The sequence below is a fragment of the Brasilonema sennae CENA114 genome, assembly GCF_006968745.1.
Lineage (GTDB): Bacteria > Cyanobacteriota > Cyanobacteriia > Cyanobacteriales > Nostocaceae > Brasilonema > Brasilonema sennae.
The window spans coordinates 1359338-1417008 of sequence record NZ_CP030118.1 but is presented as its reverse complement, the minus strand read 5'-3'; the positions used below and the strand labels follow the sequence as shown (position 1 = coordinate 1417008).

The 57671-nt window shown below is 43.6% G+C and carries 61 protein-coding genes and 2 pseudogenes (1 of these 63 cut by a window edge); 20 read left to right on the top strand and 43 right to left on the bottom strand.

Going from position 1 to position 57671, the window contains the following annotated elements:
• The 6 genes from DP114_RS06050 to DP114_RS06025 all read right to left on the bottom strand — a co-directional run.
• Window positions 1-413 carry the start of a phycobilisome linker polypeptide gene (locus tag DP114_RS06050; protein ID WP_171975702.1) on the bottom strand. It extends 436 nt beyond the left edge of the window, so the window shows 413 of its 849 coding nt (coding positions 1-413); its start codon is at window positions 411-413; its stop codon lies off the left edge, out of view.
• Window positions 414-992: 579 nt separating this feature from the next.
• Window positions 993-1697 carry an ankyrin repeat domain-containing protein gene (locus DP114_RS06045; RefSeq protein ID WP_171975701.1) on the bottom strand — a complete coding sequence of 235 codons (705 nt, stop codon included), beginning with the start codon at window positions 1695-1697 and terminating at the stop codon, window positions 993-995.
• A gap of 110 nt (window positions 1698-1807) precedes the next feature.
• Entirely contained in the window at window positions 1808-2287 is a 480-nt protein-coding gene (locus tag DP114_RS06040) for a DUF2656 domain-containing protein (RefSeq protein ID WP_246163072.1), read from the bottom strand.
• 588 nt (window positions 2288-2875) lie between these two features.
• Window positions 2876-3610 (bottom strand): SDR family oxidoreductase, encoded by a 735-nt coding sequence (locus tag DP114_RS06035; protein WP_171975700.1) that lies wholly within the window; start codon window positions 3608-3610, stop codon window positions 2876-2878.
• Window positions 3604-3747, bottom strand: coding sequence for an RRXRR domain-containing protein (locus tag DP114_RS36225; protein WP_318560212.1), 144 nt, complete (start codon window positions 3745-3747; stop codon window positions 3604-3606). The genes DP114_RS06035 and DP114_RS36225 overlap by 7 nt, the downstream gene beginning before the upstream one ends.
• 8 nt (window positions 3748-3755) lie before the next feature.
• Window positions 3756-4739 (bottom strand): aldo/keto reductase, encoded by a 984-nt coding sequence (locus DP114_RS06025; RefSeq protein WP_169267481.1) that lies wholly within the window; start codon window positions 4737-4739, stop codon window positions 3756-3758.
• 189 nt (window positions 4740-4928) lie between these two features.
• Between DP114_RS06025 and DP114_RS06020 the strand changes: the two genes are divergently transcribed.
• Window positions 4929-5846: an AraC family transcriptional regulator gene (locus DP114_RS06020; RefSeq protein WP_171975699.1), complete on the top strand. Its 918-nt coding sequence runs from the start codon at window positions 4929-4931 to the stop codon at window positions 5844-5846.
• A 189-nt stretch (window positions 5847-6035) separates the two neighbouring features.
• On the opposite strand, the gene DP114_RS06015 is transcribed toward DP114_RS06020, so the two are convergent.
• The 5 genes from DP114_RS06015 to DP114_RS05995 all read right to left on the bottom strand — a co-directional run bounded on the left by DP114_RS06015 (window position 6036) and on the right by DP114_RS05995 (window position 10191).
• Window positions 6036-7232, bottom strand: coding sequence for a class I SAM-dependent methyltransferase (locus DP114_RS06015; RefSeq protein ID WP_169267483.1), 1197 nt, complete (start codon window positions 7230-7232; stop codon window positions 6036-6038).
• Window positions 7233-7271: 39 nt separating this feature from the next.
• Complete coding sequence (locus tag DP114_RS06010) at window positions 7272-7853, bottom strand: globin family protein (RefSeq protein ID WP_171975698.1); 582 nt, start codon at window positions 7851-7853, stop codon at window positions 7272-7274.
• A gap of 23 nt (window positions 7854-7876) precedes the next feature.
• Window positions 7877-8878 (bottom strand): DUF3598 family protein, encoded by a 1002-nt coding sequence (locus DP114_RS06005; protein ID WP_171975697.1) that lies wholly within the window; start codon window positions 8876-8878, stop codon window positions 7877-7879.
• Between the two features lie 24 nt (window positions 8879-8902).
• A complete protein-coding gene (locus tag DP114_RS06000) occupies window positions 8903-9823 on the bottom strand; it encodes a HEAT repeat domain-containing protein (RefSeq protein WP_169267486.1) in 921 nt (306 codons plus the stop codon).
• A 128-nt stretch (window positions 9824-9951) separates the two neighbouring features.
• Window positions 9952-10191, bottom strand: a complete 240-nt coding sequence (locus DP114_RS05995) for a hypothetical protein (protein ID WP_169267487.1) — start codon at window positions 10189-10191, stop codon at window positions 9952-9954.
• Window positions 10192-10308: 117 nt separating this feature from the next.
• Between DP114_RS05995 and DP114_RS05990 the strand changes: the two genes are divergently transcribed.
• A complete protein-coding gene (locus DP114_RS05990) occupies window positions 10309-10971 on the top strand; it encodes a HEAT repeat domain-containing protein (protein WP_171975696.1) in 663 nt (220 codons plus the stop codon).
• Window positions 10972-11239: 268 nt separating this feature from the next.
• Entirely contained in the window at window positions 11240-11440 is a 201-nt protein-coding gene (locus DP114_RS05985) for a hypothetical protein (RefSeq protein WP_171975695.1), read from the top strand.
• Between the two features lie 57 nt (window positions 11441-11497).
• Here DP114_RS05985 and DP114_RS05980 read toward each other — a convergent pair whose 3' ends face one another.
• The 5 genes from DP114_RS05980 to cobU all read right to left on the bottom strand — a co-directional run bounded on the left by DP114_RS05980 (window position 11498) and on the right by cobU (window position 15737).
• The gene (locus DP114_RS05980) at window positions 11498-13045 is read right to left on the bottom strand and encodes a DICT sensory domain-containing protein (protein WP_171975694.1); all 1548 of its coding nucleotides are present in this window, start codon (window positions 13043-13045) and stop codon (window positions 11498-11500) included.
• A 278-nt stretch (window positions 13046-13323) separates the two neighbouring features.
• Window positions 13324-13755 (bottom strand): hypothetical protein, encoded by a 432-nt coding sequence (locus DP114_RS05975; protein WP_169267491.1) that lies wholly within the window; start codon window positions 13753-13755, stop codon window positions 13324-13326.
• A 40-nt stretch (window positions 13756-13795) separates the two neighbouring features.
• Complete coding sequence (locus DP114_RS05970) at window positions 13796-14416, bottom strand: transposase (protein ID WP_256379390.1); 621 nt, start codon at window positions 14414-14416, stop codon at window positions 13796-13798.
• 85 nt (window positions 14417-14501) lie between these two features.
• The gene (locus tag DP114_RS05965) at window positions 14502-14999 is read right to left on the bottom strand and encodes a helix-turn-helix domain-containing protein (RefSeq protein WP_169263472.1); all 498 of its coding nucleotides are present in this window, start codon (window positions 14997-14999) and stop codon (window positions 14502-14504) included.
• A gap of 159 nt (window positions 15000-15158) precedes the next feature.
• Window positions 15159-15737, bottom strand: a complete 579-nt coding sequence (gene cobU, locus DP114_RS05960; RefSeq protein ID WP_171975693.1) for a bifunctional adenosylcobinamide kinase/adenosylcobinamide-phosphate guanylyltransferase — start codon at window positions 15735-15737, stop codon at window positions 15159-15161.
• A 124-nt stretch (window positions 15738-15861) separates the two neighbouring features.
• Between cobU and DP114_RS05955 the strand changes: the two genes are divergently transcribed.
• The 4 genes from DP114_RS05955 to hpsU all read left to right on the top strand — a co-directional run bounded on the left by DP114_RS05955 (window position 15862) and on the right by hpsU (window position 19656).
• On the top strand, window positions 15862-16635 hold the full coding sequence (locus tag DP114_RS05955; protein WP_169267493.1) for a hypothetical protein: 774 nt from the start codon (window positions 15862-15864) through the stop codon (window positions 16633-16635).
• A 358-nt stretch (window positions 16636-16993) separates the two neighbouring features.
• Complete coding sequence (locus tag DP114_RS05950) at window positions 16994-17926, top strand: glycosyltransferase family A protein (protein WP_171975692.1); 933 nt, start codon at window positions 16994-16996, stop codon at window positions 17924-17926.
• 15 nt (window positions 17927-17941) lie between these two features.
• Window positions 17942-18841 carry a glycosyltransferase family 2 protein gene (locus DP114_RS05945; RefSeq protein ID WP_171978124.1) on the top strand — a complete coding sequence of 300 codons (900 nt, stop codon included), beginning with the start codon at window positions 17942-17944 and terminating at the stop codon, window positions 18839-18841.
• A gap of 242 nt (window positions 18842-19083) precedes the next feature.
• Complete coding sequence (hpsU, locus tag DP114_RS05940) at window positions 19084-19656, top strand: hormogonium polysaccharide biosynthesis acetyltransferase HpsU (RefSeq protein WP_171975691.1); 573 nt, start codon at window positions 19084-19086, stop codon at window positions 19654-19656.
• Between the two features lie 6 nt (window positions 19657-19662).
• Here the strand turns inward: hpsU and DP114_RS05935 are convergent, their stop codons facing one another.
• Window positions 19663-20511, bottom strand: a complete 849-nt coding sequence (locus tag DP114_RS05935; RefSeq protein ID WP_171975690.1) for an acyl-CoA desaturase — start codon at window positions 20509-20511, stop codon at window positions 19663-19665.
• 180 nt (window positions 20512-20691) lie between these two features.
• On the opposite strand from DP114_RS05935, the gene DP114_RS05930 reads away from it, so the two are divergent.
• Window positions 20692-21906, top strand: a complete 1215-nt coding sequence (locus tag DP114_RS05930) for a TetR family transcriptional regulator (protein WP_171975689.1) — start codon at window positions 20692-20694, stop codon at window positions 21904-21906.
• A gap of 11 nt (window positions 21907-21917) precedes the next feature.
• Here the strand turns inward: DP114_RS05930 and DP114_RS05925 are convergent, their stop codons facing one another.
• The 8 genes and pseudogenes from DP114_RS05925 to DP114_RS34735 all read right to left on the bottom strand — a co-directional run.
• A complete protein-coding gene (locus tag DP114_RS05925) occupies window positions 21918-22358 on the bottom strand; it encodes a DUF29 domain-containing protein (protein ID WP_171975688.1) in 441 nt (146 codons plus the stop codon).
• Between the two features lie 252 nt (window positions 22359-22610).
• Complete coding sequence (locus tag DP114_RS35690; protein WP_169267500.1) at window positions 22611-23045, bottom strand: type II toxin-antitoxin system VapC family toxin; 435 nt, start codon at window positions 23043-23045, stop codon at window positions 22611-22613.
• Window positions 23046-23090: 45 nt separating this feature from the next.
• Window positions 23091-24662, bottom strand: a complete 1572-nt coding sequence (locus DP114_RS05915; protein ID WP_169268591.1) for a group II intron reverse transcriptase/maturase — start codon at window positions 24660-24662, stop codon at window positions 23091-23093.
• Window positions 24663-25227: 565 nt separating this feature from the next.
• Window positions 25228-25503, bottom strand: a complete 276-nt coding sequence (locus tag DP114_RS05910; protein WP_169268576.1) for a hypothetical protein — start codon at window positions 25501-25503, stop codon at window positions 25228-25230.
• 130 nt (window positions 25504-25633) lie between these two features.
• Complete coding sequence (locus DP114_RS05905) at window positions 25634-26482, bottom strand: hypothetical protein (protein ID WP_169268577.1); 849 nt, start codon at window positions 26480-26482, stop codon at window positions 25634-25636.
• A gap of 479 nt (window positions 26483-26961) precedes the next feature.
• Entirely contained in the window at window positions 26962-27417 is a 456-nt protein-coding gene (locus DP114_RS05900) for a hypothetical protein (RefSeq protein WP_169268578.1), read from the bottom strand.
• A gap of 187 nt (window positions 27418-27604) precedes the next feature.
• Window positions 27605-27967, bottom strand: a complete 363-nt coding sequence (locus tag DP114_RS05895; protein ID WP_169268579.1) for a hypothetical protein — start codon at window positions 27965-27967, stop codon at window positions 27605-27607.
• A gap of 335 nt (window positions 27968-28302) precedes the next feature.
• Window positions 28303-28392 (bottom strand): annotated as a pseudogene (locus DP114_RS34735) (type I methionyl aminopeptidase); the annotation flags it as partial.
• A 104-nt stretch (window positions 28393-28496) separates the two neighbouring features.
• On the opposite strand from DP114_RS34735, the gene DP114_RS34730 reads away from it, so the two are divergent.
• Window positions 28497-28742 carry a toxin-antitoxin system protein gene (locus DP114_RS34730; protein WP_169154942.1) on the top strand — a complete coding sequence of 82 codons (246 nt, stop codon included), beginning with the start codon at window positions 28497-28499 and terminating at the stop codon, window positions 28740-28742.
• Window positions 28742-29032, top strand: a complete 291-nt coding sequence (locus tag DP114_RS05885; RefSeq protein ID WP_169268581.1) for a type II toxin-antitoxin system PemK/MazF family toxin — start codon at window positions 28742-28744, stop codon at window positions 29030-29032. Before DP114_RS34730 ends, DP114_RS05885 begins: the two co-directional genes overlap by 1 nt.
• A gap of 28 nt (window positions 29033-29060) precedes the next feature.
• On the opposite strand, the gene DP114_RS05880 is transcribed toward DP114_RS05885, so the two are convergent.
• A complete protein-coding gene (locus DP114_RS05880; RefSeq protein ID WP_169268582.1) occupies window positions 29061-29246 on the bottom strand; it encodes a hypothetical protein in 186 nt (61 codons plus the stop codon).
• A gap of 56 nt (window positions 29247-29302) precedes the next feature.
• Between DP114_RS05880 and DP114_RS05875 the strand changes: the two genes are divergently transcribed.
• A complete protein-coding gene (locus tag DP114_RS05875; RefSeq protein ID WP_169268583.1) occupies window positions 29303-30388 on the top strand; it encodes an RNA-guided endonuclease InsQ/TnpB family protein in 1086 nt (361 codons plus the stop codon).
• A 454-nt stretch (window positions 30389-30842) separates the two neighbouring features.
• Here DP114_RS05875 and map read toward each other — a convergent pair whose 3' ends face one another.
• On the bottom strand, window positions 30843-31616 hold the full coding sequence (map, locus tag DP114_RS05870; RefSeq protein ID WP_169268584.1) for a type I methionyl aminopeptidase: 774 nt from the start codon (window positions 31614-31616) through the stop codon (window positions 30843-30845).
• A gap of 101 nt (window positions 31617-31717) precedes the next feature.
• The gene (locus DP114_RS05865) at window positions 31718-32731 is read right to left on the bottom strand and encodes a Gfo/Idh/MocA family protein (RefSeq protein WP_171975687.1); all 1014 of its coding nucleotides are present in this window, start codon (window positions 32729-32731) and stop codon (window positions 31718-31720) included.
• Between the two features lie 277 nt (window positions 32732-33008).
• Between DP114_RS05865 and DP114_RS05860 the strand changes: the two genes are divergently transcribed.
• Window positions 33009-33305, top strand: a complete 297-nt coding sequence (locus DP114_RS05860; RefSeq protein WP_169268586.1) for a ferredoxin — start codon at window positions 33009-33011, stop codon at window positions 33303-33305.
• 879 nt (window positions 33306-34184) lie between these two features.
• Window positions 34185-34484: a ferredoxin gene (locus DP114_RS05855; protein WP_169265595.1), complete on the top strand. Its 300-nt coding sequence runs from the start codon at window positions 34185-34187 to the stop codon at window positions 34482-34484.
• Between the two features lie 329 nt (window positions 34485-34813).
• Here the strand turns inward: DP114_RS05855 and DP114_RS05850 are convergent, their stop codons facing one another.
• On the bottom strand, window positions 34814-36484 hold the full coding sequence (locus DP114_RS05850; RefSeq protein WP_169265594.1) for a hypothetical protein: 1671 nt from the start codon (window positions 36482-36484) through the stop codon (window positions 34814-34816).
• 5 nt (window positions 36485-36489) lie between these two features.
• On the bottom strand, window positions 36490-38349 hold the full coding sequence (locus DP114_RS05845) for a CHAT domain-containing protein (RefSeq protein WP_211178478.1): 1860 nt from the start codon (window positions 38347-38349) through the stop codon (window positions 36490-36492).
• A 1015-nt stretch (window positions 38350-39364) separates the two neighbouring features.
• On the opposite strand from DP114_RS05845, the gene DP114_RS05840 reads away from it, so the two are divergent.
• The 5 genes from DP114_RS05840 to murD all read left to right on the top strand — a co-directional run bounded on the left by DP114_RS05840 (window position 39365) and on the right by murD (window position 46574).
• Entirely contained in the window at window positions 39365-41134 is a 1770-nt protein-coding gene (locus DP114_RS05840; RefSeq protein ID WP_169265593.1) for a group II intron reverse transcriptase/maturase, read from the top strand.
• 251 nt (window positions 41135-41385) lie between these two features.
• On the top strand, window positions 41386-42129 hold the full coding sequence (locus tag DP114_RS05835; protein WP_169265592.1) for a class I SAM-dependent methyltransferase: 744 nt from the start codon (window positions 41386-41388) through the stop codon (window positions 42127-42129).
• Between the two features lie 149 nt (window positions 42130-42278).
• Complete coding sequence (locus DP114_RS05830) at window positions 42279-42857, top strand: Uma2 family endonuclease (protein WP_171975686.1); 579 nt, start codon at window positions 42279-42281, stop codon at window positions 42855-42857.
• A gap of 66 nt (window positions 42858-42923) precedes the next feature.
• Window positions 42924-45074 (top strand): glycine--tRNA ligase subunit beta, encoded by a 2151-nt coding sequence (glyS, locus tag DP114_RS05825; RefSeq protein ID WP_171975685.1) that lies wholly within the window; start codon window positions 42924-42926, stop codon window positions 45072-45074.
• Between the two features lie 81 nt (window positions 45075-45155).
• The gene (murD, locus tag DP114_RS05820) at window positions 45156-46574 is read left to right on the top strand and encodes a UDP-N-acetylmuramoyl-L-alanine--D-glutamate ligase (protein ID WP_171978123.1); all 1419 of its coding nucleotides are present in this window, start codon (window positions 45156-45158) and stop codon (window positions 46572-46574) included.
• Between the two features lie 30 nt (window positions 46575-46604).
• Here the strand turns inward: murD and DP114_RS05815 are convergent, their stop codons facing one another.
• A complete protein-coding gene (locus DP114_RS05815; protein WP_171975684.1) occupies window positions 46605-47663 on the bottom strand; it encodes a DMT family transporter in 1059 nt (352 codons plus the stop codon).
• 206 nt (window positions 47664-47869) lie between these two features.
• Here DP114_RS05815 and DP114_RS05810 point away from each other — a divergent pair, with 206 nt between their 5' ends.
• Together DP114_RS05810 and DP114_RS05805 are read left to right on the top strand one after the other, a co-directional pair.
• Complete coding sequence (locus DP114_RS05810; RefSeq protein ID WP_171975683.1) at window positions 47870-48262, top strand: hypothetical protein; 393 nt, start codon at window positions 47870-47872, stop codon at window positions 48260-48262.
• A 283-nt stretch (window positions 48263-48545) separates the two neighbouring features.
• Window positions 48546-49280, top strand: a complete 735-nt coding sequence (locus tag DP114_RS05805) for a DUF4079 domain-containing protein (protein WP_169265587.1) — start codon at window positions 48546-48548, stop codon at window positions 49278-49280.
• A 487-nt stretch (window positions 49281-49767) separates the two neighbouring features.
• Here the strand turns inward: DP114_RS05805 and DP114_RS05800 are convergent, their stop codons facing one another.
• From DP114_RS05800 to DP114_RS05750, 12 genes and pseudogenes are all read right to left on the bottom strand, one after another.
• Window positions 49768-50133 (bottom strand): hypothetical protein, encoded by a 366-nt coding sequence (locus DP114_RS05800; RefSeq protein WP_246163070.1) that lies wholly within the window; start codon window positions 50131-50133, stop codon window positions 49768-49770.
• Between the two features lie 74 nt (window positions 50134-50207).
• A complete protein-coding gene (locus DP114_RS05795; RefSeq protein ID WP_246163069.1) occupies window positions 50208-51152 on the bottom strand; it encodes a zinc-binding dehydrogenase in 945 nt (314 codons plus the stop codon).
• 58 nt (window positions 51153-51210) lie between these two features.
• Window positions 51211-51777 (bottom strand): annotated as a pseudogene (locus DP114_RS05790) (SDR family oxidoreductase).
• Window positions 51731-52042, bottom strand: coding sequence for an SDR family NAD(P)-dependent oxidoreductase (locus DP114_RS36020; protein WP_318284402.1), 312 nt, complete (start codon window positions 52040-52042; stop codon window positions 51731-51733). Before DP114_RS36020 ends, DP114_RS05790 begins: the two are co-directional and overlap by 47 nt.
• Before the next feature lie 162 nt (window positions 52043-52204).
• Window positions 52205-52798 carry a nuclear transport factor 2 family protein gene (locus DP114_RS05785; RefSeq protein ID WP_171975681.1) on the bottom strand — a complete coding sequence of 198 codons (594 nt, stop codon included), beginning with the start codon at window positions 52796-52798 and terminating at the stop codon, window positions 52205-52207.
• A gap of 254 nt (window positions 52799-53052) precedes the next feature.
• Entirely contained in the window at window positions 53053-53430 is a 378-nt protein-coding gene (locus DP114_RS05780) for a nuclear transport factor 2 family protein (RefSeq protein ID WP_171975680.1), read from the bottom strand.
• Window positions 53431-53496: 66 nt separating this feature from the next.
• Entirely contained in the window at window positions 53497-53898 is a 402-nt protein-coding gene (locus DP114_RS05775; protein WP_171975679.1) for a RidA family protein, read from the bottom strand.
• A gap of 36 nt (window positions 53899-53934) precedes the next feature.
• Window positions 53935-54228 (bottom strand): hypothetical protein, encoded by a 294-nt coding sequence (locus tag DP114_RS05770; RefSeq protein ID WP_171975678.1) that lies wholly within the window; start codon window positions 54226-54228, stop codon window positions 53935-53937.
• 119 nt (window positions 54229-54347) lie between these two features.
• Window positions 54348-54878: an SgcJ/EcaC family oxidoreductase gene (locus tag DP114_RS05765; protein ID WP_171975677.1), complete on the bottom strand. Its 531-nt coding sequence runs from the start codon at window positions 54876-54878 to the stop codon at window positions 54348-54350.
• Between the two features lie 17 nt (window positions 54879-54895).
• Window positions 54896-55285, bottom strand: a complete 390-nt coding sequence (locus DP114_RS05760; protein ID WP_169265580.1) for a cupin domain-containing protein — start codon at window positions 55283-55285, stop codon at window positions 54896-54898.
• Window positions 55286-55336: 51 nt separating this feature from the next.
• Complete coding sequence (locus DP114_RS05755; RefSeq protein WP_211178477.1) at window positions 55337-55531, bottom strand: hypothetical protein; 195 nt, start codon at window positions 55529-55531, stop codon at window positions 55337-55339.
• Window positions 55532-55881: 350 nt separating this feature from the next.
• Window positions 55882-57612 (bottom strand): amidohydrolase, encoded by a 1731-nt coding sequence (locus DP114_RS05750; RefSeq protein ID WP_246163068.1) that lies wholly within the window; start codon window positions 57610-57612, stop codon window positions 55882-55884.
• Window positions 57613-57671 lie beyond the last annotated feature (59 nt).

Sequence of the window (57671 nt, the reverse complement as noted above, 5' to 3'; positions counted from 1 at the left end):
TGATATTCGTCACTGTCAAGGTAGGAGTCGATTTCAGCTTCAAAATTACCCGCATCGAGGATGGCACTGTGAGCCTTCATTTCATCGTAACTATTAGGGGCGCGACCAAGTAAGTGCCGGAAGTTTAGCTCGATAAAACGATAGCGGGGGGTATCACCAAAGCGCGAGAAGTAGAGATCGGACTTTGCTACAGCCCGAACAAACTCACGAACACTGAGTTCACCACGTTTGAATTGTGATTCTGGCACTGTCAGCCGCTCACTTTCCATAACGTACGCATTACCCAGTACTTGCCTGTAAACGGCTTGAATCAGAATTTCTGCTTCTTCATCAGAGCGACCTGGAACCCACTCAAGTGGAGGGGTTTCGTCAAATAAGCTAACTCCTAAACGTGATGCTGGTCCAAAAGGCATTAAGCAAATCTCCTGGTTAACAACATAAGCTGAGAGTAATTATCTCAAAAGATTAAGTAAATTATGAATTGCTCTTTCAAGCAATAAATTTAGAGTTTAGAGTTTTTATTAACTCTGGGAGCTAGAAAAACTCTTAACCGTGTGAGTTTTTTAACTTTATACTAAGGTTTGACACCTTGCACACCCTCAATCTTCATATAACGTTGTGACCAAAAAGATTAAGAATCGTTAAGTTTTATTGTGTAGATTAGTTACATCAGTTTGACATCACTGAGACATCACCAAAATGCAGTAAATCACTCTTGCTGAAAGCCACTATAGGGCAACGGTGGAAATCAACGTTTCTTCAAACTGGACTATTGTGGCATCCAGGACTTTAGTCACTAAGCAGGCGATCGGGCTGACAAAGTCTTAACGTTTCTTAACTCATTTTTCAAGTTTTTTGTTCAACTCCAAAGCTCACCAGCAGCGGCTCTTGTAGGGGTTGCCGCAATAAGGTTCGGATAAGCACTTCTTTCCCCCTTAACCGAACCGAATTGCCCTACATCCCTACACCATACACCCCTAGTTTTTGTCAATTCACTCCGTTGCGCCTGCCTGTTGTAAAATTTGAACTGCACTGACGGGACGAAACGATCGCTTTGCTTCACTTAATGCCGTTGCCCCCCAACGGTTTTTGGGACTAAAGTCCGCGCCATGCTCAAGCAGGAGTTCCATCACCTCCAAATCTCCGCGTGCTGATGCCATCATTAAGGGAGTCCAGTCGCCAATGTTGTGTGTATTCACCGAGGCTCCCCGTGAAATCAATGCCTTGACAGTATAAAACTGTCCATTGTCAACTGCCAAGTACAGCGCCGTATCCCCAATCCTGTTGGTTGCATGTACATCTGCCCCCAAGTCAATCAGACGCAGGATCAGGTCTGTCAGACCAAAGCGGGCAATAGACATCAGCACTGTCTCACCGTAATGGTTTCTTGGATGGATATCAGCTCCATAATCCAGCAGCGCGTTAACGCTTTCTGAATACCCACCCTCTGCGGCGTACATCAGGGCAGTATAGTTAGCATTATTTTTGACATTTACATGTGCACCATGACTCAGTAGGATTTTAACCACATCCGCATAACCCTCTCCCGCTGCCCACATGAGTAAAGTATTGCTTTCTCCAACTGGGGTGACTCCCCCAGTTGTATTGACGTTTGCCTGTTGAGCTAACAGATCTGCCACCGCCGTAGCATCTCCTCGAACAACTGCTCGGATCAATTCATTGTTCAGTGAAGACATAGTTTTCTACCCCCTACACTGACTATAGAACAAACCACATAGACGCAGAGCGGCTTCCCGCTTTCTTAGCACACAAAGGAATAAGAACTACCAGAGAGTTATTGCATGAGTCAAGACTGCTTCAGTTCAACTTTAAATACACTATCAACAGGCTTTTGGGCAATAGTCGCATCCCAGGCGATCGCCTGCAAAAACTCCTCTGCTGATGCAGTTTCTACAACATCCACTCCCCATTGTCCGGGTTGCAGGGAGCCAGGCGAAGTACTCGTTGGTGGAGTTGTTTTCATTCCTCCCAGTACCAAAATTTGTGGGATTGCTTGTTCGGCAGACTGTTGCGACTGACGCTTCTGGGCTAGTATCTGGGCGCACTGTTTGCCAACCTGCTGCGGTGAAAGCTCATCACTCTTAAACAGAATTTCTACGATCCAGTGAGGATTGTCCACTGTCTGACATTTGATATTTTTTTCCTCACCGAATCCTTCAATAAAGACGGTGGCGAACTGTTCTCGATCAAGTTCAGGAACACTGTTATCTGACACACTAAAGTTATGAGAAAGCAGCATTCGTTGCTGGGGTACGTCGCTCATCATATCAAAGATTGTATTTATTCAGACTGATATTTCAATTTACAATTTTTCGGCTATCCTTCTTTAACTCTTTCACTTCATTCATCAGGTAAGTTCATACAATAATTTTTTTTCATCAGCTATTTAGATTCATAAATCAATACTGAGTGAAATATTCACTTAACATCAGAAAAATTATTGACACGACTCGCAATTATTTACGTATTTACAAGCTTTTGCCAATGTAGTACGATTATTCATAATCTTGGCGACGTTTATAAAAAAATAAAAATACCCAATTTGTCTTCAAAAAAGATTCCACAGCACAAAATCGAGCAATTGCATTGTAGTGTCAACGCAGTTTTGACTCCTATTGTTATGATTTCCAGACATAAAATTATTAAGTATTTTGAAGTCTTTTTATAAAAAATTATTGCAGAAGTTTCTTTGTTTGTTGACTTTTGACAAGTTTTGGTATTTTTAAACCCAACTCTCCTTTTAAGGTATTTCCACGAAAGTCCCCACACAATAAAGCGTTGAGTGTGGGGTAAGGAACTGTTATTGCTTTGCGCTGATATTTGGTAACAAAAAATAGAGGTTAGTCCCCTACGGTTAAAATGCACTTGCCGTTGGGCGGACAATCACTTCATTGACATCAACATCATCAGGCTGGGAAACGGCATATAAGACAGCTCTTGCGATCGCATCCGGAGTCAGCGAAATTTTGCGGAATTCTTTCAAAGCACCTTTTGCTGACTCCTCTGTAATATCAGAGCCGAGTTCAGTTTCAACCACACCGGGAGATATTGTCGTCACGCGGAGATTTTTCGATTCTTGACGCAGTCCTTCAGATATCGCCCAGACAGCATATTTTGTCGCGCAATAGACAGCGCCAGTAGGCACTACAACATGGGCGCCGATGGAAGCAGTATTGATAAACTGCCCGCCGCCTTGCGCTTCCATGATGGGCAGACCAGCAGCAATGCCGTTCAGCACACCGTGAATGTTCACATTAATCATGTTATCCCACTCATTAACTTTCAGAGCGTTCATTGGGGACAGGGGCATAACGCCTGCGTTGTTGAAGATGACATCGACGCGACCAAACTTGTCCTTGGCAAAGTGAATGAACTGTTTCATATCCTCGCGATTGCTGACATCCACAGCTTTGAATTCTGCTGTTCCATCTGATGCGCGGATTTCCTCAACAATTTTTTCTAGTTTTTCAGTGCGCCGTGCCCCCAGAAGAACTTTTGCGCCATTTTTGGCTAGCAGTTTAGCGGTAGCTTCACCGATTCCGCTACTAGCTCCGGTGATGGCAATGACTTTGTTTTCAACGTTTAACATATTGACTTTCCTTTTAATTTGAGAATAATGAGGAATTTGAGAGCGATCAGGCTAGGCGCGAGCCATCCTTTTGGTCGAGTGCGATTTAGGAATCTGGGTTTGCGATAACGAGTTTTGGGAAATAAATACCGCCACAGATTTCAATTCAATGATTGAGCGCTTTCATTTGCTGTTCAGCATAGCGAGAACCAGCAGTGATTCCTTTGGGAGCAACCGCTTCAATTCGGCTCAACTCTTGAGAAGTCAGTGTAATGTCAGTTGCAGCAATGTTTTCTTCCAGGTAGCTCCGTCGCTTTGTACCCGGAATCGGCACAATGTCATCGCCCTGAGCGAGTAGCCACGCCAGGGCAAGTTGACTGGGGGTCACGCCTTTTTCTTTTGCGATCGCTTTCACCTGTTCTACCAGTTGCAGATTCTTGTAGAAATTCTCGCCCTGAAATCTGGGTGAATTTCTGCGATAATCATCTTGGGCGAAATCTTCTGGGCTGGTGAACTGCCCTGAGAGAAATCCACGACCGAGTGGGCTGTAAGCCACGTAGCCAATGCCTAACTCGCGCACAGTCGGCAAAATCTCATCTTCTGGATCACGGCTCCACAGGGAGTATTCCGTTTGCAGGGCAGTAATCGGGTGAACTGCATGTGCCCGTCGAATCGTGGCAGCAGCCGCTTCGGACATTCCAAGATAGCGGACTTTGCCCTGCTGCACCAGTTCTGCCATTGCGCCGATAGTTTCTTCGATTGGCACCGTTGGATCAACTCGATGCTGATAGTAAAGGTCAATCACATCCACTCCCAAGCGTTGCAATGAAGCATCACACGCTTGATGCACATATTCCGGTTTGCCGCTCACACCCACAAACTGACCATCGCTGCTACGGACGTTACCAAATTTTGTGGCTAACACAACCTGATCTCGACGATCGCGGATTACTTTGCCCACCAATTGTTCATTTGTGAAGGGACCGTACATATCAGCCGTATCCAGCAGCGTGACACCGAGTTCTAAAGCGCGGTGAATTGTGGCGATCGATTCTTGCTCATCACGTCCTGCATAGAACTCAGACATGCCCATGCAGCCTAGCCCTAGTTCTGAAACCACCAGTTCTTTGCCAAGTTGACGTGTTTTCACTAAAGTTCTCCTGATTTAACTTGCGATTTTCAGTCTTATTCTTGCGCATGGGTTAATCATAGGCTTGATCAGCTTTAGCATGAATACACAAACCTTGCAGATGATTGCCTAATCCTCTCAAGCAAGGCATTGGCAACGAAGAAATATTTCCTATAATGGGCACATGGTTAAATCAGTCAAAAATTCAACATGACGATTGAGACACTGAGCCAGGAGACAGCGAACACCAAATGTGAAGAACTGGCGGCATTGGTTGCGAGGCATACTGACGGCAAGGGAAACGGTGCCCATGCAACTGCGATCAATCCCTTAGCGTTCACGCGAGAATGTGATACTTCCAAAGCAATTCAGGGTGTCAGCGAACCGCTTCTCGCCATTGTGGTGCAGGGCAAAAAAGAAGTGTTGCTGAATGAGGAAACCTATCAGTACGGCGTTGCTCAGTATCTGGTTGTTTCAATGGATTTACTGATGAGCGCATGTGTGGTAAAGGCAACTCCCGAACAGCCCTATCTGGGATTTAAGCTGAAGCTAAACCCAGCCCAACTTTGTGACATTATTGCTCAAACGAACCCAGACATCGGTAAGAAAGAATCAGTCAGAGGCTGGTTCATTAGCGATGCCTCGCCACTCTTGATTGATTGCGCCCTCCGGCTGACAAAGCTTTTAGATACACCGCAGGATATCCCGTTTTTAGCACCGATGATCATCCGCGAAATCTATTACCGTTTACTTATGGGTGAACAAAGCGAAGCGGTTCGTCAGATTGCTACCTCTGGGAGCAATATGCAGCGGATTGCTGAAGTTATTAAACAGCTCAAAGCAGATTTTACAAAACCGTTGCGGGTTGAGGATTTGGCTCTTGCAGCGAACATGTCTCCTGCATCGTTCCACCGCCATTTCAAGGCAGTCACCTCGATGAGTCCGCTGCAATATCAAAAACAATTGAGACTATTAACAGCACGTCAGATTATGCTTGCCGAGAATCTCGATGCAACACAGGCTGCTTATCAGGTTGGCTATGAGAGCACTTCGCAGTTCAGCCGCGAATATGCTCGCATGTTTGGTGCGCCGCCCATCAGGGATATTGAACGGTTACGGGTAGCCTGAGGGAAAGAATTAGAAACCCATTATTTGTATTAGGTGTATCAGGTCTGATCGTGAAATAGTATAACCTTTGACGATAAAAGCATTAGCACTTTTGATTGCCTCATTTAATAGTACTGCAGTACTATTAAATGCTGAAACGCAATAGACGTTGAGTCAACAAAAAACTCACTTTTTTTTGAAGTCACATTATTACCACGGCTTCGGTGTAAGCAGAATCAACTGACGTTTTTGGAGCGATCGCACTCCCTCCAAATCCATCCCCGCCTTCTGTATTAATGCCTCAACCGTTTCCTGTCCCTGAGCATTGTCACAAGCCTCTATAAAAGCATACTCTGCTTCACTAAGTCTGACGACTTGATAGTTATAATCTAGGATGACTTGACTTGGCCACCCTTCCATGCATGGACTGCGTTCGGGAATGGAATTGACAAGAGTCGTGTCATCTGACCAATCCACACGGGATATTGGAGGACGACCGAGGAAGAATTCGTAGTGGCTGATTTCTGGATCAAGAAGTTCTGTGAGACGATAGCGTTGACGTTCGCTCAGGTGTGCTGCTCGTTCCATCAAATCTGGTTGTTGACCAATCAACCGTTCCAATTCCCAGTACAAAGGATTTGAGAAGCCGATGAACTCTAACCCAGAGGCATCAATCAACTCAAACAAAGTCTCGATGCGATAGTCTATTTCCTGGGGATGGACGTACATATCGGCAAAGTAACCATCGCGGTGATTTTCCAGCGACCAACGTTCCTTTTCCCGTTTTAACAGTCGGTTATTTTCCGGTAGGTTAGCAAAGATTTCTCGACCGACTTTCACGCCATCCTGATAGTCTCCACGGCGATCGCCTTGGAGAAGTGCGATCGCTTTCTGCATCAGCGTAATTTCCCAACGTCCCAATTCAGCATACACAAAAATATGCATCAACCCCCCCGCAGCCAGCTTACCCGCCAGACTTTGTATGCCCTTGATGGGATCGGGGAGATGGTGTAAAACGCCAACGCAATTGATATAGTCGAATTCACCCGATACCTGTTCCACATCATACAGACTCAGGTTGTGAAACTCAACCCCATCAGCTCCGGAACGCTGACAACGTTCGCGGGCAACTGCGATCGCCCCTGCACTCAAATCAATCGCGACTACCTGAGCATGGGGATTTAGGTGTACGATATACTCTGTTCCTGCTCCCGTTCCGCATCCCGCATCGAGAATACGAACATTTTCTCGCTCAGGTTTGCGCCCTGTGCAGAAGTTATAAGCTGTGTTCCAGTTCCATCGCCAGTTATATCCTGGTGGGGGTTCGTCAAGAAGCGGATCTGGAGGAAAGGGATAGGTGTTGTAAAGTTTGGCAACTGCCGAGCTGACTGCGTGAGAGGAATCCATTGTTCAGTTATCAGTTATCAGTTTTTTGCTTTTGAGTCTTCAGGGTTTGAAACATTTTAGTTGAGTAATCAGATGGTCAAAATAGGGACCGAGGGCTGCTTGCTCCTCAGAGTCAATCCACTTCAAACTCGCAATTTTAATATTTTCCAAACCAACTACCATTGCATCTAACGGAACTTGTAGCTCTTGATACAATACATTCATGTGATGTAGTCCGGTGGGGCTTGTGTACTCAATGTGTTGATCGGCGATACCATAAGTAATGCAGCGCAGAAAGTGCCAAAAATCACGCCAGCAAGCTTCGGCACGCTCTGGTGGGTAAAGACCACCTCCGGGTTGAGTAATGCCAGGGAAAGTTATCAGCACTTGTTCTCGGGCTTCGTCTACGATTTCAGTGACGCGATCGCGCAACAACCGTGCGACTGGGATGAATCCTGAGGTTTCGGGGGAAAGGGTTTGGATCTGCTGTAAATCTTCATCGGTGAGATATCGCCCTTGATCATCGGCTGCTTGGAACAGAGGAATGATCGCTCTTGGCTGCGTCGTCTCCCAGCTGGAAAAACTGACAATTCTCGCTTTTTGAATGAGTTCTTTGACTGCTTCACTGAGTTCAGGCTTCATGTTTTCTCTTGTGCGTTCTTGTACTAACTTATTCGGTGCTCATTCACGAAAGTCAAGCTACTCCACTTCCCTTGGTCATTATATGCACGAATCATGCGCTGGCGTAAACCGGGCTGAAATAACCAGCCAGCTTCGAGAAAGAAAGGGTGTCCTGGTTTTATCTGGGTTGGACAAGTCGAAGATGCGCCATCGGGTAATAGTAAAACTTGGTAAGCTAGAGACTCGTGGTCAAAGTCCAGGCGTGATCCTTTACTATCAGCCGCAATTGTCATCGTATGCTGGGTTTCCTCTTCCCCCCAAAATAAATGTTGTACACATTCATTTTGGGAAGTGCGAGCAAGCTTGAGGGTGGTGGAAGTGGTGACAGGTGGACGCGAATCTAAATATAAAGTGACTGCAATTCCTTCCCATTCTCCAAGTAAATCCTCCAGAACCAAAGTTGGGCGTTCTGGTGCGTTGGTTCCAGCTCGTTGTTCTCGAACCAACGTCAATCTGTATAGCTGGCTATTAGAGGAATCAAACTGTTGAATCAAACGCATGCGGCGATCGCCCGTATACTGCCCAACCAGGCTACGCCTGGTTGCCCCGAATCGGAGATTCGGGGAACCCTGTTCTGGAAGAACAGGGTTGGCAGTAGGGCGCGCGGAGGCATCGCCCGTTCTACAGTGCTGCTGTTCTTCTACAACAGGCAAGGAATCGCCACCAATAAAACTGAACTCAGCTCCAAACGGAGTACGAGATCCAAAGTACACTGGACCTTCACAAAAAGCTCCAGTTTCAAAATATCGTGATCCGACACCGGGCGAACTGAAGTCTAGCACCAAATCTTGAGGCTTGAGTTCATCTGAACCAGGAGTAGGATAGTAGCGACGCAAAACCAGGTGAATGGCTTGATTGTCGTTCACTGCTTCCAGGAAAATGACGCTTTTTATATCCTCCATAAGTTCTCCCTGGGGCGAGACACGGGTAAATGATCCGTGCCACTCTCCCAGGTTTTGCAATACACAGTCCCATTGGGATTTCATATGACTTGTTTCAACCTGGATTTCTTATTCCCAGTCGTCATCTTGCTGTGACTGTTTCTCTATTTGAGAAATCGCCAACTTGATCACTGGTTGAACTCCTATTTCACTTTCTTGCCCTAACGCCGCTTGCAAGGGTTCTAACGCCGTGCGATCGCCTATCTTCATTAATGCCAGTGCAGCTGCTTTGCGGCTTTGCCAATCAGGATGATGCAGTAACGAAATCAAGTGGGCAACTGCTGGTCGATAGCTCAAATTACCCAAGACTGCTGCGGCTTCGCAGCGTACATTTGTGTCTGGATCGCCCAGGGCTTTAACCACAATCCCAAATGCTTCCTCTTGGGGGTTTTCTTGGAGAATTTTGGCGATCGCCCCAATCACAGCAGCGCGAACGTCAGGCGATGAGGAGTCAATTACCTTATAAATATACTCCTTTGCCTGTGCGCCGATAAATGCCAGCGCCCATGCGGCATGACCCTTGGTATTTTCAGAGGAATTTGAGTCTGCTAAAATTTCCAGCAAAGGTGGTACAGCGGTTTCACCTGTCCTAGCCAGCGCACCTACTGATGAACCCTGGACAACTGTGTCTTCATCATTGAGGAAAGAATGAACCAGAACCGGAACAGCCTTTGGATCGGCGATGATTGTCAGAGTTTTGGCGCTGGCGCGACGCACAACCACATTTGGGTGATCTGCCAGTGCTTCCATTAAGAATGGAGTTGCCAATTCACCAATTTGACCGAGTGTCTCTGCAACTCGCATCCTAACCAACCCGCGTGAATCTCCTAAAGACTCAATTATCCGTTTGAGGAGTTCATGGTCATTGGGATTGAAGGTGTCCAGATCCATTTGCTCCTTAACCATTTCCAGCAAAGCATCGGTTTGTTCCTGGGACGGTGGTATTAAATTCTGGCCGGATTTCGTTTCACTATTGAGCAGATCACTCATTATCAATTACCTATCACCAATGACTGTGTGGGATGAGCTAGCTGTGCATGCCAAAAATGAGTAGAATGAATCGCACTAAACCACAGTATAATAAGCTGTGTCACTTTTAGCATGGCTGCCTTTTTGTATTAATGACTCGTCAACAGAGCAGTTTGGCGATCGCGCAGGTCTTTGAGCACAGCATCAATTTTGGCAAGTTCCGGCTCAAGTTGAGCGAGTGCGGTTGCCTTCATCACCTTAGCTTTTTGCGCCGTTGCTAGCCTTTGATTAATCAGCCTTTCGCGATATTCCTCAAATTCTGCAATAACTTCGCTCAGTTCTTCAGGGGAAGTTTGATCTGTTGGCGTCTGTTCTGAATTTTCAGTCATTTTAAGTATTTCCTAAATTTGTATTTATATAAAGTCTAAGCTCGATTTTCTCAGATCACGTCACCACCAAGCAAACCTTTTTGATTACAGTGATGGTAAGTTGTGCCATATATTGCTATGGATATTCACGAAATCAAAACTGGTTTAAATAATTCTGATTTTCAATATCGATTGAAAGCGATCGCTGCCCTGAAAGACTATACACCAGAGGTAGCTGTTCCCCTACTCATTAGTAAACTTCGTGATTCGGAATTTCTGGTGCGATCGTTTGTTGCGATGGGACTGGGCAAACAGCAGACTGCTGAATCCTTCGCTGCCTTGCTGGAGTTGATGAAATTTGACAACACCCCCAACGTCCGGGCAGAGGCTGCAAGTTCTCTTTCTCTGTTTGGCAAAGTTGCTGCGTCTCATCTGGTTTTCACCTTTTTTCGGGATGATCACTGGCTAGTACGGCGTAGTATTCTGGCAGTGCTGGTTGATCTGGAGTGTCCTAACGAATTGTTTGAAATCTGCATCCAAGCTTTAGCGGGAGAAGACTTTAGCGTACAGGCAGATGCCATAGATGCGCTTGGTACATTTGCTCTAACAAGTCTTGAGGAACCCGCTTTGTCTCAGTTGTTGGCGCTGGTTGGTTCAGAGTCTAAACAAATTCGCATACATGTTGTTCAGGCACTGAAGCGCTTTGATCATCCCCAGGCAAAACAAGGCCTGAGGCAACTTCGCCAAGACCCAGATCATCAAGTCGTCGCAGCTGTACTAGAAAACTTGCTTCAGCAGTGATGTGTTTTGATGCGAAAAGAATTCCTCTCCTTGGCAGACAGTATCCAAGGAGGGAACGCTATCATAGGAATACATAATTTTGTTGAATTTGCAAAAAAAATTCATGGAGTTAGAAAATCTATCAAAAAGACTTCTAGCCAGCTATTGTCAAATTAAACAATCTAGTTTGTATGATCAGAAAAAGAAAAAAGTATAAATATTGACAGATTTTTTTCACCTGTCTGTCAAAATCCATAAGAACAAAAACACGATATTTAAGAGGTTATTTATGTCTGACACTCTCCCAGGTCAAATGACGTGGAAACCCCCAGGCACAACAGATTGTGTGTTACATTTGCGACACAATTCCTCAGAACCTTGGCGGTATTATAAGGAATTTCCAGAGTATGTTGTGCCTGATCCACCCGACTTTTCAGAAGGGTATGCGACATTTGTTGCACTCTTGAAAAAGAAGTGGGAAACGGTTTGATGTTCACAAATTCTCATGAGAGCTGTTTTCAGCATAATCTCCAGCTCAAACAAATTGTTATGAGGCATCACTAGGAGCGTTAAGCGCAGCTCTGCCGCAGGCAATCGCCAGCCGCACTGTAAAAATGGAACCCTCATTTAGCTTACTTTTGACAGAGATAGAGCCACTACAGCGAGATAGCAATAATTGCACAATTGATAAGCCTAAGCCAACACTACCAGAATCTTCTGTTGTAGTTGGACGTAAGCGATAAAAGCGCTCAAAGATTTTAGGAATATCGCTATCGGCAATACCAATACCAGTATCGCGAAATTCCAATTGGACATAATTACCCTGAACACGTCCTTGTACCCAAACTTGTCCACCTTTGGGGGTGAAATTAATGCTGTTGGAAAGCAAATTAATTACAATCTGCCTTAGTCCACCACTGACACACCAAACAGCTGGAAGTTGAGTTCCTACAGTGTAGGCTACCATGATGCCTTTTTCTCGGGCTAGGGGCTGATAAATACTTACCACTCCAGGCACAACTTCCGAAAGACGTACAACCTCCAAAGGCATCTGTGGTAAATTGCGCTCTAACTGCACCATATCAAACACTCCAGTAATCAGAGCATTTTGGCGATCGCACTCTTGTTTAAGCATTTGAAAATAGCGTTGTTTTGAAGCGATTTTCAAATGAGGAGAATTTAAAAGACTCAGAGCTGTTTTCATGTGTGTTAGAGGCGCACGTAGTTCCTGGCACACATTGCTCAAATATTCATCTTTGAGTTGCAGATTCTCTTGGAGTTTTTGATTTTTCTGCTGCATTATCGCAAGACGCTTTGTCGTTCTTTGACGAAAAATTTCATCTTGTTGCTGAAGTTGTTTTGCCAACAGTTGACTGATAAGTGTTGGATCTGGTGCTGAGGGACAAATAAAATCAGCAGGCATAAGTAAAGATGACTGTGGTCTGATGGCAGATTTCATCACATCCAACACGAGTTGAATAGTTTGTCCCTCAAAAATCGTCACAGCAAGTAACGGTGCAGTTTTTTTTCTATTTGCTTTGGCTAAATTGTTTTTGCGTGATCTATTGGGTCTATGAGCCAAAATCAGACAGCAATACTGGGACGACAAGACCATCACAAAGTATTCCCGTTGTGACTGGCTATTTGGTGCGCTCTGAACCAGGAAAGATTGGGAAAATGAGGACGTAGGGGAGGTACTGCTGTGCTCTTGCAAAGAATCTTTGCTAAGGCGTGGCGTTTGTGTCAACACAGGAGAGTTTCCTCGTTGAGTGCCAGTGGTGTGTCTCTGGCGTGAGGGTGAGGCAGTTTGTTCTCCCTCTACTTCTGTTTTGCTTTCCTGAATGTGCAAAATACGAATGACACCAGACATCCTCACTTGTTGCTGATAACGCTGAATTTCTGAGTGCCAAATTATTCCAGGTGGTAGTTTAACCCACAAAGTAGCTACAATCTGTTGCTCAATGAGTAAATCAATTTGTGATTTCAATTGTGCTAGCAGAGTCGTAGGACTATGAGGCAATAGTTGCGCAAGCCCTTGCATCCCTGAAGCCAACTGCTGATAAATGGACACATCCTGAGCAAAAGAAAAGTTCATGGGTTAGCACAACAAGGAAAATAATCAACTAAAAAATTCTGCACTAACTTCTCATCTTAATTAATAAAGTCGCAAAAAAACCTTATCTTGTGATTATTCACATAAAAAAGACACAGATAGGTGAGTATTAATATTTGTATATATAGCAATCCTAAATTCTGAGCCGCTACGGGCACGCTACAAAAGACGTGAAAACCTAGGACATTGCTTTAAAACCAAAAAACGCTAAGTTTTCTCTCAGCGTCTATGAAATATTGTTATATTCTGAACTAAACAAACTACTCACGAGTTGATTTGACAACATTCAAAAGGCGATCGCGAATTGCCTTGAGTTGCTCTTCATTGTTGACTGGTGAGCGTGGTGGTGGTAATTCTGTATTAGGCCAAGTGGTTAAATCAAAGCAAGGACATACCAACGGCGGCATACCCAAATTTTTCACAGGTACTGGCATATCGCAACGCGCGCAGGGAGAAACATCCCAACCAGGTGTTAACAATTCTGCTATGGTTTCCCGTGTACCTTCTATGTAGCAGTCGCCTGACTCAGGTAAAATAATCCTTTGCCAGCACTGTTCAAACTCATCGCTATAGCGATCGCCAGCTATGACTTTTTGCGGCTGTAAGGTTGCCGCACCGTTGTCTATGACAACTTTTTTGCCTAGCTGGAACCAGTAAGCTAAATATCTTTTTACGTCTTGTTGTGATGCCATACTAAAATTCTAGTACAGCACGGCGTAAATAAACCAAGTATTAGACAGCTAACACTTTACCCTTATATGTCCACTGAAAAGGTTTAGCCATTGTTTTATTAAAGTAGTCGATAAATTCAAGAATTCGGGTTTTTAGGTCATCCTGACTCTTGAAGCTAGCACGCTGAAGTAACTTACGAACCAAAATACTGAACCAAATTTCAATCTGGTTGAGCCAAGAAGAGTGTTTAGGGGTGTAATGGAAAACAATTCGATGTGTTTTGTCACTTAAAAAAGCAGCACGGGATTTCATGGATTTGAGTATTCCCCTTTTTCCTTTAATACCCAGATCGATATTCAAACCTTCTTTTTCTGCAACCAAACGAACCAGCGATTCAGACTGATGCGTATTCAGACAATCCATGATTAGATGCCATTTTTTAGCATTGGGTTCACTTTCAATGATTCGACGAATATTGAGAACAAAATCAACTTCTGTTCGAGAATCTCCACAAGTAGGCTCGATAATCTTACCAGTAGCGACATCAAAATTAGCAATTAAACTCTGTGTACCGTGACGAATATACTCAAACTCCCTTCTTTCAACTTTACCAGGTCGCATCGGTAAATCTTTTTCTAGACGCTCTGTAGCTTGAATACCCGTCATTTCATCAATTGATATTGTACGCTCTGCGTTTTGATAACGTTCAATCGCACTTATGTATAAACCAGTAATATCTTCAACTTTTACGTCAAATTCTTCGTCCTTAGGGGGGGGTTAACCAGTAACTACTCTGGTGGGGTTTAAGTTCTGCCTCTTCTAGTAATCTTCCAACATGGCGGACAGATATGCTTTCAATAATCCCTTGCTTTATAATTTCGTCTGCTAGTTCTCTTGGTGTCCAATGACTTATTGGTCGTCCGTAGTCTTCGGGTTTTGAACATGCAAGGGCAAACAGTTTGATTACTTGCTCCATACTAAATTTTACTGGTGCCCCAATACGCTCCGAATCTCGTAGTCTCTCAAAAGTAGGCAACTTTTTATCGCTAGTTTTAAACCATCGGTTTCGCCATAAACGAGCCATATCCAGACTTATATTTAATGTTCGAGCAATTTCGCCATTATTTTTCCCCTCTGACGCTAGAAGAATTATTTTTGCACGTAGTACTATTTGTTGCCCTGTATTGTGTCGGTTTACCAACTCTTGCAGTTCTGAGCGATCGCCATCGCTTAAGTTTAATTGTTTTGGAGCTAATCCTGCCACATCCTAATTCTCCGCTTCTCAGCAAAAACTACTTTTAATCTAATTACTCATTCTCCCACAGTAATACCTGGTTAACTTACGCCGTGCTGTACTAGACTGTAGATTCTAGTTTTTATGTAAGGAATTTTGAATAAACTTTTAAGAAGAGTTACTGAGTTCTTAACTATTAGTTACTTTGCGATTTCTATGCGAGTTTTTTAATTTAGGCAAAGGCGAACCGAGCAAGCTCAGATTGAGAACATGACCCCCTGTGACTAAATAAACTTCTTGGCTGATACCTGCCAACTGACGCACCAAATGACCTAGGCGATCGCGAAAAGTTCGACCAATAGGATAAGCTGGCACAACACCCCAACCTGTTTCCTCTGCAACAAAAATCACATCAGCAGAAACTAACTCGACTGTTTCTAAAAACTCTTGAACAATGTTTTCCCAAATCAACTCGTCTTGTTCCAAAAAATTTGCTACCCAAGTACCTAAAGAATCTACCAAAAGACAGATATTTGGTTCTGCGTTGGCAAAAGTTGCAGACAATTCATATGGCACTTCTAATGTCGCCCAATGTTGAGGACGGCGTTGTTTATGTTGTAGAATACGTTGTTGCCATTCTTTATCTTCTGAGTTTTCTACTGCCGTTGCCACATAGATAACCGCTTTTTGTGATTGCATAGCCAAAATTTCTGCCCATTCACTTTTACCAGAACGTGCTGGTCCAGTTACTAATACGACTTTACTCAAAGCTGTTTACCTAGTATCTTGAATTGAGAAGGGTTGCAACTCTACTAGGTTATCAGTAAATGATGTAGTGGCTCTTGTGGCTTTACCCTTGAACACTACAAACACAACACACTTTGATATTGGTATGAAAGCAGGCATAAAACGCATAGAGGCAACTCTACACGATTTGGGGACTCGCAACACTGCTGAATCTGCCGAAGCAGATACTTCAACAAAGCAGTCTCTATCGTTTCGGATCAGCTTTGGGGGAGCAGAGCACTCAGCAGATCATCCTGAGCTTTGCGAGGAAGAGCCTTCTGGGCACTTTGAACAAAACTTCGCTACCTACAATACTTCTGTGCAAACTTTTCCCGCGCAAGACAGCAGTGGCAAAACACCAAGCCTACCTAAGCTCAAAACTCCTGGCTTTACTAGCCATCGCAATGCAGCAAATCCCGCCTTTGCAATGAATTTGTTGCAAGATATTCAGCAAAGTGTCGGATCTTGGCAAAAAGAACTGCAAAAAATTCTCCGCCAGATTCAAGATCTTTATTTAGAAGGACCCATTGTCAATGGCTGGCTAGAATCCCATGAACGCGAACCCGAACCAGGAGGAACCGCAACACTGCGTCATGCAGAAGTTGACCGTCTGATGGACTACGTAGAAGAAATTTGTGCAGAAAAGACAAATGTTTCCTGCCAATCACCCCGTGCTGGGTATCGTTTGTGTGGTTTGGATGCTTCTGGTAAAGTGTGGTCACGTCCATGTCCACCTGATCAGGTTGCAAGCGTGAGCATGGCAATTGCGCGTTACCAAAAATTGCGCCAACTGTTGGGACGAAAGCAAGATCTAGAAACTCGTCTCAATCAACTAGCAGAAACTCTTGTGATTTTGCACGGTCATATTCAATCGCAGTAATTTCACTGAAATTTCGCGCTTAGAATACAGAACTCAGGACTCAGCAACCCAAAAGGGTATCTTTTACACCTATTAATGAGTCGGAAACCAGAGAAACTAAAGTTATTCGTATTGAGTCGTAGACATAATTCTGAGTTCTGTTTTTTGAATTATTCAGAAAAATCTTCGTAAAGAACTAAAGATAATTTCATCTTTTCTAAAAAAAAGTTGTTTGTTAGTGCGAAATATTTGCTATAGATAAGATCAACAGCAGGGTAGAGTGAGACTTTGTTATTGCTTAGTGGTTAGTAAAATAGCTAACAACTGTCAACCGAAAACGAACAACCAACAAAGTCCAAAAAAGATAAACTGAAAGTATATGCCAAACACACAAATCTCTGCGATTATTTGTACTCACAATCGAGACACCTATTTAGGCGCTGCGATAGATAGCCTTTTGGCACAGGATTTTGATGGTGAGTTTGAAGTTGTGGTCGTGGATAATGGATCGAGCGATCGCACTGTTGAAGTCGTAGAACAAAGAAGCCACAATCCTCGCCTTAAGTATATCTTTGAGCCTGTGATTGGTTTATCTGTTGCTCGCAACACTGGCGCGAGAGTTGCTAGTGCTGAAATTTTGGCATATCTTGACGACGATGCAGAAGCTAGCTCTGACTGGTTACAGGTTTTATACTCAGCTTATCAAGATAACCCGAAACTAGCGATCGCTGGTGGCAAAGTGACTCTATTATGGCCAGAAGGAACCCAAGCACCATTTTGGCTATCAAAAGGATTATCTGCCAATTTGGGAGCATACGACTTAGGCGACAGTATTGTCTACATTGATAACCCAGGACAAACCCCCAGAGGCTTGAACTACTCTATCCGCCACAGTTTTCTCGAAACAGTAGGGGGTTTTAATACTCATCTTGGTCGAATTGGGACAAAATTATTATCAAACGAAGAACTGCAAATGACCGAACTTGCCCTGCAACACCAAATGCAAGTTGCTTATCTTCCCAACGCCACAGTCGCTCACAATGTCTCCCCAGAACGCCTCAAACGCTCTTGGTTTATTAGCCGGGGTTGGTGGCAAGGAGTGAGTGAGTGTTACCGCGAACAACTTGCTGGCAAAGCTGGTTTCGGTCAATTGCAGCGTGGTAGCGAGCGTTTTTTTCGGGGTTTGTATAAAACATTACAATATTTTCCCGATCCAGCAGAACGATTTGATAAACTTGTGTATGCATATGGTCAAATTGGATACCTAAGTACTGCTATTCAGGGTCTTCTGTCCAAATCTAAGAAAGAGTAACAACCTATGACTTGTATGTCTTTCAAATTACCCGTGTCTGTCCTCATTCCAGCCAAAAACGAACAAGCGAATTTGCCTGCTTGTCTGGAAAGTGTTCAAACCGCTGATGAGGTCTTTGTTATAGATTCTCAAAGTACTGACAAAAGCGTCGAAATTGTTCAAAGTTATGCTGCGAACGTCGTACAATTCTACTTTAATGGAAGCTGGCCTAAAAAGAAAAATTGGTCTTTAGAAAATTTACCCTTCCGTAACGAGTGGGTGTTAATTGTTGATTGTGATGAGCGCATTACCGCCGAACTGTGGGATGAAATTGCCCAAGTTATTCAAAATCCCGAATACGATGGTTACTACCTCAACCGCCGAGTTTTTTTCTTAGGAACATGGATTCGCCACGGCGGTAAATATCCCGATTGGAATTTGCGTTTATTTAAACATAAAAAAGGTCACTACGAAAACCTTGAGACTGGGGATGTTCCCAACACTGGTGATAACGAAGTTCACGAACACGTTATCTTAGATGGAAAAGCTGGATATCTGAAAAACGACATGATACACGAGGATTTTCGTGACCTTTTTCACTGGATAGAACGGCATAACCGTTATTCCAATTGGGAGGCTCATGTTTATCAAAATCTTCTCGCTGGTAAAGATGATACCGAGACCATTGGCGCAAATTTCTTTGGAAATGCCGTACAGCGTAAGCGCTTCCTGAAAAAATTGTGGGTGCGACTACCATTTAAACCGTTTTTGCGGTTTATTTTGTTCTACATCATTCAGCGTGGTTTTTTGGATGGTAGAGCCGGGTATATTTATGCACGGCTTCTCAGTCAATATCAGTATCAAATAGAGGTCAAACTTTACGAATTACGTCAATATAGCGGACAACTCAACATCACATCCACAACCAGCGGCTGAGAACCACATGCCCTGGTGGATGTGGGAGAAAATCGCCCGGGTTTAAAAATTCAAAATTCATTTTTGAATCAAGCAAATAGTGCTTTAGGAGCATCTGACAAGCGGCGCACCACCCGTTATGAATCAAAGAAACACTCTTTCCCTTCTTTGGTATTCCCTATTAAGCGTTCCCTGTGTTTCTTAAAAGACAAGGAGACAAGGAAGCTTGTAACCTTGGACTAATGACTAATGACTCATAACTAATGACTAGTGAAGAACCTTTTGTAGATTTACGTAAATATAACCAATCCTGGTTTGACCGAGGACGGGCAGGTTGGTATATTTTGTTATGGTGGTTTGTACAGGCGATCGCCTTCCCCCTAACCCCCCACCCGCTCAATAGTCTACGTTGCGCGTTGCTGCGGCTGTTTGGCGCTCGTGTTGGCAAAGGCGTAATCATTAGACCTACAGCTCGCTTTACTTACCCTTGGAAAATTACAATTGGGGACTACAGTTGGATAGGAGATGACGTAGTTCTCTACAGCCTTGACGATATCAACATTGGTGAGCACTGCGTCATTTCTCAAAAAAGTTACCTGTGTACTGGTAGCCATGATATAACAGATCCAGCTTTTGGATTGAAAACAGCGAGTATCATCATCGGTAATGGAGTATGGATAGCCGCTGATTGCTTCGTTGGACTAGGAGTAAAAATTGGGGCTAATGCTGTGATTGGCGCTCGTAGTAATGTTTTTAGTGACATACCTTCTGAGCAAGTTAGCTGGGGAACCCCTTGTACTCCTCGCTATTTAAGAAAGCGGGAGTCAATAAGTTAACATTCGTCAAACTTCTGGTTTTGGTGTTGGAGGCATGACTACTTTTTTCGCTAATCCCAGAGTTTGCAATGTCTTAATTGCCCACCAAGTCATATCCACTTCCCACCACTGGTATCCAGCTTTTGCAACATTTGGGTGAGCATGGTGATTATTATGCCAACCTTCTCCATAAGTTAAAAGTGCTGCCCACCAAAGATTACGAGAGTTGTCCTTCAACTGGAAACGACGATAACCGCGCAAGTGAGTTGCAGAGTTGATGAACCAAGTGGTATGCCAAAGCAATACTGCTCGCACAAAGACTCCATAGATCACAAAAGACCATCCACCCAAAACATACAGTAGGACACCAACAGGAATTTGGAGCAGTAAGAAGTAGCGATTTAGCCAACGATAGTATGGATCGCGCTCTAATTCCGCAGCAAATCGTTTGTAATGTTCGTGTTCAAAAAACTCTGGACGTGGGTAAAAAATCCAAAGCATATGACTCCACCAAAAACCACGCTTGGCAGAGTAGGGATCTTTATCTAGATCTTCTGTATACGCATGATGCAGCCGATGTCCAGCAACCCAAAAGATTGGTCCTCCTTGCATGGCGAGTGCTCCCAAGGTGGCGATCGCATATTCCAACCACTTCGGCACAGATAAACTTCGGTGAGTCAAAAGTCGGTGATACCCTAAACAGATACCAATGCTGCCAAACAACCAATGCAAGAATATCATGACTCCCAAAGCAGACCAAGAAAAACACCAGGGAGCGAGCATTGCCAAGGCATGAATTGTACCGAAAAATGCCACGTTGGTCCAGCTCAGAGTAAGCGGCTGCTTACCAACTGCCGCAGCTGAGTTGATAGTCATAAATTTTCCTTTAACGTGAATACCGTAAATACACTAGTACACTCTTGCACTAGTTACCACATCACCTGTCAAAACTGGCGAAGATAGCTAAAGTAAAAACAGAGGATGCAAGTGCTACTTACATCTGTTAGCTTAGCAAAGATAAAATTTTAATGCAAGTGCCACTTGCACTTTCGATTTATGTCTGGGGAAATCATTTCAACGCGACAAAGGCTGATTAATGCAGCAATGGAGTTGTTTGCAGCTCAAGGAATTACCGAAACGACAACCAAGGCAGTCGCAGAATTAGCAAAAGTTAATGAAGTGACGCTATTCCGGCAATTTGGCAATAAGCACGGATTGGTTCTGGCGGTCATTTCCGAATCGCCAGTGTTTAAAGAACTCGGTCAATCCTTAACAACACAAGCAAGTCAAACAAACAGTGTTTACCAAGCTCTCAAAGACTACTGCGAAAACCGCTTAACGGCTTTAGAACAAGTTCCAGAATTGGTACGTTCTCTGGTAGGTGAGGCGGGAAAATACCCAGTAGAAAATCGTCAGGCACTGGGAAAAAGCTTAACTCAAGCAAATGACTATGTTGCTGAATATTTTGCAACAGTGATGGAACGCGACCAATTACATATACAATTATCACCTCAAAAGCTAGCAAGTTTACTCAATAGTATGTTGTTGGGGTATGCCGTCATTGAGTTTACCAGTGAATTTCATGAACTTTGGCATGACAGAGATGAGTTTTTAGAAACTTTGGTGGCACTGTTTTTAAAGGTCGCCACACAATCCTCAAATCAAGTTAATAGTGAGTTTATTCCGACAGAAAACGTTATAGATTTACCAGCGAGTTTAGTCCACTTGGTTTTGCAAAGAGGCAAAAAATCAGGACTGCGAGATTATGCTCTTATATACGTTTTGTTTGGCGCAGGCTTATCTCCAGAAGAAATTGTGAATTTAGAGCGTTCCCATCAAATCCAAGATTCCAACCAGTACTTATTGCAAATCACTCAGGGCGCTACTCGACAAGTTCCTGTGAATCAGTGGATTATGGGTAAACGATATGGATCGTATACTCGCAATCCCTTAACTCAGTGGCTCAAAAGTCGTAAAGATGACCACTCTGCATTCTTTCTCAATGATGATGGAATACCAATCACAGAGCCAGAAATACAACAGCGCTGGCGAATATTAACTGAGGAATTATTAACACCAGAAGGGCAACAGCCAGTTATTGAGCAAGCTCAACAGACATGGTGTGTAGAAATGTTGATGAAGGGAATGAACTTGGAAGATATGAGTATCATTACAGGGTGGAATCGTGCAAAATTACAGGCCTATGCTCGTAGAGCCAGAGAAAAATCAGCTTTAGAGCAAGCGATTCGCCTCGATCAGAAGCCTCAGTAGTAATGAATACATCACTGACTCTCTTCTGGCAGCCAATCTTCATCTAATACGAACTCTACAGGATATGGACACTCTTTTGGAAACACTGAAATCTGTATATTAGTTTGCTTCGCTGCTTGGTGGCGTGCACGTTGGTAACTCTGTTCAAGTTGCTCTGTAGGATAGTTTTTAAGACTAGGACTATCTTCAATGGCTAATTCAATTTGAGTGCGTGCATCAGTGATAGAATCTAGCCAGCTATCCGAGCGACGCTGAGGTTGATATTGCCACTTGAGCAAATGTAGTAGAAGGCGAGTTAGTTGACTAGCAATCCCGCGCCGCTCACTCTTACCCAACTCTTCGACCTCTTGAATCAGATGCTCTACGTCAATTTCATGCCACCGACGCTCCCGCAAGAATTGGGCTGTCTGGTCAATCCATGAATTGAAATCTGTCAAATACGCTTCGTTCATGACTCGCTCTTTACTGCTAAAGCAGCATCGCTGATGTCTACAGCATCTCAATCATAACGCTTGATACCATAACAGTTTTCAGAGGGATAAATTATCCACTTAGACCCACTGCTGTTGCCTACTTCTATTGGTTTGTGACTTCATTTAACACTAGTAATTCAAAATTTGGTCAGCTTTAATGTGGGCATCTTGTATCTTTTGAAGATTGTCGAACCACTTCTAATTTTAGCCAGAATTAGGAAACTTCAACGGCTACTTCAGTAAACGAATAAAGCCTGCTTGCTCAAAATGTTGGTCGGTTGTCAAAGCCTGCTGAATGCCTAATTGTTGCATCACAACGAAAGATGTGCAGTCAACTAATGACCAAGCTTTGTCTGGTCTACTTTTGCAAAGTTCCCAAGCTGAAGTATCAATTACGTTATTAATGTGAATAATTTCAACATATGGCACAGTCTTGATAGCATCAACAATTTCAAAGACCTGTAAACGAGGAATCCGAAGCGGGCTGTTTAACAATGCTACCAATTCAGCAACTACATAATTTGTCGTAACAATCTTTTTCTGCTGTTGAAGAGCTAAACGAAAACACTGATCTGCTTGTGAATAATAGGATTGAGTATTAACAAAAAGACTTGCCCAACCAGATGGTTTGAGTCGAGAGGAGCTATTATGCTCCGTCCCTCTCAGTTAGATCCGGACGTGCCCGTTTCCGTGCATCCGGCTCCCGATGTTCTAAGGTTTCCCCTTGCTCATGTGGATGTAGTTGTGACAACTTTGATGTATGGCTAGAAGATTGTTTGCTTTCCAGTTCTGGTGGTTACCATCTACATGATGTAGGTGGATTGTTTCACCTGGTAGCATCTTCATGCCGCAGTGACCACATGCATGGTTTTGCCGTTTTAAGGCTTTAGAGGTTTCGCCATCGTAGAGCTTGCTGTTACGCTCGCTCCAGTACTGGATGTCTCCGTCGTACGGTGATTTGTTACCTTTGACCATGACATATTTTCTTTCGGAGCAAGAAACTGCTGGGAATGCTTTGTTAGTCAGCGTTGCGCATGACCATCTGTCATTCTTTGTTTCTTTGTTGAATACCTTGAATGCTTTGCGTCTGGTGAACCATAGTGAGAACCGTGCTCCATCCATTTTGCAGAAGCGGTGGTAATTCCTCCATCCTCTAACCAAGGGGGCTAATTTCTCAGCTTTTACCTCGGAACCATAATTAGAGCAGTTGACGATAGTTTTTACTTTTTGACGGAATTTCTTGAAGTTCTCCAGCGAGGGAGTGCTTCTTACTTTCCCGTTGTTCTGTACCTTGAAGTGCCAGCCTAAAAAGTCGAAACCATCTGTCGATGCGGTTATCTTGGTTTTCTTCTCACTGATTTTCATTCCTCTTTCTGCTAGGAATTGGCTTATCTTTTCAAGTATTTCTTTTGCATTATCTTTGGGTTTAAGAAAAATTACCATGTCGTCAGCGTAGCGGACGGTTGGTTCTATTATCTTGTTAGGAGATGTCCTATCGGTTATCTTTGACCCTTGGTTGTGATACCTGTGGACACTTTCTATTCCATTGAGTGCAATATTAGCTAGTAGGGGACTTACCACACCACCTTGGGGGGTTCCTTGTTCTGGAAAGTTGGGATGTATTCCGGCTTTTAGGCATCGAAAGATACCAATTTTCATCCCTTTTGGTGCTATCAAGTTATCCATGATAGTTGTGTGGCTTATCCGGTCGAAGCATTTTTCGATATCGAGTTCTATTACTCGCTTTTCTATTCCATTTGCGTAGGAGTTTAGGCTGTTGAGGACTTGTCTCTGTGCATCATGTGCTGAGCGTCCTGTTCTGAATCCATAGCTCCGTGCATGGAATGTTGCTTCATGTGCTGGTTCTAGAGCAAACTTTGCAAGGCATTGCCATGCTCTGTCTGTGATAGTGGGGACTTTTAAAGTCCGGAATGTTCCGTCCTTTTTAGGTATCGGGATTTCCCGTAATCTGTTATGATGCCAATTAGAGTAATTGAGCTTGAGGTGTTCCTCAAGTGCAAGGCGTTCTTCAAAGTTGAGGGACGCTTTGCCATCAATACCCGCAGTCCTCTTACCAGCATTAAGCTGAGTTACTTGACGTATAGCCAATAGCCGTGCAGCTTTGGATTTCAGAATCAGTTTCTGAAGTGACCGCGCTTTCCGCATGTCTCCTGCTTTAACTGCTTTGAACACTCTAACTTGTAGGCGGAATAAATTGCGCCGGAATTTCTTCCAGGGTAATTTGCTCCAAGATTCACTAGTATTGCTACTGTGTCTAATCATGCTCTGACTCCTAAGAATGTTTTCTGAACACCTTACAGCAATTACGCCGTATCCTACCCGTGTTAGGAGGTTTACACCTCTCGTCTGGTTTACCTGAGTTTTCGACCTTTCTCAAGACTCCTAACCCGTTTTTCTTCGTTCCCTAGATTAGATTGTTTTGTGTATTTTAGGTGTAACCACTTCAACCGTTAGAACCCCTTGTTCTTGTCGCTTGCTGGACTAACATCGACGGGGTTTTGTCTCTAACGAAGTCAGGGGTTTTTATGTTATGCCCTGCTTTACTTTGGGTTGCTTTTTTAGGTTCTGTCTCACCTTGTACACTCCCTGTTAGCGCCAGTGTCAGCCCATAACTGCCGTCTGATTGCGCCCTGCTTCCAGCTTCACTCTGCAAAATTCCGAGTTTGCTCGGTGTGGACAGGTAAGGAGTCACTCCTGAACTTGGAGGATAGGGCTTTCACCTACATCTTTTGTCTAGAGTTCAGTCAAAAATGATTGACTGGATATCTTATTTTGCGGATTTTAACCGTGATTCAGATATCAACGAATCGCACTATCCACAAATATGCTACTCGACACCCTTCAACTCCTGACATAAAGCTTGCCCAAGATAGTAGTCATGGTTTTCTGCTAGATCAGGAATGTCTACACTAACAGAGCCAATTAGTCGTAAAAGGGGGTCTGTTTCTGTTTGTTGCATGGAATCAGATTGAAATGAAGTCGTTAATTGTTGTGACAGGACTTGCAACACGACTTCCTCTGGAGACTTATTCAAGCGTTCTGCTTGAACAGCCAGTGCTTGCTCTAAGTCGTCTGGAAGAGTAATCACGAAAGTTTTAGCCATAGATCCTCCTTCAGGCTGGGCTGTAACTATTTTACAGCGCTTTTCAGGTACATAAACCACGCTCTTTGGGGCTGTTCTATGCCCATACGTGTCAACTTAAGCTGAAAAGCGCTGTGTTGACCTACTTATCTCATTTGGAAAAATTACTTAGTAGCCAAGTTAGTAGGGTAATTATTATGGAAGCAAGACCTGAAATGAGGAAAGTAACAATATCACTTGGAAGCTTACCTGTCAAAAAGCCAGCCTGAATGCTAGCAACCGGAAATCGAGAATCTAGACCGACTTGAATTTTTTGAGCTTCTCCAGAGAAACGTACTTCTAATCCTTTGGGAGGTGTTTGAGTTTTTAAAGCTCCATCAGAGATGAGGACTTGTGCATCTTGAGATGAATTTGAAGGTAATTCTATACTACGTATTAACTGAATTCCAGGAGTTTCAGGTTTTGGCATTAAAAATTGTTTGCGCTGCATCTTTAGTTCTCGCTCCGCCATACGAATCTCGCCTCGGAGAATTGTGGAAGTGCGTAAGTTGTCCCTAATGTCAGTGCCAGACTGATCTTCAGTATAAAATTTCATATTTGTGACTTCTATCTTACCTCTAAACCATTGCTCTGATTCATTTTCTGATGGATTTGGCAAGCCTACAGAGATATCTACCGCTTGGGTTATTGGTAGCTTAAATTCTTCATTGTTCGGTGTATACAGAAACTCAATTTCTTTGGGATTACCAGGATTATCTTGTAATTTTAGTTGAGGCAGAGAATAACCACTTGTGATGACTATCTTTAATGGCTGTTGACCTAGACTAAGTTGCAAGAAATTTGTTTTTCTAGATTTTCGATTATCTGACTGAATATCTTTTAAAGATAGAGAAAGCTTATATCCTTGTGGATTATAACTAAAAGCATCAACTTTTGTATTCTTCTGTAATCTAAGGTCAAGTAAATTCAGTTGATTTTCTTTAGAGTTTGTGGGGATCATTATCCACCGACTCTTTTCAGATTTGAATTGAAAGGTGAGTTGATTTAACTGGGTCAATGATTTATTCAATTATGGGTTGGATTTACTGATAAACCTGCCTGTTAAAGTAAGATTTTGGATACCTTGGACTGATATTTGAGAAATCCCCTAAATATTTTTGAGCAACGTTTGGTTTTCTTGAGCACTAGTCAAACTCATTTTTTGAACAGTTAAATAACCTTCAAAAATTTGAGGACTAGGAAGTATCAACTTGATTGTGACAACCAAGAGGACAAGAAGTACAACTAAAACAATAGCTGGTGATTTTTTTTGTTGGAAGTAATTCTGAAATCGATGAAAACTCCTTCTAAATACATTTCTAAAGAATCTCACAAGAGATAGCAGTAAATTTAGGAGTCGAGTACGGTAGGTTAAGAATAAGAGCTTCCAGTTTCTACGTGGGAACATTTCAGTTAAATAAACTTAAGTTCTGCACCAACTCATTTGAACCAACTCGGATTGTGTTCAAAAGTAATAACTTGAGACAACGGCTTAGGTGGTTTTCCTTCTTGCTCTTGTAGTGCAGTAATACGGAGTTCGTATCGACCAGCAGGTTGTTTGCGTCCATCCCAATTCACAAAAACTTCTCCAGCAGCTTGAGAGGAGGAGCGAGGGTTTTTATAAACGCGCTGTCCATCTTTAACCCTAACAATTTCAAGTTTTGGGAAGCTAGCAGATCGCTCAGTAAAGAAGACAAACTGATACTCGCTTGAGTTTTGTCCTAGGATTACAGGTACATAGAAAGGTTGAGTGCCTGAACTTATCCAAGCGAGAGTTCGCAAGCTGTCTGGTGGGACTTGTGCTTGCTTGAGAACTCTAGTAGACACGCGAAAACTGGAAGAACCAGGTGTAAGGTTTGCCTCATTCAGAAGGTAATTGATTTTCAGCGATTGCACTCGTATTTCTGGAGTTGCACTACCAACACCAGGAATCTTTAAGGTTAAGTCGCTGCTATAGGAAGTAATAGTACCTATCGCTAAAGAGATGATACGGAATAAACCACTACTTGACTCGCCAGAACGTTGGCGAACAATTCCCTCACAATAGCTTGTGTGTAATCTGCGATCGCACCTTTATCATCCATCAATTGACTTGACTTCCATCCTTGTAGAGGGAAATTGTCACCACTCCCTTGGCTTCATCTCTCATAGCAACATCTAGTCTGAGTGTTCGATACTTACTGTTAGCTCTGCAAACAATCTCACTTTCAATGTACACTTCCCATTTGTATGAGAAAATTTCTCTGCTGAGTGCAAATTCCCCACTTCTTTGCAACCAAGGGAAATTAGATAAACCGTAGGGACTCTTTGCCGTCACACATGTATTTATGTCTTGTACTTGTAGCCCAGTGTTTTTTGATTGGGCTACCAGCTTACCTGAAGTGCTTAAGATAACTGAAATAGCCCCCAGTGAAACCAGGCAACGGATTAATCTAAAATTTTTCATACGGTATCTATTGTAAAATTTAAAACTAAAACTGATTAATATTTAATGTAGTCATTATTATATTCTTGTTCCTAATTACGTAAAAAATATTACTTTATTTTAAAGAATTATCCTGGAATTTCATGGAAAATTGCTAGAAATCAAGTATTTCTAGCGGTTCTCATTTGAATCACATCATATAGAGCACGTAAATGCTACGCCTCCACAGTTGTGTATTGCAAGCAACACCAAAAACACTATATTTTTGAACTGACGAATTCTTTTGTGTGAGTCATCATAGACATGGATCTGTGGCAAAGCGACACAGATCCCTTTTATAGTTTTGATACTGATAGTTAAGCCTTACCTTCCGGTAACGTCAGGATTTCAACGCCGTCTTCAGTTACAGCGAGAGTGTGCTCAAATTGAGCGGAAAGTTTGCGATCGCCGACTTGCAATTCGAGCAACCATATCCACAAACAATCATCTGATGCAGTGGAAGCTGCTTTGGGTTTGGCTACAATGCCTATATAAGTTGAAATATACAGCTATGCCTGAGTTAACTGTTAGTATTAGCCAAACTACCCATGAAACCTTATTGAAATTGGCACAAACCTCTGGTGAGACAATTCAGACGGTGTTAGACAGGGCGATAGAGAATTACCGTAGGCATGTATTCTTAGTGCAAGCTAATCAAGCGTTTGCCGCTTTAAGACAGAATGAAGCACTTTGGCAGGAAGAACAGGCAGAGAGACAGGTATGGGATCAAACAATGGCTGATGGGGTGCAAGAATAGTGGCGCAAATTGCCAGAGGGGAGGTGTGGTTAGCAGATCTCAATCCAGTCAGAGGACATGAGCAAGCCGGAAAGCGTCCTTGTCTGATTATTTCAGTCGATTTATTTAATCAAGGTGCATCTGGTTTGATCGTTGTCTTACCGATTACCTCAAAGGAAAAAGGAATCCCTTTTCACGTAGAACTGAACCCGCCAGAGGGAGCATTAAAAGTACAAAGTTTTGTCAAGTGCGAGGATGTGAGGTCGATTTCTGTAGAGCGTCTTGAAAAGCGATGGGGTGAGAAACTGTAACTTAATTCCTACCCACTTCTACCCATTATTACTCATTCTTGGGTAGGTCACAGATGAGTTGGTCAACAAATTCTCTAAGCCGTTCTTGCCAGTTGGGGACGGCTTTAAGTTTAGCTCTGGCGCCTTTACGCACTTTAAAGCACACTGATGTTGGATCAAGCGCTTCATTCTCTTGCGGCTGATAAGCATGTTTATTATTTTTCGCAAATGGCATCGGATAAAATATAGCTGTACATGCTAGAATTCTAGCATGTACAGCTACGAGTCGAGATGCTATTAGGTTTCAAGACTGAATTAAAATTGAATAAAGCGCAGCGCACGGCATTAATGAAGCATTCTGGAGTAGCTCGCCACGCTTGGAATTGGGGACTTGGACTGACAAAACAAATCCTCGACCATAACAAAACCAATTCTGATTCCAAAATTAAATTTCCTACTGCCATTGACCTGCATAAGTGGTTGGTAGCATTAGTGAAATCTGAGAACGAGTGGTACTACGAGTGCAGTAAGTCCACGCCACAACAGGCATTAATGGCTTTGCGCGAGGCATGGAAGCGTTGTTTTAACAAGACTGCTGGAGTCCCTAAATTCAAAAAGAAAGGTAAACGTGACTCTTTCACTTTAGAAGGCACTGTCAAAATCCTAAGCAGTAACAAAATTCAAGTACCATGTATTGGTGTACTCAAAACCTACGAGCGCCTACCTCAAGTCAAGCCAAAATCTTGTACTATATCGCGTCAAGCTGACAGATCGTTTATCAGTTTCCGGCTTGAAGTAGAAGCCCAGGAACTAAACAATACAGACGTTGTAGGCGTTGACCTTGGTGTGAAAACATTGGCGACTCTCAGCACCGGTGAGGTGATATTAGGTGCGAAGTCCTACAAAAAGTACGAGGCGAAATTAAGCAGAATGCAGTGGTTGAATCGGCATAAAATTATCGGTTCAGCTAACTGGGAAAAGGCACAGATGCAGGTTGCTAGACTTCACAGAAAAATTGCCAACATTCGTAAAGATACGCTCCACAAGCTCACAACATTACTTGCTAAAAACCACGGTACAGTAGTGATTGAAGACTTAAATGTGTCAGGAATGATGGCTAATCACAAACTAGCGAAAGCAATTGCTGATATGTCTTTGTTTGAATTTCGTCGCCAGTTGACTTACAAGTGTACCTTGCGAGGTTCAAAGCTTGTTGTGGTTGACCGATGGTTTCCAAGTTCTAAGACCTGTTCTAACTGTGGAACAAAAAAAGAAACACTCACTTTGGATGAGCGAGTGTTTGAATGTAATCACTGTGGATTCATCATTGACCGCGATTTAAACGCTGCAATCAATTTGAGTAAAGCCGCCAGTTAGACGGTCTTAGCCTGTGGACTGGATTCGTCCGAACGAACCACACCGAAGCAGGAAGTAACCGAAGCCTAAAGTAAACCTCATGGTCAACTTGTACAGAAAAGTCAAGTTATGGGTAGCTTTGGGTAGGTGTTATGTAACGGTACAGTGTCTCCAGAAACATTGACAGCAGTCGAAGACAGGCTAAGAATTTTGATGGGGTTGTAGTTATTCTAGGTAAATTAGAGTGTTTTTCTTGGCGATCGCCATAGGCGATCGCTCTGCGCCATCCCACAAACCACACAAAAAAAATCCCGCCATAGTCGCAAACTCAGCGGTTTTCAATTGCCAGCATCATCAAATCTCAAGCACTACCCTAGAACTCAATACGATTGAGTTCAGCTGTCGGTTATTTAATTTTCCAGGCGGATCTGTGGCAAAACGACACAGATCCCTTTTATAGTTTTGATACCGATAGTTAAGTCCTACTTTCCCGTAACGTCAGGATTTCAACACCATCTTCAGTTACGGCGAGAGTGTGCTCAAATTGAGCGGAAAGTTTGCGATCGCGTGTCACAGCAGTCCAACCATCACCCAAATGTTCAACTTCCCACGTACCTTCGTTAATCATCGGCTCTATGGTAAAAACCATACCAGGTCGCAGACGTTTTCCCTTACCACGGATACCGTAATGAGGTACTTCCGGCGCAGTGTGGAAAACGTTGCTGACACCGTGTCCTACGAAGTCTCGCACCACAGAAAAGCCTTGCGCCTCAGCATACTCCTGAATGGCTGCACCAATATCTCCAATACGTGCTTGTGGCTTAACTTCAGCAATACCTCTTCTGAGGCATTCCTCTGTCACCTCTACCAACTTTTTGGCTTTTGGGGAAGGGGTACCAACAAAGAATGTCTTGGATGTATCACCGTGATAGCCATCAACAAGCGGCGTCACATCAATATTAATGATGTCACCTTCCTTGAGAATTTGCTTGGCATTAGGAATGCCATGACAGATGACTTCATTCACACTCGTGCAAATTGACTTAGGAAAACCCTTGTAGCCAAGAGGTGCACTTTTTGCACCATGCGCCTGTGTCCACCGTTCCGCTTCGTCATTCAGTTCAAGAGTACTAATCCCTGGCTTCACCAGTGGTTCAAGATGGTGTAAGAGTTCGGCTGCCAAGCGTCCAGCCTTACGCATTTTATCTAGTTCTCTGTTAGATAGAATAACAATTGTTTCACTTTTCATCAAATTTCGTCTAAAGAAGAATCTCCCATAAATATAGTTTGCCGTGTTTGTGTGGATAACTGTATATTGGTTTGATCAACACAGAAACTCAACTAATCCTTTTATGGTTGGGTTTCATCCTCAACGATGACAGTCAACCCCATTTCGGCAGAACGCCTTGCTGCATCTGCAACCTTGAGGGTGTACAAGCTTTCTTCTGGGGTGACGTACAAGGGAGTGCCATCAATCAGATGGTCTAACACCATTGTCGTATCTTTGGCAAGCAAACCGCGACGAGCACCAACTTCTATCGGTTTTGTTTCTCCTCGCTGTACCAAAACTCCCTTATCGCCATCAAAAATTAATCCGCCATCTTCACCATGAACTTCAAACCTACGTTCTGCCTGCCACAAAGTTTCACCTTTACCATAGACAACGTGGGCTAACAGTCCGCTGTTGAAGGACAAATGAGTATCGCAGAAACAGCTTTGGTAATACTCTTTCTCTATTTGCCAAAATCGGTTATGACAGTTGACCGAGACAACTTTACCAAACAAATCCACAAGACGGTGCAATCGAGAAAGTGCGCCAATCAAAGGAAAGCCGAAAAGCTCATGATTGTACGTCCATTTGCGGGGTGCAGGATGTTCCGGCTTGGTTGTGTTGTAGCGCACAAAAAAGACTTGACCAACTTGTGATAGATGTTGTTTCAAAGCTTGATGCAATCCACCCAAAAGTTCGATATGTTCAACATGGAGGAATTTTTTTTGTGCTTTTGCCAAGGCAATGAGTTCTTCAGCTTCTGCCACGTTTAAAGAAAGAGGGTACTCTACAACAACGTGTTTACCATTCTTAAGTGCTTGCCGAGCGATTATACCATGATCCCGAGTCACAGTACAAATCATAACTAAATCTATGTTGTCTTGCTCCACCAGTTGCTGCCAAGAATTTACGACCATTATTTGGTAATCTCTAGCAAAAGCTTGTGTCTTCTCTGGTGTGTGACCGACAACAGCGACTAAATGGGAGCGCTGATCATGCAGCAATGCTTCAGCCCGTAATTTTGCTGTATATCCAGTGCCAACCAAACCCACTCGTATGGGGTGTTTTTGCGAAAAAGTAGAATTATCGTACATTATAATTGTTAGTATCTTGAAAATAAAAATCATCAACAGTGAAAATAACCCTATTTTCATATTTTTGATTCAAAAAGCGTGACATAAATCAACTTACCTAAGATTGATATATGTAGCAATTTTTTATACTACTATTTCCAGTTACATTTATTTTTTTTTTTCTCGTAATATCACAAGTGAAGCAATTTCAATGAACGACTGATCCAGTTAAGATAAGGCGTTGTATTTGCTTTAAGATAATTTATACGATCCATTTGCATTCATAGAGGATAACTAAATGGCAAGTTACAAAGTCACACTGATCGATCCTGATGGAGGAAAAAAAACAATTGAGGTAGGAGATGATGAATACATTCTAGACCTTGCTGAAGAAGAAGACATTGATCTGCCATACTCTTGCCGCGCTGGTTCTTGCTCTGACTGTGCTGGTTTGATTAAATCAGGTAGTGTTGATCAGTCTGATGGGAATTTCCTGGACGATGAGCAGATTGATCAAGGATATGTGCTCACCTGTATCGCCAAGCCTACCTCTGATGTCACCATCGAAACCAACAAGAAAGATGATATCGAATAAAGGTTAGGCACCTTAAAAATTAACCTTTTCCAAAAAGTCAGGACTTACGCAAAAATAACCCAATTCTGTCATTGCGACCTCCGGGAAGCAACCGCAAAGCCTTATTTTTCGTCGCGAGTGCGTAAGTCCTAAAAGTCACCGATGTAGCAGGAATAGAAAAAAAGCAGCATAGTAAAGAGAGAAGATTTCTCTTTACTATGTCTGGTCTGTTGCTTATACTTACTTTGGCAATAAATCTAGGGTCTCGGTCACGTATTCGTAATTGACTCAGTGCTATGTTTGTGTATATCCAATTTCTGATGTAATTGGGCGGGTTACAAGCAAGTCACCTTGGTGAGTGAAAGTACAAAAGCTCTAAAGACAGATTGTGTTTGCATTGTCAACCATTATTACTTAACCGCCTCTCTAGATTCACCGTTATTAGGCGAAACCACATCTAATTTTCCAAAGTCAGCCAAGCCATCCAAAGGTTTCAGGCGAAAAACTATCCAAGTTGAATTTAGAACAGCTTGCAAGGAGGACGCAGGGAAGTGTATGCTCCTGGTTGATTATTTACAGCAATTTTTAGATATGCAGATATACGTTTGAGATAGGGAGGAAACCACAGAGTCAGGGAGTAGATAGTGGTATAGTCAAATCAATTAAAAAACGCTGTAAAAATCTAGGAAGTTGAGGCTCCTTTTTATAAACAAAACTTATATTTAAGAACTCACAAAATTTCATTACTAATCGAGTTGAATTTTTGGTTACATACTTTTATTTTTCTCGTAGTATCAGAAGTGAAGCAAATTTTAACCAACGGCTGATCGGATAAGATGAGTCGTTGTCTTTGCTTCAGGATAACTTATACGATCCGTTTGCAAAACAGAGGATGACAAAATGGCTAGTTACAAAGTGACACTGATCAACGAAGCTGAAGGGCTGAACGAAACAATTGAAGTACCAGAGGATGAATTTATTCTAGACGTTGCTGAAGAACAAGGTCTTGACCTACCATACTCTTGTCGTGCTGGTGCTTGCTCTACCTGTGCAGGTAAAATCACAAAAGGTGAAGTTGACCAGTCTGAGCAGTCTTTCTTGGATGATGACCAAATCAAAGCTGGATATGTGCTAACTTGTATTGCTTATCCAACGTCTGACTGTACCATCGAAACCCACAAGGAAGAAGCACTTTATTAAAAGTTAGGCACCCAAAATCAACCTCTTTCAAGAGTCGCGGATGTGATAAGGAGAGAAAACAAGCAACTTGTGCTGTGTCTGCTGCTTACATCTAGCTTAAAGATGGACGTAGCGGTCTAAGAGCTTCGCTGTGAGCGCTCAGCCGAACGGTGTAGGGGTTTAGGGAAAAGACATTCTTGAAAATAAGGAGTCAGGGAGTCACGGAGAAATATTTTCATGTGTTCAGTGGTTTGCAGTTCATGACAGCTACTTTGGCTGAAAGTCTAGATTCACGTTATGCAAGTAGGAATACTAGGAAACCCTACGTTTTGTTTGATCTTGATTCCAGACTAACTGTTCAATCTATCTGACGTTGCGGCTTCTTGTTTTTTCTCATCTCCTCCCGTCAAATTACTCAAACTCCGACTCGCAACATCTGCGCTCATACCCCAAATTAATAATCCTAAATAATCAGAAAAAGGGTCAGCACCAAAAGTTGACCCTTTTTGCATGTAAAGCGATCGCAACCCCACCACCGATAAACCAACCAACAACACTAGAGAAAACAATGGTCGTGCAAACCAGTATGTTGCTTGAGTACGAAACTCACTTCCAGATAAGAAAATCAGGGATTTCTGCAACCACAGCACCAATTTATCCACAGGTTTTTTCACATTAGATTTCGCTGTACTACCAACAGCTGCAACAGCATCTTTTACCCCCTTAGTCACTTCTAACAACTTTATGGATGTCTTATCTTGTCCCATCATTGTTGGAAATTGCAACTCAGCGACATCTTGCTGTAATTCTTCCAGTAAATTTTTTACTTGCTCGTCCTGTTCTAAATCAATTTGCATCCGCACGTTTTTGATTTTTTGCAGAATACCATTGTTTCCCTGAACTTGGGGATGAGTTTTGAAGGATTCTAACTTTTGTTCTATAGTGCGTAACTGTTGTAAACATTCCCAACGAGCAGTAACTTTCTCTAGTTGCGTTGTTGCTGCTTCCAATTTCATCTGCTGCACCAACTGCTCGGCTTTGGATAGCATCGGAATGAGAATTTTTTTGTCTTCTGCGTCAATCACAGCAACTTGCTTTTCTAATTCCTTAACTTTACCTAGAGCTTCAGTTTGGGGAATACCCTTTTCTTGCATATATTTAATTAATCTGCCCAAAAGAATGCCCAAAAATAACACCAGTAATGGTGTTAATGGTGCAATTCGCATCGTCAAGTTAACTGGGATGATTAAACGTTCCCTTGCACCTGATAAACTTAAGTAAACGGCTCCTGTATAGCGGTCTGAGGGAATTTTGGCTTTTTCCCAAGTTAAGGGGACTTTGACAATTTGGTCGGCTTTTAAAGTTTGGGGAATATTAGGTATTTTGATTTGGTCAGAAGTTAACTGATAGCCTGTTTGTTCACCTTTTAAAAACACCTCAGCACTCGTAACTGTTACAGATGCATCTTCTGTGTTGTCAAAAGCTAAATTCCAGTTTTCTAAAAATGCACTGGTTGGAAATAATAAACGTGCTAATCCACAATCTAACCACCAACTACATTGGGTTAATTGTAACTGTACTTGTTCGTTTCCTCGTAAAGGTGTTAGTTTTGGTCTAGCTTTTACTAATAAGCTGATATCAATAACTTGTGGTTTTTGAGCAGGAAGTTGTACTTGAATTTGTCCTTTATATGTTCCTGGTAATTGAGGATTACTAACTTTTATTTGGAAATCTTTGGGTATACCAGGTTGTAATTTAGTTTCACCTAGAAATGATACTTGCTGACGACTAATAATTTCATCACCTTCTTGACGCTTCAAGTCAGAAGCTAAAAAAGTGAATTGTTCTACCTTTGCTGGAGCAGAAAGACGTATGCTACCTACAAGGGTATTTTCCTCATTCAACCAACCTTTTATCTGTAAAGGATTATCTTTAGCATCGACTGTAATATTAGTTTGGGCTAAAGCAGATGTGGGACAAATAAGCAACAAACAGACAACAGCAAAAATCCAGCGTTTCATACATATTATAATTGTGATATTGAACAGGCTAAAGCAATCTCATGGGCAGCATATAAAGAATAAACCAAGCCAAGAGGATTATGCTGCTGTTGCAGCAATTTTCGCCGCACTGCAAGCATCGCCTGTCCCATTGTTTCACCTGCAAACAGTCGCTTAAATACCTCTGTCGCGTAGTATTCAGCAAAAGGTTCTGACACAGGACATTCTGTACCAACAACTCCACTTGCTCCCGCGTTCAAAAAATCATCAATCAAGCTGACATAGCTTTCCGGACTATAATCTCCCGTTGCACAGCCATTAAGAAATACTAACGGGTGATGTTGCCAAGTTGACTCATAACATTCCAGAAAATTGCTGTAAATTCGCTCATCGCTGAGTTCTAAATACGGTCTTTTTGGCATTTCCTCTAAACCACCGTGGCAGTAGAAGTATATTAAATCTAATACATTGCCATGTTCCTCCCAAATGCTTTCTAGCTTTAACATTTCCTCCGCAGATAGTATATTTATTGAACCAGCAGCTTCTAATTTGGGTAAATGTTCTTGCCAAAGTTGAAAATCCCGATAGACGTTAAAACTCAGTTGCAATTGTTGATTATTTTTAATTTGTCGTACTAACGCCACGGGAGAATTATGTTTACTGCTAGCCCAACATGGTAGTTGCTCGATAGAATAGCGATAACCCCAGAAAGCATGAGGGCAAATAAATTTTGGGTCACTTTTATTGGGGCAATTTGTACAATCTAAGTCATGTTCAGTAAAGCGATCACACACCCGATTCTGTTTGCTAGTTTTTATTTTCCGCTCATACAGTAGCGCCCAAGGAATTGTTACTTTTCCTAACACTGGGTTGACTTGAATCACTGTATTTGGTTGGAGGGCAGCTTGTAATGTTTCTCCTTGGTCATCTGTTAATAAACTATCTTGATTTTGTGGTAGAAGTTGACGATAGAGTTCTCGTCCGACATCTGCTAATTTTGGAAGCCAGGTGTTAAGTTGTTCGATGCTTCCCTGGACTTGTCCCCAATATCCATCGACTAAAGTTGAGTGTAGTTGTTGGCGAATTCCGGCGATCGCACTCCCCAATGCAGCAGGTTGCAAGGTTGTATCGTAAAACGCCAGTTCTTTACTACCTTGGGTTCTATCAAGAAAGCGAAAATCAATACTGCCATCTCTTTGATCAAGTTCTACCTCCACAGTTAACACTCGTTCGGGGAGTTGTGCAAGTTGTTCGTTAGTGAGTAAGTCAGTTGTGGTAAAAGTCATGCGGCTACTTTGGGGAGGACGCAAGGATTCAGGAATTTCTGCACCTGGTACAGGTATAATCAGGATTATTAGTTGCTTGCATTGAAGTAGGTAGCCACGATAAAACAATTCCACTTGGATGTAACCACGACCATCAAATTTGTTAGGTTTGACTGTGAATTGGACGTTATCAGATGCACCAGTGCGAGGTAAAGATAGTTTTTTGATAGTTGTATTAATGTTGAAATCCTTGGAAGTCACGACTACATCCAGAGATAGGGTTTCTTGTTCATTCCATACTTGAGCTAAAGCTGTATCTGGGAATGGGGTTGGTTCGCTATCTATTCCTTGTGGTTCTGGGCTGATGTTTATAAATAATGAATAAGTCTGTCCGTGAATGAGGGGTTCGGTGGGTGGAATGGTTGTTTGGTTGTTTGTGTCAGTGAAGTAGGTATTAAAGTAACGATAATTTTCTACGTACTCGGAGATTTTTTCTAAAAAAACGAGTTGCTTTGTAATTTGGTCTTGGTTTTCCGTAAGCAGGATAGTGCTGGTAATATCAATGATCTGGCTTGATTTATCGTAATTTACTAAAGATTCTCCTGGTAATTGTTCCAGCAAGGCGATCGCCTGCTACTGGTGGCTTTTGACTACGACTTAATTATTCCGATGCACCCGGATTCAATATTAAAGCCTAAAATGCATGAGCAAGGTGCATAAATTCTTTTGGGCTAGCCCTAATAAATAAAAGGAAAAAAGATACACAATATTCCCTACCATCATCTGGTGGGGATTTTCATATGTACTATGCACCTCCAGTGCTTCTACAAACTTGGGAAAATTTCCCAAGTTATTTTTTTTGAACCATTTTCTCAATTTCGCCCCATAAACCGCGTTCGATCAAGACGGTATCGCACTATCAATAGCTTTACTCGCATTCTCCGTAGCTTTTAATATTTTGATACTTTCGGGATAAAACGTTACATAGAGTTTCTGTTTGTCTTGGTTGCAAGCCGGAGCGTTTATGTTTGCGAGCCGCAAGTGTGATTCGTTCTGTCGAAATGAGTAGAAACACTCGGGGATGACAGGCAAGGTATAAAGAAGGGAGAAATCTCAACTGAACCTTGATAACTCAACTTTTCGTGATGGTGTAATTCCATCCCTCCAGGTGCAGGAGTGACAGCGAGTCCCCCATTTCAGCAGAATGGTTATCTGTTGGGGTGAAGCGGGGAATCATGGTGGTAACTGCTAGCCTAATGTGGAATCCCGCCTAGCATAGTTGGTCATGGATAGGAATACAAATCTCTCGACTGAATCATCGTAATGCAAAACAAGCCAAAAGGCTGTTAGGCTTGACCCAAAAGGGAAAGGATTGGTGATTGGCTGATTAGCGGCAGACCAATAAGCACTCACAAGAAACCCGGTGAAGAGAGAGAATCCTAAAACCAGCGTCAAACGGAAATTTGGGAACGAAGTAAACCCCTCATATGCTCTCAAGAATTGGTCGAATTCTTGAGTAGGTAGCCGACCGGAAGCTATGTGGGAGAAGGATTGTCTCAGAAGCTAATGCCCTTGGTAATGCAAGGGATATGCAGACGGAGACACGGTGACTTGGATTGTAGAGGTATAAGTAGCAATGTATACGTCTAAAACGAGTTTCAAGACTACGGTGGAATGGAATGCTATCCCCTGGCGAAAGTTAGAAAGGAAAGTATTCAAGTTGCAAAAACGCATCTACAAAGCCTCGCAGCGTGGTGATGTCAAAACAGTCAAAAAACTCCAGAAAACTCTGGTACATTCCTGGTCAGCCAAGTGTTTAGCGGTGCGTAAGGTAACACAAGAGAACCGAGGTAAGAAGACGGCAGGAGTGGATGGGCTGAAAAGCTTATCCCCAAAAGCACGTCTCATCTTGGTAAAATCCCTGAGATTAGGGAGTAAAGCTGCACCTACTCGAAGGGTGTGGATACCCAAACCTGATTCAGAGGGGGAAAAAAGACCGCTCTCGATACCTACAATTTACGACCGTGCCTTGCAGACGTTAGTCAAAATAGCGCTAGAACCAGAATGGGAAGCCCGCTTTGAGGGGAACTCGTTTGGGTTTAGACCGGGAAGAAGCGCCCATGATGCAATTGAGGCAATATTCCTCACAATTAGGTTTAAGCCTAAATACGTGTTGGATGCCGATATTGCACGTTGCTTTGACCGAATTAACCACAATGCTCTGCTGTCAAAATTAAACACATTCCCCACCATTCGCCGACAAATTCGCGAATGGTTAAGAGCGGGAGTGATTGATTTTGCTGCCTATTCTAATAGGCAGAAAACCTACAGCAGAACATCCGAGGGTGCGCCACAAGGCGGATGTATTTCGCCGTTGTTAGCGAATATTGCCCTCCACGGTATGGAGAATCAAATTAAACAATTTGCTCTCACGTTACCCGGAAGTAAAACGGCTAACCGTCAGGCAATAAGCTTAATTAGATTTGCAGATGATTTTGTCATCCTACACGAAAACCTTACCGTTGTTCAAAGATGTCAGCAGATTATTGCGGAGTGGTTAAGCGGAATTGGACTGGAATTGAAACCAAGTAAAACGCGGATATCTCATACTCTTAATAAGCATGAAGATAACGTAGGTTTTGATTTTCTGGGTTTCACCATTAGACAATTTGCTGTAGGCAAAGGTCATAGTGGTAAAAACAGAGGCGGAATATTACTCGGTTTCAAAACCATAATTACCCCAAGCAAAGCAAAACTAAATGCACACACGTATCAGATAGGGAAAGTGATTGAGAGCCATAAGTCAGTACCTCAGTTTGATTTAATTGCTCACTTAAATCCCATCATTCGTGGATGGACATCCTATTACGCAAGTGTCGTTAGTAAACGCATATTCAACAAAGCTGATTCAATACTATTTAGCCAATTGAAAGCATGGGCAGAACATCGCCACCCCAATAAATCTTCTCAATGGAGTTGTCAAAAATATTGGCAAACTATTGGGTCTGATAATTGGGTATTCACATCAATTAATCGGGGAATTCGCCTCCTGAAGCACCGCGAAACTCCTATCGTGAGACACACAAAAGTGCAAGGAAGCAGAAGCCCATTCGATGGTGATTGGGTTTACTGGAGTTCTAGAATGGGTAAACATCCCGAAGCACCAACGAGGGTGGCAACACTCTTGAAAATGCAAAAAGGAAAGTGTGCCCATTGCGGACTATTTTTCCACGACGGAGATTTGATGGAAATCGACCATAAAACTCCTCGCTCAAAAGGCGGTAAGGACAGTTATGACAACCTTCAATTACTCCACGGACATTGCCACGATGCTAAAACGGCAGCAGATAATGTTGCCATTAAAGTTCCAGAGATAGATGAGGATTATCACCTTAATCCCTTCTAACTCGGAATTTATAGGTGTGTTTGACAAACACCAAGTCATTGAGGAGCCGTGTGAATCTAACGATTCATGCACGGTTTTGTAGCCGAGTCAGGAGGGCGACTTCCTGGCTTAGGCATCCAAATATAGGTTAACTTAAGTGGGTGTGTTTGTCACAGAGGTAGGCTATCGCTTCCCTTGGACTCACTCACCAGTGCGTAGATGCGAAGCGAAACCAGCCTGTAGCGTCGTCCAAATACTTTTTCTAAGATTATATGAGCGAACTTATTCATAATCATTATCAAACAATAGCAGGTATGTATGAAGATTTATGGTTTTATTCAGAGGATTTTGTTCAGTTTATTACTAACGAAATCATTGAACATTTATGTCTAAAAAATACAGATATACTTATAGATTTAGGATGTGGTACAGGAATATACGCTAAAGAAATTAACAATCAGATGCAGTTATATAATCCGATTATCTGTGTGGACTCCTCGAACAAGATGCTTGAGCAAATCCCTAATAATCTTAAGTATAAATGCGTGGAAATGGATGCAATAAACTTTTCGGCTTCGTCTAGAACATACAATAAAATTATTATTAAGGAATTAATGCATCATATTAATGAAGAAAAACTGTTATTAAGTAATCTCTTCCAAAGATTGACCTGTGGTGGTATTTTACTGCTAATACTTCTTCCGCCAAAAATTGATTACCCGTTATTTAGTAAAGCTTTGCGTAAATATGAAGAAGTCCAACCCAATTATAATAATCTTGCTAGCTTACTGGAAAAAATTGGTTTTCATGTAGCGGTGGATTTTGTAGAATATCCTTTGGCAATTCCTAAGTCTAAATATTTGCAGATGGTACAAAATCGTTATATGTCTTTGCTTTCAACTTTTGATGATGAACAACTTGCTCTTGGTCTAGCTGAAATGGAACAAAAATATGCCCAGCAATCTATTCTTAAATTCTCAGACCGCTTTGTTTTTATCACAGCAAGTAAGACCTGATGCGTAAAACTATTGGATAAAGACAAGCGCGAGTACTAGCTATGTTTGACTTCTGCAAATTAGCCCAAGGACGGTTCTGACGAACTAACACCCTCACCCAGAACGCTACAATCAAACCAAACCTAAAAAAGTCCTGGCGTTCAAAGATTATGCTAGCTGTCACCCAACAACCCCAAAAAATGACCGTCGAGGAATATCTCGAATGGGAACCTCAGCAAGACGTTCGCTACGAATACGTCAACGGCAAAGTCTTTGCCATGACAGGTGTTACAATTCCCCACAATGACATTGCACTTAACTTTTACACTCCCTTACGCCCACATCTGCGTTCTAGAGGTTGTCGGGTGAATGTGTCAGACGTGAAAGTACAACTCAGTCCCCAAAGCCAGTACTACTATCCTGATGTTATCGTCAGTTGCGATCCTCAAGACCTCAACGCCCGCAAATTTATTCAATTTCCTAAACTCATTGCGGAAGTCCTCTCCCCAGGTACAAGCGGCAAAGACAGGGGTGATAAATTCACAGATTATCTAAAAATCCCCACTTTGCAAGAGTATATATTGATAGACTCTGAAAAAATCTCCATCGAGCGTTTCTGTCGGGGAGAGGGAAGAATGTGGCTTTACTATCCCTACACTGCTTACGATATTATCACTCTATCAAGTATTGAATTTGAGTTTCCTATTGAATTGCTGTATGAAGGTGTTGCATTTGAAACAGAAGCATAACAAGCACGGTAAACTGGTTCAATTGACTAATATAATTAAGCCCAGCTTTCCTTGAAAAATAGTCCTATGCCTTCATTTTTATTAGAAGTTGGTACAGAAGAACTCCCTGCAAGTTTCCTGAGTAGCGCTGTCTCGCAGTGGAAATCTCGCATTCCTCACACTCTGGAAGAAAACAGCCTGACTTACGATGCTGTGGAAGTTTACGGAACTCCCCGCCGCTTAGCGGTACTCATCAAAGGTTTACCCTCGCAGCAGGCGGATCGCGAAGAAGAAATTAAAGGTCCCCCCGCACAAGCAGCGTTTAAAGATGGGAACCCAACACCAGCAGCACAAGGCTTTGCTAAAAAGCAAGGTGTGGAAGTCTCTGCGTTGGAAGTTCGCCCGACTGAGAAGGGAGATTTTGTCTTTGTCCGGAAACTTACCCCCGGTCGTCCAATTGCTGAGATAATAACAGAACTTGTTCCTCAATGGATTTTCAAACTCGAAGGAAAGCGGTTGATGCGTTGGGGTGATGGGGATAAGACATTTTCTCGTCCCATCCGCTGGATTGTTGCTTTGTTAGATGAGGCGGTGCTGCCAATAGAATTGGATAATGGTTCTGAGACGGTAAAGAGCGATAGCACTTCCCAAACTCATCGCGTCTTACATCCAGAACCTGTGACAATATCCCACGCATCTGATTATGTCACCACGCTTCGCTCTGGATATGTCGTCGTTGATCCCGATGAACGCGCAAATACTATCACACAGCAAGTCAAAGAATCTGTCCAAAAGTTAGGCGGTTATGTAGAAATTTACCCAGATTTATTGCAGGAAGTCACAAATCTTGTAGAATTTCCCTCAGCTGTTATTGGTAAATTTGAATCAGAGTTTTTGAACTTGCCTACAGAGGTGATTACCACTGTGATGGTAAGTCATCAGCGTTATTTTCCTGTGTTCCAAAGTTCAAACACCAAAGACTTACTACCTAATTTTGTCACAATCTCTAACGGTGACCCCACAAAATCAGACATCATTGCTGTGGGAAATGAAAGAGTCATTCGTGCACGTTTAGCCGATGGTCGCTTTTTCTACGATGCTGATTTAGAAAAACCTTTAGAAAGCTTTTTACCTCAATTGGAAACCGTCACTTTTCAAGAGGATTTAGGTTCGCTGCGAAAGAAAGTCAACCGCATTTGCAAAATTGCCGCACAAATCACAGAACAGTTGCAATTAAGCGAAAAAGAACGCGAAAACATCCAAAGAGCAGCTCTTTTATGTAAAGCTGATTTGGTCAGTCAAATGGTGTATGAATTCCCGGAATTACAGGGAGTTATGGGACAAAAATATGCTCTTGCAAGTGGAGAAGAGGAAGCAGTTGCAACGGCAATTTTTGAACATTATTTACCTCGTTCGGCAGATGACATATTACCCGAAACTTTAACAGGACAAGTTGTCGGTTTGGCAGACAGACTTGACACATTAGTCAGTATCTTTGGATTGGGGATGATACCCACGGGTTCTTCTGACCCCTTCGCTTTGCGACGGGCAGCAAATGCAGTCGTGAATATCACATGGGCAGCCCATCTACCTATCAATTTACAACAGTTACTGGAAAAAGTTGCAACAGATTTCGCGAGTGAATATCACAAAGATGGGAATCAATTAGTTGCTGCGTTACAAGAATTTTTCCTGCAACGCATCCGTACTTTACTGCAAGAAGAAAAACACATTGACTATGACTTAGTGAATGCTGTTTTGGGAGAAAATGACCGAGAATATACACAAAGGGCGTTGAAGGATTTATTGGATGTGGGCGATCGCGCAACTTTCCTACAAAAAATCCGCGCCAATGGTACATTAGATAACATCTACGAAACAGTGAATCGTTCCACTCGTTTAGCGGCTCAAGGAGATTTGGATACAAAACAACTTGACCCTAAAACTAGTGTTCGTAAAGAACTCTTCCAAAAATCATCCGAGGAAGCATTTTACAATGCGATTGTGGAATTAGTGCCACAAACTCAAGCTGCACAAGAGTCACGAGATTATGGACAGCTAGTAACAGGATTAGAGCAAATTACCCCCACCGTTAGCAACTTTTTTGACGGTGCGGAAAGCGTTTTAGTTATGGACTCCAATCCAGAAATCAAACGCAATCGGTTAAATTTACTCGGATTACTTCGTAACCATGCTCGTGTTTTAGCGGATTTTGGGGCGATAGTCAAAAATTTGTAGCATGAGTAAAAAAAAGTTGTGTGATTATTGAAAATAAACGCTACCATAATGGTGCTTAACCAGGGACCTCTGCCACAGTCTATGCCCAAAGCCCACGTCATTGGATTAGGAAAATCAGGTATTGCTGCGGCGAGATTGTTGAAACGGGAAGGTTGGGAGGTGGAACTCGGCGATCGCAACACCTCCTTAGACTTCCTAAAGCAACAACAAGAACTTGCCATAGAACAAATTACTGTTAAATTGGGGTACTCTTTAGAACTCAATGATTCAGACTTACCTCAACTGATAGTAGTTAGTCCTGGTGTGCCTTGGGATATACCCGTGTTAATTCAGGCACGAGAATTAGGTATTGAAACCATCGGCGAGATGGAACTCGCTTGGCAGCATTTGCAATCCGTCCCCTGGGTGGGAATTACAGGCACAAACGGTAAAACCACTACCACAGCCTTAATTGCCGCAATTTTTCAACAAGCAGGATTAAACGCTCCCGCCTGCGGTAACATTGGCTACGCTGCCTGTGAGGTTGCGCTGTCTGTGGAGAATGCAGGACAAACCAACTCACAAGTCTCCCCCTCATCATCTGACAATCAACTAGACTGGGTGATTGCAGAACTTAGTAGCTATCAAATAGAATCATCTTCTTCTCTTGCGCCTCGCATCGGTGTATGGACAACTTTCACGCCAGATCACCTCAGTCGCCATAAAACCTTAGAGAACTACTACAACATCAAAGCGCATCTGCTGCGTCAGTCTCAGTTACAAGTGTTTAACGGTGATGATCCATATTTAAGGAAAGTCGGTGCAAGTGATTGGTTTGACGCCTATTGGACAAGTGTCAAAGGTAAAGATGATTTAATCGGTTCTAAAGGCTATTACATTGAAGATGGCTGGGTTGTAGAAAAGTTGAATGCAAACTCTCAACCCGAACGCATTGTGGAAGTTTCTGCTTTACGGATGGTAGGAGAACACAATCAGCAAAATTTACTGATGTCAGTTGCAGCCGCGCGTTTAGCGGGAATTGATCAAGATGCTATTGTTCGTGGTGTAAATGGATTTCCTGGTGTTCCTCATCGTTTGGAACACATTTGTACTTGGGAAGGCATTGATTTTATTAACGACAGCAAAGCCACTAACTACGACGCTGCTGAAGTTGGCTTAGTCTCAGTCAAAAGTCCGGTTATATTAATTGCTGGTGGTGAAGCCAAAGCAGGTGATGACACTGGCTGGATAGCAAAAATTAAAGACAAAGCCGCCTGTGTATTGCTGATTGGCACTGCTGCACCGGCTTTTGCTAAACAATTGCAACAAGAAGGATATCAGAATTACGAAATTGTAGAAACAATGGAAAAAGCGGTTCCTAAATCAGCAGAATTAGCAAAACACTATCAAGCATCTGTGGTGCTGCTATCTCCTGCTTGTGCAAGTTTCGACCAATACGCTAATTTTGAACAAAGGGGCGACCATTTTCGGCAGTTGTGTTTGGAGTTGGATAACGGGTGATATCATGTCCGGTTAAAGACTTATCATTTTTCACATACCCTTAAAGCCCATACCAGTTTCTACCTCTTGTTCTCCTTGGGTAGAATCCATGCCGGAAAATACAGTGGTGCGAGAAGTTTCTTGCCTTTTGCCAATTTGACTCAATAAGACGCCAGTTAAAATAACGCTGCCGCCGACATATTGAGCGAAGGTAGGGGCTTCGCCTAAAATGAAATAGGCTGCCAAGATTCCTACGATTGGAGAAAACGAGCCAATTAAAGAAGCCATAGACACCGTCGAAGCTCTCAAGCCCATACTCCAGAAAAATTGACCTAGCACCACAATCACCGCAGCATACACAAACATCCACTGCCATAGGAAAGGCGAGAACACATCCATAAAATGGTTGCTGCCATATAGCTCTAAAGCAATAAAGAAAAAGATTAAGGTTCCCAAAGCAGTACGAAAGATACTATAGATTCCCAAAGGAATTTTGGCGAGAGATCGTTTGCCAATAATCGTGGAAGCGCCTGATGCCACGGCTGCTGCGGCTGCCAAAATTTCCCCAATGCCCACACTGAAACCCCCCATATTCATCATGGTTTGTCCTGGGGGTTGAAGGATGATGGTTAGGATAACGCCGACAAACGCGGCGATCGCTCCCATAACTTCCCAAAGATTCACCCGTTCCTTCAACAACCAAAGTGATAAAGCCAGAGTCAGCGGCGGTTCCAAACGTCCAACTAAAATGACATTGTTAACTTGGGTTAACGCCAATGCCTGGAAAATTAAACCAGGGGCAAGTGCTCCAGATAGAATCGCTATTGCCACAAGACAGTACCAATCCTTCCTTGATAGTTGTTTCAAAGCCCTAAGATTCCACTGTCGCCAGTAAATTGCTATGAAAATTATCAAGGCACACAGGTTTCCCACGAACAAAACATTACATAGAGAAATTGGATTGCGATCGCCCATAAAGTTTTGGGCACCGATTTGTGTCAACTTCCGAGTCACTGCGCTAGATGTTCCAAAAATCAGCATTGCTAGCCAGAGATAGATTTGTCCTGGAATTCTTGGGATAAGACGATGTGTTCTTCTGTATCTGGTCACAATAACACCATTGTTATGAAAGCACTGTTAACGATAGTGAACTTTTCTCTTTAACTCAGGGTGAGGTGAATCTGAGAAAAAGCTGAGTAAAAATTGAATTTTCTCCAAGGATAAATTCAGAAAATTCATGGTTTGGTTTCAGATGAGTCTCACTACCAACTGGGATACTTTGGACAGTTGAGATAAATCAAAGATAAGGAGTCACAATGAAACTTGCTTCATCACTACTTGCAACTGTTGCCCTCGCTGGTTTGGTTACGGTTTGGGATGCTCCACTAAGCTTTGTGAATCCTTCACTGGTTCAAGCATCAGCCCAGGAAAGAAAACAAAACATGAAAGATGTCACTGGCTTGACGACTCAACAAAAAATTGAGATGCTTACCAAAAGTAAAGGTAAGTTTGGTAGTGGTGACCAGCTGCGGCGTTACTTTTTTGGCGATCTTGAGCCAATTGCCGTACAACCAGGAGGTGCAGGCATGGTTGTGAATCTCTACAACAAAGCTAACGATATCACAATTTCCTACTGTGCAACTTACGACGTGATAGTTGCACTTAAGAAAGGCAAAATTACTGCGTTTGCTCCGAACGAAGTTAAATAATTATCAACAAAAGTCAGAATACCGCATGCCCGTTTGCGTAGCGAAGGCAGGCATAGTTAGCGGTTTCATTGAAGAAAAATCCAGGAGTCAGAATCAAATGTATGGTATTCAAACTGCTCATATAAAGAACTGGCTCCCGTGTAGACAGTTTACCGTGAGCGGAGCCGAAGCACGCTGGAGTTTTCAACCCATCTATTGAACTGAGCGTTGTACAGAATGCATTCTGTATTATGACTCCTGACGAATGATTCTGCTGTAGATATCTTCAAAACAGAGGTTTGCTATGGAATTGAGAGATGCGATTTTGCTGTTGCATCCAGCGATCGCTGTGATTGTCGTCTTCCCTTTAATCGGTATTGTCGTCAACCGCGCTTTACAGACTCGTCAGCGCCGATTGGAAACTAAGGCAACGGGTAAAAGTAAAATTACCCCAGTTGCAGGACAGGAGCATGTCCAGCTAGGTCGCTATTTGACAGGTGGTGTTGTAGGAATTGTTTTAATAGCTCTAGCTTACGCTATTTTTAGTAAAATTGTAGACAAAAATATTTGGACTAAAACACCCTTTCAAGTCATCTTTATTGGACTATTATTTGCTGCTACTCTTGCTTCCTTGATTCTACTCTATCAAACAAGAGAACGAAATTGGCGTGCTATATTTGCTACTCTAACTGGGATGGGTTTAGTGGTACTTGGTTGTCAGGATGGTGTTTATCGCAAAACTAATCAGTGGTATATCTCTCATTACTACTATGGGTTAATCGCCGCCCTGTTGATGATTTTTTCTTTAGCAATTTTGCCAGAAATCTATAAAGACAAGAAAAATCGCTGGCGTAAGGTTCACATCGCTTTGAATTGCATTGCCCTTTTAATCTTTCTGGGATTGGGAATTACAGGAACACTGTCATTGTTGGAAATTCCCCTCACTTGGCAAGAATCCTATGTCAATATGCTTTATAAGCAAAAATGTGACACTAAACCCTGCATAATTCAGGCACCTTCTTTCCCTCAAAAACCTTGATACATTTGCTTATAAAAGAAGTTTAATACAATGCCACAAATCAATACCCACCTAAAGAAAATGTAGGTGGTTTTTTGCTTTGTTATTAAACAACTGGTGTTTAGACTAAAAGCAGGCGATCGCCAAAAAATAGTTATTTTGTACTAGGACGAAGGCGGGAATGTACTGGTGTCAAAAAATAGAGGGTTATCTGCGGTTACTGGAGTTTAGACTAAGCAATAAGAAACGACCCAGTAGGGCTGAGTTAATAAAACACAAGCTTCAAAGATAAAGATATTTGAGATTAAGCAGATTTTTGTTGCTCTTTCAGAGGCTTTGTTGCAGTCTTTTTAACAATTGGATAACGGATTCTACGGGTACGGGCTTTACCTGGTGTCCACCCAAGGGATTTTCCCCGAGGTTTAGGTGCAGAGGTAGGAGTACCAATCGCCCTTCGGGTTCGCAGTCGCTACAACGGGGGGAACCCCCCTTCGGGTTCGCCAGATGCCTACGGAGGGAAACCCTCCTGCAGCACTGGTCTCACCGCAACGCGCTGCGAACCGCTAAAACTCCACCCATAGCTTGAGCCACTCGTCCAGTTCTGACTTTGAACCTCCCAGATCATCCAAATAATATTGAATCCAATCACCAACCAGGGGAGAATTACGACTGAATTCTGTCTGCGATAGACACGGATTGTCATCTCACGCCAAAATGAGAAGGTGCTGAGGAAGCAGACGATGTAGGACGCTCCTGCACTGATCAACAAGTTTGTTTGAAGACTCGAACTCAGGTTTGGGTATCCAAGCGCGATCGCCGTTAGACAAACTCCCAGCGCGAGATACAGGAAAGTAAACGAAGTAAATCGTTTCATTTCATTCTTTGTAAATAAAGCTCAGCGATAATCTATTCCTATGTGGCTGACATGACTCAGCCGATGAACAACAATTAGTCCACATGCAGCACAGCCTTACCTGAAAATCTGCGCCCGATCAAATCAGCCGACGTAACGTCTGCTTCACGCCATGAAACTGCTCGATCAATATGCGTTTTGAGCCGCCCCTGCTCAACTAACCTCAGCAGACGAGCCAGCCCAGAACTAGCACTTTCCAGCTCTACTTCGGTGTACAGCGTGAACCCGTAAAGCGTGCGCTGTCCTCCATTTTCGGAATAGAAGTCTGCCAGGGACAGCTTCATCTCGTTGCCGCTACTACTGCCATAACAAACGCAGGTGCCTCCTTGAGCCAAAAACGCAGTTAGCTTCCCGACCAATTCACCTCCTACTCCATCGACAATCAGTCGATAAGGCGCGAACTGCTTGGCTTCTTGCCCGGTTTCGGTCATCACCACTTCATCCGCGCCGTAATCTCGCACAAATGCTTCTTGCGCTGGCTGACGAATTTGGGCAACGACGCTGGCTCCCATCATCCGAGCAAGCTGCATGGCGAAGAGTCCCACTCCCCCTGTTGCCCCTGTGATCAGCACCCGACTTCCTAGTAAACGAGATCCCTTTTCCACTGCATACAGTGCTGTTAACCCCGCGACGGGCAGTGTGGCGGCATCGGTATATGATACGCTCTGGGGAATGATAGCCAGAAAGCGAGTCGAAATTGCTACATATTCTGCCCAGCCTTCCGAGCGGATGGAGAGGGCGACAATTTTTGTCCCTGTGGGTGGACCACTACCGTCCTGTGCTGTTTGTTCAACAACACCAACGACATCCCAGCCAATTGGAGTGCCAAGTGGGTCATTTTGCGATCGCTTAAGTTCGCCCCGATTCATCGAAAATGCCTTGACGCGAATCAAGCACTCGTTGGCCTTCGGAGTAGGAACTTCAGTGTCTTGAAAGGTGAGGTTGCCAACGGCATCTGGTGAAGTCACGAGTCTACGCATCGCCATATCCTTGTGTGTAGAGGGCTATAGTTTTATGTTCTAGATAGAACTGTTTCAATCAACTTGCTGTATATCCACCATCGATCGCTAAAGGTTGTCCCGTAATATAGCTGGCAGCATCAGAGCAGAGAAACACAACCGCTTGAGCAATTTCTGTTGCCTGACCGATCCGACCCATCGGAACCATCGTTCCTAAATCATCAAATGTGATGCCTATCTGCTCAGCACTACGAGCCATTAGATCGGTCGCAATCGGGCCAGGATTGACGGCATTAATCGGAATGCCGTGTTTGGCATAGTCGAGAGCTGCCGATCTGCGCTTCGCAGCAGCGCTTCGCTATCGTGTCAGCCCCATCACTGCGTGTTTGCTAGCAACGTAGGGAGAGATTCCTGGAAGCGCAACGAGACCATTCGTTGATGAATTGTTCACGATCGCGCCTGCGCCCTGAGTTAACATCTGTTGAATTTCATATTTCATGCACAGAAATACCCCTCGTGCATTGATTGACACGATCTGGTCAAAATTCTCGATCGATTGTTCGTGCAGTGGTTTAACAGCAAGATCGATGCCAGCATTGTTAAAGGCACAATCGAGTCTGCCGTAGGTGGCGTTCGCGAAGCGCAAGCTGTACCCAGCTTATCGCTTTCTGCACCAATTCCCGGACATCCGCCTCACTCGATACATCTGATTTCACGAACAAGCATTCCGCCCCAGTCTCGCGAATCAAATCAGCAGTTTCTTCACCTTCTACACCGCGTATGTCCGAGAAGAGCACTTTGGCACCCGCAGCACCGGAGGCGATAACTTCGTTAAGCTTCGCTAACGCAGTTGCTCGACCGATGCCCGATGTTCCGCCAGTCACCAAAGCAACTTTGTCTTTCAGCATCATGATAGTTACCTCTTGTTATGAATGGCTGTGTCACTTTGTCAAAAACTCAATGAGCAATACGTGTAGGAGCCAGCAATAAGAAGCGCCTCCTACAACCAGGATGAGTACGAGCCTGGTTGCAAAATGGCGGGTTTGGGCATTGATATTTGCTGGCTTTTACACTTAGTCGCGATCGCTGGCACGATCGATCAATGCGTTTGAGGGCAAGCTCGGATCGAGTACCTTGCGCGCACTGTCAACCCCTACAACGGGCAGTGTACTCGGATCGAGCATGCCGAGTTGAACCAATACACTTGCCTGATCCCAATAGATGTGTTCATGGGCTAGCTTGCCATCACGGAACTGGACAATCGCTACTACTGCCACTTCAACCCGTTTAAGAGTCGGAGCAATGCCAGGTAGCATCCAGTCCATCTGGATGGTATGAGTGAACTTAACTAGCATTTCATCGACGAGTTGATTGGTCCCGATTGTGCGCGAGACCGGAGTCAGCTCCATGTCCGGCGGCATCTGTGGAATGAAGTACTTGGAATAAAACTCACGCAGTGCCGGTTTCCCTACTCCCCCAGTCATTACCGGAATGTCGTTAACGTAAGCATCCTCAACCATCGTGGCGAGAGTATCTTCAGTGTTGTGAGCGTCAAACTCAAGCCGCAGATGCTCATCCCAGAGTGCTTGCAAGGCTTCCTGAGCAGGTGTCAGATTGGAGGTTGCCTGTACATTTGCTTGTTTGTCTACTGTTTGCTCTTTGACCATGTTAGATGCTCCTGGTTCTTTCTATCTCAACTGTATTGATTCCAATGCTTAATTTCTTTGGTGATTCTTACAATGATTCGTTGAATTCTTACGAGTTGCGCGTCTGTCCGACGCATCACACGAAGGATACCATCACCGGAACCGTGGGCAGGTTGACAACGACGGAATGATGACGGCAGGCTAGACCGATCCGCTGTGGGGAAGACCTCAGCGGTATGCTGCGTCCATTACAAATCGGGTTCGCGTCAATTTATTTACGCCGCGCTGCTGGTTTCATCCTTGATTTCGGTTTTGATGACGAAAGCCCTTAATTCGACAATCTTGTCGCCACGAAAGCGCCAGATGTCGCAGTACGAGTAATCAGAGGCCTTCCCGTCTTTGTCCTTCAGAGTGATGTTGCCCAGTGCCGTGACGACATCCCCCTCAGCGATTAAGTTCGCGACGATATTCAAAGGTGGTTCCACATACTCTGTTGCCATCCATTGACGAACGGCATCTTTTCCGTTCAATGTCTTGTCGCCAACGAATGTCCATTTCGTGTCGTCGGCGCAGAACGACAAGAATCCTTCATAGTTGCCTTGGGCGATCGCCGCGTTTGCCGCTGCTAAGATTGCTTTATTGTTCTCTGACATCTCAATCTCTCCTCTGTTCAAGTGGATGCTTTAACGAAGCGGTTTCTGCTACCATTGATGCAAAGCTCACGGAACAATTGCAGTCACGCGGATTTCGATCCGCATCGCTGGTAGTGCAAGCGCCGCGACTCCTACCGCTGTCCAAATTGGGGCGCGCTCGGGCATATAATGATGAAATAGCCTGACCATCACCTCGTTCACCTCTGGGGGAAACCCGTCAACATGATAAGAATTAACGTGAACAACATGCTCCCAACTCGCACCAGCAGTCGCTAAGGTTCGCTCTACGTTCTGAAATGCTTGAGCAATCTCGTCTGCGAGTGATTCGGGAATTTGCAGATTGTCATCCCAGCCGCCTTGTCCGGATGTCTCCACTCGATCGCCAATTTTTACTGCTTGCGAGTAATGCAATTTATTCAGCATATATTCCCCATAACCGGGAGTGATAAAAAACTCAGGCTTATTCATGGTGTTCCTCTGTTCATTACAATTCAGAACTTATTTCTAAGGACTGGTAAACGGCTGACATTGAATCGCCTTCACATTTCGCAGATAGTTCAACTGTGGCTCGAAGTTAGTGGGACAGAAAACATAAACATTGTCTTGAGGTCGGCTAATGACTAAACGGTAGCTGGGTGGAATCCCCTCGGAACTTTCGATCGCTTCGACTCTGGGAATCACTTGTGGACTGACTTGAGCCAAGGATGGAAAATTGAACGGTAACAGTACGCCGAACAGAATCGTGATTGCGATCGTGATTGTGGTTATGATTGTGGTTGGAAGAATCTTTCGGTTCATTAGAAATCTCTTGCGGCTTGTGGTTGTGTAATGTTCTATCTACCCGAAGTGTAATGAGTGAAACTGCTTGATTGCTTTCAGATTCTTATTTCATTCGCGATCGTTGCCGAATTCTTTGTTTACTCCTGCGATTGAAGCGAAGCCTGCTTGATAACTGTAACGAGATCGGTTACTTGACGTTGAGCCTCTTCACTCAGCGAGTCAAACTCGTCCAAGAAAAATTGCCGTTCTAGCGTCAACTTCCGGGCATTGAGTAGCCCTTCAATCCGCCAATCTTCATCACGTTTCATCACGACGAATAGCTGCATCGAATCTCGTGACGGTGAAGTTTCGGGTTGTCCGGGCAGCATTACCCTGACAACTCCGTTCATGAGAGCAAGTTGAGGATTCAGGAAGTGGACGAAATTCACCTCACCCTCCAGGCGTGTTCCGTTGACAACCGTGTCGAAAGCTTGCTGATTAAATGCAGCGATCGCTTTTCGACCCTTGAGATGCGTTCCCTCGAACGCGATGAAATCGGCAGTTTCGCTAAACGGAGCAGCGAAGTCTTCACCGCTGCCTCGATTCCAAGCATCAATCATCTGATGATGGAAAGTACGGATTGCGGACTCGTCAGCAGCAGTGGTGGTTTGAGCTGTTTGTGAATTCATAGTTTTGAGCGATTGGATTAGAGTGATGCGGTTGCCTCAATTTCAGGTGCATAAATCGTTTCGTCTTCTTTGCGCCAAGCTGGATCGACTAGACAAACGAAAACAATGGGTTCGTCGCCGTAGTTGTGAAGGAACTGGATTGCATTTGGAGGAATGTAAACCGCATCGCCTGGTTCAATGCGACAAACTTCACTGTCGATCGACATTTCTCCAACACCGCTAATGATGTAATAAACCTCAGAAGTCTTTAGAGAATGGGGAATCGAAGTTTTGCCAACAGGCAAGATCGCATACGCCAAACTGTAACGCAAGTTGATGTCTTGTTTGTCAGGATGAAGCAGTTCGCGCAGAACAGTTCCATCTCCAGCGATAATTTCTTCACAGTCGTTTAGTTTTTGGATCAGCATAAGTTTAGGTTTGCAATTACACAATCGGAGCAAGTTCAGAATCTGTGAATTTTAGAGGAGAAATTTGCCTGTTCCACGTGCTGTTGAATCACGTACTGATGGGGCGAAATCGCCATTGTTAACGATCGTCGTAGGTTCATGGCTGTTCAAGTTGGTAAACTGATAAGGCTGGTGGTCAATCAGTACCAGGATGCTATTTTCTGGACGAAGCAGTCCTTCGAGTCCGATTTTTGGATTTTTAGACATCGCTATAAGTCTCCATTCAATGTTTACTTTGCAAATACGCTCTAGCGTGTGAGCCTGACTCAACTGATGAATCATAGAGTTTTTTCACAAGAATGAACTTGTATTCTGGCTCAATTGCTCGAATCGAAATCGTCTCAACTGAATTGATGTCCCTTTTTACTGCAAGATGAAATTGCTGAAGTAGCTCACTAACCTCTTGTGCAACATGGGTGAGTGCAACATTCAAATGGGAGTTAGAGGGTTGTGGCGACAAGCTCCGCAGCACAGGACTATTGATAGGAGATCATTCCATAAGTAACCTGATGTGCAACTTTCCAAAATGAAAATCTCACCCTTCATCATTCCTGCTTTTAAAAAGCAAAGCAGTCACAGCCCATACCACCCCAGAAGCTAGACAAAGAGCCAGCGGTGTTGAGCGTAGAGGATGCTGTGCGACAGGTCACTTTATGGATGTGGTTACATAGGGCAGTACAGAGGTGAATGGCTTTTGCAGCAGTGGGAACAGCAGGCGTTGAGTAATATCCGCCATAGGTTGCAACGGGCGACCACTCAGGCAGCACGGGCAACAGCGGCGGATCCAAATCACGGAACTCGTCACTTGCGTACACAATCTTGCCACCTACAACCGTCAGAACTGATTCCAAACTCTTAATCCGTTGTTCTGGAATCGAGAAGAAATCGTCGGACAGCACTGCTAAATCTGCCAGTTGACCGGGGGAGATTGCCCCTTTTTGCCCTTCCTCAGATGAGAACCAACTACTGCCCACCGTGTAAAGCCGCAGTGCCTCCATTCGAATCAGGCGATTCTGCTCTGGGTAAAGTGCTGTCCCACCGACGGTCTTACCGCTAACGAGCCAGTAAAGGGCAACAAACGGATTATAGGAAGCCACTCGCGTCGCATCGGTTCCAGCTCCCACTGGGATGTCCATTTCTAGCATGCGGGCGATCGGAGGTGTCTGTTCAGCAGCAGTTTCACCATAGTGATCAACAAAATACTCACCTTGAAATGCCATGCGATGTTGAATAGCAATGCCACCGCCTAATGCTTTGACTCGTTCAAGATTGCGTTCAGAAATCGTTTCAGCATGGTCAAAGAACCAATGCAGTCCATTGAAGGGGATTTCCCGATTGACTTGCTCAAATACATTCAAGAAGCGCGTGATGGACTCGTCATAAGTGGCATGCAGACGGAATGGCCAGCGATTCTGTGCGAGCAGCGTCACAACATTCCTCAATTCCGTTTCTAAAGAGTCAGCTAGATCTGGACGGGGTTCTAGGAAGTCTTCAAAATCTGCCGCTGAGAAGACTAACATTTCACCTGCGCCATTCATGCGATAGAAGTCATCACCCTGACCCGGCTTAACAATTTTCGCCCAGCCTGAGAAATCCTCTAGTTCCTGTTTGGGGCGTTGCGTGAACAGGTTATAGCCAATACGAACTGTGAGCTCACCCCGTTTGTGGAGGTCCTCAATCACTTGATAGTCGTCAGGATAATTTTGATACCCACCTCCAGCATCAATCACGCTAGTAATGCCGAGGCGATTCAGTTCTCGCATGAAGTGGCGTGTGGAATTCAGTTGATGGTCGTAGGGCAGTTTCGGACCTTTCGCCAAGGTGGAATACAGGATCATGGCATTCGGTCTGGCAATTAACAGTCCGGTTGGGTTCCCGTAGCTGTCGCGTTGGATCTCACCTCCCAATGGGTTCGGAGTGTCTTTGGTGTACCCAACTGCTCGGAGTGCCGCACGGTTTAGAAGAGCCCGATCATACAGGTGCAGAATAAATACAGGCGTGTTGGGTGCAATTCGATTAATTTCATCCAGCGTTGGCAGCCGTCGTTCGGCAAACTGAAACTCAGTCCAGCCACCGACAACCCTTACCCATTGATTTGGAGGCGTTCGGTCAACCTGTTCTCTCAGCATCCGTAAGCCGTCTGCTAGAGATGGTACGCCATCCCACCGCAATTCCAGGTTGTAATTGAGGCCACCGCGAATTAGGTGGATATGAGAATCATTGAGACCAGGAATAACGGTGCGACGACTCAGATCAATTACTCTGGTATTAGCTCCCTTGTGAGACATCACCGCTTTGTCGGTTCCGACCGCGACAAAGCGCCCGTCTTTAATCGCGGTAGCGGAAG

Excerpts from the sequence above, each read along its gene's own strand:
- DP114_RS05860 (WP_169268586.1), top strand. The coding sequence starts at position 33,009 with ATGGCAAGTTACAAAGTCACACTGATCGATCCTGATGGAGGAAAAAAA.
- DP114_RS05855 (WP_169265595.1), top strand. The coding sequence starts at position 34,185 with ATGGCTAGTTACAAAGTGACACTGATCAACGAAGCTGAAGGGCTGAAC.
- DP114_RS05990 (WP_171975696.1), top strand. The coding sequence starts at position 10,309 with ATGGATATTCACGAAATCAAAACTGGTTTAAATAATTCTGATTTTCAA.
- DP114_RS05780 (WP_171975680.1), bottom strand. The coding sequence starts at position 53,430 with ATGTCAGAGAACAATAAAGCAATCTTAGCAGCGGCAAACGCGGCGATC.
- glyS (WP_171975685.1), top strand. The coding sequence starts at position 42,924 with ATGCCTTCATTTTTATTAGAAGTTGGTACAGAAGAACTCCCTGCAAGT.
- DP114_RS05750 (WP_246163068.1), bottom strand. The coding sequence starts at position 57,612 with ATGTCTCACAAGGGAGCTAATACCAGAGTAATTGATCTGAGTCGTCGC.
- DP114_RS05805 (WP_169265587.1), top strand. The coding sequence starts at position 48,546 with ATGGAATTGAGAGATGCGATTTTGCTGTTGCATCCAGCGATCGCTGTG.
- hpsU (WP_171975691.1), top strand. The coding sequence starts at position 19,084 with ATGACTAGTGAAGAACCTTTTGTAGATTTACGTAAATATAACCAATCC.
- DP114_RS05875 (WP_169268583.1), top strand. The coding sequence starts at position 29,303 with ATGCTATTAGGTTTCAAGACTGAATTAAAATTGAATAAAGCGCAGCGC.
- DP114_RS06045 (WP_171975701.1), bottom strand. The coding sequence starts at position 1,697 with ATGTCTTCACTGAACAATGAATTGATCCGAGCAGTTGTTCGAGGAGAT.
- DP114_RS05985 (WP_171975695.1), top strand. The coding sequence starts at position 11,240 with ATGTCTGACACTCTCCCAGGTCAAATGACGTGGAAACCCCCAGGCACA.
- DP114_RS05795 (WP_246163069.1), bottom strand. The coding sequence starts at position 51,152 with ATGCGTAGACTCGTGACTTCACCAGATGCCGTTGGCAACCTCACCTTT.
- DP114_RS05785 (WP_171975681.1), bottom strand. The coding sequence starts at position 52,798 with ATGGTCAAAGAGCAAACAGTAGACAAACAAGCAAATGTACAGGCAACC.
- DP114_RS05765 (WP_171975677.1), bottom strand. The coding sequence starts at position 54,878 with ATGAATTCACAAACAGCTCAAACCACCACTGCTGCTGACGAGTCCGCA.
- murD (WP_171978123.1), top strand. The coding sequence starts at position 45,156 with ATGCCCAAAGCCCACGTCATTGGATTAGGAAAATCAGGTATTGCTGCG.
- DP114_RS36020 (WP_318284402.1), bottom strand. The coding sequence starts at position 52,042 with ATGATGCTGAAAGACAAAGTTGCTTTGGTGACTGGCGGAACATCGGGC.
- DP114_RS06005 (WP_171975697.1), bottom strand. The coding sequence starts at position 8,878 with ATGAAATCCCAATGGGACTGTGTATTGCAAAACCTGGGAGAGTGGCAC.
- DP114_RS05945 (WP_171978124.1), top strand. The coding sequence starts at position 17,942 with ATGTCTTTCAAATTACCCGTGTCTGTCCTCATTCCAGCCAAAAACGAA.
- DP114_RS05835 (WP_169265592.1), top strand. The coding sequence starts at position 41,386 with ATGAGCGAACTTATTCATAATCATTATCAAACAATAGCAGGTATGTAT.
- DP114_RS05830 (WP_171975686.1), top strand. The coding sequence starts at position 42,279 with ATGCTAGCTGTCACCCAACAACCCCAAAAAATGACCGTCGAGGAATAT.
- DP114_RS06020 (WP_171975699.1), top strand. The coding sequence starts at position 4,929 with ATGACGATTGAGACACTGAGCCAGGAGACAGCGAACACCAAATGTGAA.
- DP114_RS05950 (WP_171975692.1), top strand. The coding sequence starts at position 16,994 with ATGCCAAACACACAAATCTCTGCGATTATTTGTACTCACAATCGAGAC.
- DP114_RS05775 (WP_171975679.1), bottom strand. The coding sequence starts at position 53,898 with ATGAATAAGCCTGAGTTTTTTATCACTCCCGGTTATGGGGAATATATG.
- DP114_RS05810 (WP_171975683.1), top strand. The coding sequence starts at position 47,870 with ATGAAACTTGCTTCATCACTACTTGCAACTGTTGCCCTCGCTGGTTTG.
- DP114_RS05770 (WP_171975678.1), bottom strand. The coding sequence starts at position 54,228 with ATGAACCGAAAGATTCTTCCAACCACAATCATAACCACAATCACGATC.
- DP114_RS05955 (WP_169267493.1), top strand. The coding sequence starts at position 15,862 with ATGAAAGCAGGCATAAAACGCATAGAGGCAACTCTACACGATTTGGGG.
- DP114_RS06035 (WP_171975700.1), bottom strand. The coding sequence starts at position 3,610 with ATGTTAAACGTTGAAAACAAAGTCATTGCCATCACCGGAGCTAGTAGC.
- DP114_RS05880 (WP_169268582.1), bottom strand. The coding sequence starts at position 29,246 with ATGCCATTTGCGAAAAATAATAAACATGCTTATCAGCCGCAAGAGAAT.
- DP114_RS05995 (WP_169267487.1), bottom strand. The coding sequence starts at position 10,191 with ATGACTGAAAATTCAGAACAGACGCCAACAGATCAAACTTCCCCTGAA.
- DP114_RS05975 (WP_169267491.1), bottom strand. The coding sequence starts at position 13,755 with ATGGCATCACAACAAGACGTAAAAAGATATTTAGCTTACTGGTTCCAG.
- DP114_RS06000 (WP_169267486.1), bottom strand. The coding sequence starts at position 9,823 with ATGAGTGATCTGCTCAATAGTGAAACGAAATCCGGCCAGAATTTAATA.
- DP114_RS05910 (WP_169268576.1), bottom strand. The coding sequence starts at position 25,503 with ATGGCTAAAACTTTCGTGATTACTCTTCCAGACGACTTAGAGCAAGCA.
- DP114_RS05800 (WP_246163070.1), bottom strand. The coding sequence starts at position 50,133 with ATGAAACGATTTACTTCGTTTACTTTCCTGTATCTCGCGCTGGGAGTT.
- DP114_RS05980 (WP_171975694.1), bottom strand. The coding sequence starts at position 13,045 with ATGAACTTTTCTTTTGCTCAGGATGTGTCCATTTATCAGCAGTTGGCT.
- DP114_RS05865 (WP_171975687.1), bottom strand. The coding sequence starts at position 32,731 with ATGTACGATAATTCTACTTTTTCGCAAAAACACCCCATACGAGTGGGT.
- DP114_RS05925 (WP_171975688.1), bottom strand. The coding sequence starts at position 22,358 with ATGAACGAAGCGTATTTGACAGATTTCAATTCATGGATTGACCAGACA.
- DP114_RS05905 (WP_169268577.1), bottom strand. The coding sequence starts at position 26,482 with ATGATCCCCACAAACTCTAAAGAAAATCAACTGAATTTACTTGACCTT.
- DP114_RS05895 (WP_169268579.1), bottom strand. The coding sequence starts at position 27,967 with ATGAAAAATTTTAGATTAATCCGTTGCCTGGTTTCACTGGGGGCTATT.
- DP114_RS34730 (WP_169154942.1), top strand. The coding sequence starts at position 28,497 with ATGCCTGAGTTAACTGTTAGTATTAGCCAAACTACCCATGAAACCTTA.
- map (WP_169268584.1), bottom strand. The coding sequence starts at position 31,616 with ATGAAAAGTGAAACAATTGTTATTCTATCTAACAGAGAACTAGATAAA.
- DP114_RS05930 (WP_171975689.1), top strand. The coding sequence starts at position 20,692 with ATGTCTGGGGAAATCATTTCAACGCGACAAAGGCTGATTAATGCAGCA.
- DP114_RS05935 (WP_171975690.1), bottom strand. The coding sequence starts at position 20,511 with ATGACTATCAACTCAGCTGCGGCAGTTGGTAAGCAGCCGCTTACTCTG.
- DP114_RS05755 (WP_211178477.1), bottom strand. The coding sequence starts at position 55,531 with ATGTCTAAAAATCCAAAAATCGGACTCGAAGGACTGCTTCGTCCAGAA.
- DP114_RS05850 (WP_169265594.1), bottom strand. The coding sequence starts at position 36,484 with ATGAAACGCTGGATTTTTGCTGTTGTCTGTTTGTTGCTTATTTGTCCC.
- DP114_RS05915 (WP_169268591.1), bottom strand. The coding sequence starts at position 24,662 with ATGATTAGACACAGTAGCAATACTAGTGAATCTTGGAGCAAATTACCC.
- DP114_RS06040 (WP_246163072.1), bottom strand. The coding sequence starts at position 2,287 with ATGATGAGCGACGTACCCCAGCAACGAATGCTGCTTTCTCATAACTTT.
- DP114_RS06015 (WP_169267483.1), bottom strand. The coding sequence starts at position 7,232 with ATGGATTCCTCTCACGCAGTCAGCTCGGCAGTTGCCAAACTTTACAAC.
- DP114_RS05840 (WP_169265593.1), top strand. The coding sequence starts at position 39,365 with ATGTATACGTCTAAAACGAGTTTCAAGACTACGGTGGAATGGAATGCT.
- DP114_RS06010 (WP_171975698.1), bottom strand. The coding sequence starts at position 7,853 with ATGAAGCCTGAACTCAGTGAAGCAGTCAAAGAACTCATTCAAAAAGCG.
- DP114_RS05760 (WP_169265580.1), bottom strand. The coding sequence starts at position 55,285 with ATGCTGATCCAAAAACTAAACGACTGTGAAGAAATTATCGCTGGAGAT.